Source organism: Streptomyces sp. NPDC048002, assembly GCF_040653275.1.
Taxonomy (GTDB): Bacteria; Actinomycetota; Actinomycetes; order Streptomycetales; family Streptomycetaceae; genus Streptomyces.
Map to the genome: position 1 here is coordinate 1 of NZ_JBEZNL010000007.1, position 54983 is coordinate 54983.

The 54983-nt window shown below is 71.7% G+C and carries 54 protein-coding genes (1 of these 54 running past the window's edge); 23 read left to right on the forward strand and 31 right to left on the reverse strand.

Features of this window, described 5'->3' with window-relative positions; translation table 11 throughout:
- Nucleotides 1-238: 238 nt before the first annotated feature.
- Both AB0E07_RS12025 and AB0E07_RS12030 read right to left on the reverse strand, forming a co-directional pair.
- The gene (locus AB0E07_RS12025) at nt 239-1798 is read right to left on the reverse strand and encodes a DUF3152 domain-containing protein (protein ID WP_362249092.1); all 1560 of its coding nucleotides are present in this window, start codon (nt 1796-1798) and stop codon (nt 239-241) included.
- 7 nt (nt 1799-1805) lie between these two features.
- Nucleotides 1806-2837: an alpha/beta hydrolase gene (locus AB0E07_RS12030; protein ID WP_362249095.1), complete on the reverse strand. Its 1032-nt coding sequence runs from the start codon at nt 2835-2837 to the stop codon at nt 1806-1808.
- A gap of 241 nt (nt 2838-3078) precedes the next feature.
- On the opposite strand from AB0E07_RS12030, the gene AB0E07_RS12035 reads away from it, so the two are divergent.
- From AB0E07_RS12035 to AB0E07_RS12050, 4 genes are all read left to right on the forward strand, one after another.
- Nucleotides 3079-3303 (forward strand): hypothetical protein, encoded by a 225-nt coding sequence (locus AB0E07_RS12035; protein ID WP_362249098.1) that lies wholly within the window; start codon nt 3079-3081, stop codon nt 3301-3303.
- Between the two features lie 197 nt (nt 3304-3500).
- Nucleotides 3501-4145, forward strand: coding sequence for a TetR/AcrR family transcriptional regulator (locus AB0E07_RS12040; protein WP_362249101.1), 645 nt, complete (start codon nt 3501-3503; stop codon nt 4143-4145).
- Nucleotides 4146-4279: 134 nt separating this feature from the next.
- Nucleotides 4280-4507, forward strand: a complete 228-nt coding sequence (locus AB0E07_RS12045; protein WP_351923370.1) for a DUF3107 domain-containing protein — start codon at nt 4280-4282, stop codon at nt 4505-4507.
- 194 nt (nt 4508-4701) lie between these two features.
- Nucleotides 4702-4971 (forward strand): hypothetical protein, encoded by a 270-nt coding sequence (locus AB0E07_RS12050; protein WP_362249104.1) that lies wholly within the window; start codon nt 4702-4704, stop codon nt 4969-4971.
- A gap of 103 nt (nt 4972-5074) precedes the next feature.
- Here AB0E07_RS12050 and AB0E07_RS12055 read toward each other — a convergent pair whose 3' ends face one another.
- Nucleotides 5075-5839, reverse strand: coding sequence for a ferritin-like fold-containing protein (locus AB0E07_RS12055; protein WP_362249107.1), 765 nt, complete (start codon nt 5837-5839; stop codon nt 5075-5077).
- A gap of 481 nt (nt 5840-6320) precedes the next feature.
- On the opposite strand from AB0E07_RS12055, the gene AB0E07_RS12060 reads away from it, so the two are divergent.
- Entirely contained in the window at nt 6321-8942 is a 2622-nt protein-coding gene (locus AB0E07_RS12060) for a DEAD/DEAH box helicase (protein WP_362249110.1), read from the forward strand.
- A gap of 118 nt (nt 8943-9060) precedes the next feature.
- Nucleotides 9061-9927 carry an alpha/beta hydrolase gene (locus tag AB0E07_RS12065; protein WP_362249113.1) on the forward strand — a complete coding sequence of 289 codons (867 nt, stop codon included), beginning with the start codon at nt 9061-9063 and terminating at the stop codon, nt 9925-9927.
- A 25-nt stretch (nt 9928-9952) separates the two neighbouring features.
- Here AB0E07_RS12065 and AB0E07_RS12070 read toward each other — a convergent pair whose 3' ends face one another.
- Nucleotides 9953-10843, reverse strand: a complete 891-nt coding sequence (locus AB0E07_RS12070; RefSeq protein ID WP_362249116.1) for an NYN domain-containing protein — start codon at nt 10841-10843, stop codon at nt 9953-9955.
- Between the two features lie 203 nt (nt 10844-11046).
- On the opposite strand from AB0E07_RS12070, the gene AB0E07_RS12075 reads away from it, so the two are divergent.
- Complete coding sequence (locus AB0E07_RS12075; RefSeq protein ID WP_362249690.1) at nt 11047-11223, forward strand: hypothetical protein; 177 nt, start codon at nt 11047-11049, stop codon at nt 11221-11223.
- Between the two features lie 82 nt (nt 11224-11305).
- Here AB0E07_RS12075 and AB0E07_RS12080 read toward each other — a convergent pair whose 3' ends face one another.
- The 3 genes from AB0E07_RS12080 to AB0E07_RS12090 all read right to left on the reverse strand — a co-directional run bounded on the left by AB0E07_RS12080 (nt 11306) and on the right by AB0E07_RS12090 (nt 13597).
- The gene (locus AB0E07_RS12080; protein ID WP_362249119.1) at nt 11306-11911 is read right to left on the reverse strand and encodes a MarC family protein; all 606 of its coding nucleotides are present in this window, start codon (nt 11909-11911) and stop codon (nt 11306-11308) included.
- Nucleotides 11912-11967: 56 nt separating this feature from the next.
- Nucleotides 11968-12825 (reverse strand): PHP domain-containing protein, encoded by an 858-nt coding sequence (locus AB0E07_RS12085; RefSeq protein ID WP_362249122.1) that lies wholly within the window; start codon nt 12823-12825, stop codon nt 11968-11970.
- A 130-nt stretch (nt 12826-12955) separates the two neighbouring features.
- Nucleotides 12956-13597, reverse strand: coding sequence for a DUF6758 family protein (locus AB0E07_RS12090; RefSeq protein ID WP_362249125.1), 642 nt, complete (start codon nt 13595-13597; stop codon nt 12956-12958).
- Nucleotides 13598-13759: 162 nt separating this feature from the next.
- Between AB0E07_RS12090 and AB0E07_RS12095 the strand changes: the two genes are divergently transcribed.
- On the forward strand, nt 13760-14983 hold the full coding sequence (locus AB0E07_RS12095) for an MFS transporter (protein WP_362249128.1): 1224 nt from the start codon (nt 13760-13762) through the stop codon (nt 14981-14983).
- A 30-nt stretch (nt 14984-15013) separates the two neighbouring features.
- On the opposite strand, the gene AB0E07_RS12100 is transcribed toward AB0E07_RS12095, so the two are convergent.
- The gene (locus AB0E07_RS12100; protein WP_362249131.1) at nt 15014-15598 is read right to left on the reverse strand and encodes a suppressor of fused domain protein; all 585 of its coding nucleotides are present in this window, start codon (nt 15596-15598) and stop codon (nt 15014-15016) included.
- A 485-nt stretch (nt 15599-16083) separates the two neighbouring features.
- On the opposite strand from AB0E07_RS12100, the gene AB0E07_RS12105 reads away from it, so the two are divergent.
- Nucleotides 16084-17211 carry a magnesium and cobalt transport protein CorA gene (locus AB0E07_RS12105; protein ID WP_362249134.1) on the forward strand — a complete coding sequence of 376 codons (1128 nt, stop codon included), beginning with the start codon at nt 16084-16086 and terminating at the stop codon, nt 17209-17211.
- A gap of 53 nt (nt 17212-17264) precedes the next feature.
- Nucleotides 17265-17777, forward strand: coding sequence for a hypothetical protein (locus AB0E07_RS12110; protein ID WP_362249136.1), 513 nt, complete (start codon nt 17265-17267; stop codon nt 17775-17777).
- 9 nt (nt 17778-17786) lie between these two features.
- Here the strand turns inward: AB0E07_RS12110 and AB0E07_RS12115 are convergent, their stop codons facing one another.
- Entirely contained in the window at nt 17787-18524 is a 738-nt protein-coding gene (locus AB0E07_RS12115) for a hypothetical protein (protein ID WP_362249139.1), read from the reverse strand.
- Between the two features lie 177 nt (nt 18525-18701).
- Here AB0E07_RS12115 and AB0E07_RS12120 point away from each other — a divergent pair, with 177 nt between their 5' ends.
- From AB0E07_RS12120 to AB0E07_RS12130, 3 genes are read left to right on the forward strand one after another with little or no spacing between them, the layout of a single operon-like run.
- The gene (locus AB0E07_RS12120) at nt 18702-19991 is read left to right on the forward strand and encodes a CBS domain-containing protein (protein ID WP_362249142.1); all 1290 of its coding nucleotides are present in this window, start codon (nt 18702-18704) and stop codon (nt 19989-19991) included.
- Complete coding sequence (locus AB0E07_RS12125; protein ID WP_362249145.1) at nt 19981-20568, forward strand: DUF1003 domain-containing protein; 588 nt, start codon at nt 19981-19983, stop codon at nt 20566-20568. Before AB0E07_RS12120 ends, AB0E07_RS12125 begins: the two co-directional genes overlap by 11 nt.
- Before the next feature lie 43 nt (nt 20569-20611).
- Nucleotides 20612-21745: an Mrp/NBP35 family ATP-binding protein gene (locus tag AB0E07_RS12130; RefSeq protein WP_362249148.1), complete on the forward strand. Its 1134-nt coding sequence runs from the start codon at nt 20612-20614 to the stop codon at nt 21743-21745.
- Between the two features lie 74 nt (nt 21746-21819).
- Here the strand turns inward: AB0E07_RS12130 and AB0E07_RS12135 are convergent, their stop codons facing one another.
- The 5 genes from AB0E07_RS12135 to sigE form a co-directional block, all read right to left on the reverse strand.
- Complete coding sequence (locus tag AB0E07_RS12135; protein ID WP_362249151.1) at nt 21820-22479, reverse strand: hypothetical protein; 660 nt, start codon at nt 22477-22479, stop codon at nt 21820-21822.
- Nucleotides 22480-22711: 232 nt separating this feature from the next.
- Nucleotides 22712-23140, reverse strand: a complete 429-nt coding sequence (locus AB0E07_RS12140) for a sec-independent translocase (protein ID WP_362249154.1) — start codon at nt 23138-23140, stop codon at nt 22712-22714.
- Nucleotides 23141-23359: 219 nt separating this feature from the next.
- The gene (locus AB0E07_RS12145) at nt 23360-25255 is read right to left on the reverse strand and encodes a trypsin-like peptidase domain-containing protein (protein WP_362249645.1); all 1896 of its coding nucleotides are present in this window, start codon (nt 25253-25255) and stop codon (nt 23360-23362) included.
- Between the two features lie 909 nt (nt 25256-26164).
- Complete coding sequence (locus AB0E07_RS12150; protein ID WP_362249157.1) at nt 26165-27121, reverse strand: zf-HC2 domain-containing protein; 957 nt, start codon at nt 27119-27121, stop codon at nt 26165-26167.
- Nucleotides 27118-27813, reverse strand: coding sequence for an RNA polymerase sigma factor SigE (gene sigE, locus AB0E07_RS12155; RefSeq protein WP_362249160.1), 696 nt, complete (start codon nt 27811-27813; stop codon nt 27118-27120). The genes AB0E07_RS12150 and sigE overlap by 4 nt, the downstream gene beginning before the upstream one ends.
- Before the next feature lie 234 nt (nt 27814-28047).
- Here sigE and AB0E07_RS12160 point away from each other — a divergent pair, with 234 nt between their 5' ends.
- Entirely contained in the window at nt 28048-28746 is a 699-nt protein-coding gene (locus AB0E07_RS12160) for an O-methyltransferase (RefSeq protein WP_362249648.1), read from the forward strand.
- Nucleotides 28747-28829: 83 nt separating this feature from the next.
- On the opposite strand, the gene AB0E07_RS12165 is transcribed toward AB0E07_RS12160, so the two are convergent.
- Complete coding sequence (locus tag AB0E07_RS12165; RefSeq protein WP_003966491.1) at nt 28830-28997, reverse strand: DUF3117 domain-containing protein; 168 nt, start codon at nt 28995-28997, stop codon at nt 28830-28832.
- 342 nt (nt 28998-29339) lie between these two features.
- On the opposite strand from AB0E07_RS12165, the gene AB0E07_RS12170 reads away from it, so the two are divergent.
- Nucleotides 29340-30131 carry an enoyl-CoA hydratase-related protein gene (locus AB0E07_RS12170; protein WP_362249163.1) on the forward strand — a complete coding sequence of 264 codons (792 nt, stop codon included), beginning with the start codon at nt 29340-29342 and terminating at the stop codon, nt 30129-30131.
- A 31-nt stretch (nt 30132-30162) separates the two neighbouring features.
- Here the strand turns inward: AB0E07_RS12170 and AB0E07_RS12175 are convergent, their stop codons facing one another.
- Together AB0E07_RS12175 and AB0E07_RS12180 are read right to left on the reverse strand one after the other, a co-directional pair.
- On the reverse strand, nt 30163-30744 hold the full coding sequence (locus tag AB0E07_RS12175; RefSeq protein WP_362249165.1) for a DNA-3-methyladenine glycosylase I: 582 nt from the start codon (nt 30742-30744) through the stop codon (nt 30163-30165).
- The gene (locus AB0E07_RS12180; RefSeq protein WP_362249168.1) at nt 30741-31091 is read right to left on the reverse strand and encodes a DivIVA domain-containing protein; all 351 of its coding nucleotides are present in this window, start codon (nt 31089-31091) and stop codon (nt 30741-30743) included. The genes AB0E07_RS12175 and AB0E07_RS12180 overlap by 4 nt, the downstream gene beginning before the upstream one ends.
- A gap of 128 nt (nt 31092-31219) precedes the next feature.
- On the opposite strand from AB0E07_RS12180, the gene folP reads away from it, so the two are divergent.
- Nucleotides 31220-32080, forward strand: coding sequence for a dihydropteroate synthase (gene folP / locus AB0E07_RS12185; RefSeq protein WP_351923416.1), 861 nt, complete (start codon nt 31220-31222; stop codon nt 32078-32080).
- 75 nt (nt 32081-32155) lie between these two features.
- On the opposite strand, the gene AB0E07_RS12190 is transcribed toward folP, so the two are convergent.
- Nucleotides 32156-32914: a TIGR00730 family Rossman fold protein gene (locus AB0E07_RS12190; protein WP_362249172.1), complete on the reverse strand. Its 759-nt coding sequence runs from the start codon at nt 32912-32914 to the stop codon at nt 32156-32158.
- 102 nt (nt 32915-33016) lie between these two features.
- Nucleotides 33017-34096: a succinyl-diaminopimelate desuccinylase gene (gene dapE, locus AB0E07_RS12195; protein ID WP_362249175.1), complete on the reverse strand. Its 1080-nt coding sequence runs from the start codon at nt 34094-34096 to the stop codon at nt 33017-33019.
- 83 nt (nt 34097-34179) lie between these two features.
- Between dapE and AB0E07_RS12200 the strand changes: the two genes are divergently transcribed.
- A complete protein-coding gene (locus AB0E07_RS12200) occupies nt 34180-35148 on the forward strand; it encodes a heavy metal transporter (RefSeq protein ID WP_362249177.1) in 969 nt (322 codons plus the stop codon).
- Nucleotides 35149-35458: 310 nt separating this feature from the next.
- Complete coding sequence (locus tag AB0E07_RS12205) at nt 35459-35956, forward strand: ATP-binding protein (RefSeq protein WP_362249180.1); 498 nt, start codon at nt 35459-35461, stop codon at nt 35954-35956.
- Nucleotides 35957-36027: 71 nt separating this feature from the next.
- On the opposite strand, the gene AB0E07_RS12210 is transcribed toward AB0E07_RS12205, so the two are convergent.
- Nucleotides 36028-37122, reverse strand: coding sequence for a bifunctional succinyldiaminopimelate transaminase/glutamate-prephenate aminotransferase (locus AB0E07_RS12210; protein WP_362249183.1), 1095 nt, complete (start codon nt 37120-37122; stop codon nt 36028-36030).
- Between the two features lie 114 nt (nt 37123-37236).
- Nucleotides 37237-37557: a ferredoxin gene (gene fdxA / locus AB0E07_RS12215; RefSeq protein WP_362249186.1), complete on the reverse strand. Its 321-nt coding sequence runs from the start codon at nt 37555-37557 to the stop codon at nt 37237-37239.
- Between the two features lie 110 nt (nt 37558-37667).
- On the opposite strand from fdxA, the gene AB0E07_RS12220 reads away from it, so the two are divergent.
- Nucleotides 37668-38708, forward strand: coding sequence for a GNAT family N-acetyltransferase (locus AB0E07_RS12220; RefSeq protein ID WP_362249189.1), 1041 nt, complete (start codon nt 37668-37670; stop codon nt 38706-38708).
- Nucleotides 38709-38738: 30 nt separating this feature from the next.
- Nucleotides 38739-39590: a transglutaminase-like domain-containing protein gene (locus AB0E07_RS12225; RefSeq protein WP_362249191.1), complete on the forward strand. Its 852-nt coding sequence runs from the start codon at nt 38739-38741 to the stop codon at nt 39588-39590.
- Nucleotides 39591-39627: 37 nt separating this feature from the next.
- Here AB0E07_RS12225 and AB0E07_RS12230 read toward each other — a convergent pair whose 3' ends face one another.
- The 4 genes from AB0E07_RS12230 to AB0E07_RS12245 all read right to left on the reverse strand — a co-directional run bounded on the left by AB0E07_RS12230 (nt 39628) and on the right by AB0E07_RS12245 (nt 43447).
- Nucleotides 39628-41748, reverse strand: a complete 2121-nt coding sequence (locus AB0E07_RS12230; RefSeq protein WP_362249194.1) for a hypothetical protein — start codon at nt 41746-41748, stop codon at nt 39628-39630.
- Nucleotides 41749-41943: 195 nt separating this feature from the next.
- A complete protein-coding gene (locus tag AB0E07_RS12235; protein WP_362249198.1) occupies nt 41944-42357 on the reverse strand; it encodes a DUF6113 family protein in 414 nt (137 codons plus the stop codon).
- A complete protein-coding gene (mshB, locus tag AB0E07_RS12240; RefSeq protein WP_362249201.1) occupies nt 42354-43220 on the reverse strand; it encodes an N-acetyl-1-D-myo-inositol-2-amino-2-deoxy-alpha-D-glucopyranoside deacetylase in 867 nt (288 codons plus the stop codon). Before mshB ends, AB0E07_RS12235 begins: the two co-directional genes overlap by 4 nt.
- A gap of 32 nt (nt 43221-43252) precedes the next feature.
- Nucleotides 43253-43447, reverse strand: a complete 195-nt coding sequence (locus tag AB0E07_RS12245) for a hypothetical protein (protein ID WP_351923440.1) — start codon at nt 43445-43447, stop codon at nt 43253-43255.
- Nucleotides 43448-43631: 184 nt separating this feature from the next.
- Here AB0E07_RS12245 and AB0E07_RS12250 point away from each other — a divergent pair, with 184 nt between their 5' ends.
- The gene (locus AB0E07_RS12250) at nt 43632-45749 is read left to right on the forward strand and encodes a prolyl oligopeptidase family serine peptidase (RefSeq protein ID WP_362249205.1); all 2118 of its coding nucleotides are present in this window, start codon (nt 43632-43634) and stop codon (nt 45747-45749) included.
- Nucleotides 45750-45869: 120 nt separating this feature from the next.
- On the opposite strand, the gene AB0E07_RS12255 is transcribed toward AB0E07_RS12250, so the two are convergent.
- The 6 genes from AB0E07_RS12255 to AB0E07_RS12280 are packed head-to-tail and all read right to left on the reverse strand — an operon-like array spanning nt 45870 to nt 51630.
- Nucleotides 45870-46952, reverse strand: a complete 1083-nt coding sequence (locus tag AB0E07_RS12255) for a dipeptide ABC transporter ATP-binding protein (protein WP_362249207.1) — start codon at nt 46950-46952, stop codon at nt 45870-45872.
- On the reverse strand, nt 46945-47928 hold the full coding sequence (locus AB0E07_RS12260) for an ABC transporter ATP-binding protein (protein ID WP_362249210.1): 984 nt from the start codon (nt 47926-47928) through the stop codon (nt 46945-46947). Before AB0E07_RS12260 ends, AB0E07_RS12255 begins: the two co-directional genes overlap by 8 nt.
- Before the next feature lie 3 nt (nt 47929-47931).
- Nucleotides 47932-48093: a hypothetical protein gene (locus tag AB0E07_RS12265; protein WP_362249213.1), complete on the reverse strand. Its 162-nt coding sequence runs from the start codon at nt 48091-48093 to the stop codon at nt 47932-47934.
- Between the two features lie 8 nt (nt 48094-48101).
- On the reverse strand, nt 48102-49079 hold the full coding sequence (locus tag AB0E07_RS12270; RefSeq protein ID WP_362249216.1) for an ABC transporter permease: 978 nt from the start codon (nt 49077-49079) through the stop codon (nt 48102-48104).
- On the reverse strand, nt 49072-49995 hold the full coding sequence (locus AB0E07_RS12275; protein ID WP_362249219.1) for an ABC transporter permease: 924 nt from the start codon (nt 49993-49995) through the stop codon (nt 49072-49074). Before AB0E07_RS12275 ends, AB0E07_RS12270 begins: the two co-directional genes overlap by 8 nt.
- Before the next feature lie 6 nt (nt 49996-50001).
- On the reverse strand, nt 50002-51630 hold the full coding sequence (locus AB0E07_RS12280; protein WP_362249222.1) for an ABC transporter substrate-binding protein: 1629 nt from the start codon (nt 51628-51630) through the stop codon (nt 50002-50004).
- 495 nt (nt 51631-52125) lie between these two features.
- Between AB0E07_RS12280 and AB0E07_RS12285 the strand changes: the two genes are divergently transcribed.
- A complete protein-coding gene (locus tag AB0E07_RS12285; protein ID WP_362249225.1) occupies nt 52126-53154 on the forward strand; it encodes an ABC transporter permease in 1029 nt (342 codons plus the stop codon).
- A 78-nt stretch (nt 53155-53232) separates the two neighbouring features.
- A protein-coding gene (locus tag AB0E07_RS12290; protein ID WP_362249228.1) for an ABC transporter substrate-binding protein crosses the window boundary here: on the forward strand, nt 53233-54983 show its 5' portion. 7 nt of this gene lie beyond the right edge of the window; the window shows 1751 of its 1758 coding nt (coding positions 1-1751); its start codon is at nt 53233-53235; its stop codon lies beyond the right edge, outside the window.

A 54983-nucleotide genomic window follows, 5' to 3' on the forward strand; every position in this document is an offset into this window, starting at 1 on the left:
ATTCGAGACGACCCTTCGCCGGCAGGGCGTCGACGAAGAACGCCAGCGGGTTGGCCGGATCATGGTTCACCGCGTGGTTGTTCTACGGTTGTCCGTCGCGCCACCAGAAGGGGTGAACGGTCGTAACTTTCCCGTGCGGGCCGCGTTCGCTGACGCTAAGAGATCAAGACGCTAAGAGATCAAGACGCCAAGGGATCAAGCGGTGACGTTCCGCGGGCGAGGTGGGCGGCTCGCGCCGTCACTCCCCCGGGTAGGCCCAGGGATTCGCCCGGCAGGTGATGCCGTCGTGGTCCAGGAACTTGGTCTGCTGCTGCATGACCGGGGCGAGGTCGCCGTCCTTGTCGCAGGTCACATGGTGGAAGCCGAGCCGGTGGCCGACCTCGTGGTTGATGAGCATCTGGCGGTAGGCGTGGATCTCGTCGCCGTAGGTCTCCGAACCCTGCGCCCACCGGTAGGCGTTGATCATCACCCGCTCGGTGGCGGCCGAGTCGCAGGAGACGTTGTCCACGGTGGTGTCCAGGCCGGACTTGGCGCACCAGTCCGCGGTCGTCCCCGGGCTGGCCAGCGTGATCACGAAATCGGGCTCGCCGGAGTGGATCCGCTCGAAGGTGCGGGCGCCGTCGTGGGCCCAGCTCCGGTCGTCGTTCAGCGTCTTCTGCACGGCCTCGGCGAAGAGCTCCGCGTCCAGCCCGAGCCCCTCCTCCACGTCGACGCGGTAGGTGAACTTCTGTCCCTTGCCGGGTGCCTTGTCGACGCCCTGCACGGCCTCGAACTTCCCCGACCCGTCGAGCGTGGCGCCCATGGCGTAGGTCCGGTCCATCTTCTGCTCGTACGTCGGGGGCGCGGCCGGCGACTCGGAGGGCGTCGGGCGTCCGTCACCGCGCGAGGCGGAGTCCCCTGTGTACCGCGCCTGGTCGGTGGCGGTCTGGGTCCGGGTACCGGACTCCTTGCCCCGGTTCGTGACCTGCCCGGCGACGACGACCGCGAGCACGGTGATGATCGCTGCGGCCGCGATGCCGGTGAAGGCGCGCCCCTTGGAACCGCGGCCGGACGCGGGCTCCCCGGTGGGCGGGAGGTGGTCGGCCCCGGTCTCGCTCGGCACCCCGACGCCGGGTGCGGACCAGTCGGTGACGGAGGCGTACGGATCGCCCTTGGTCCGCGGGGTGAAGACGTCGGTGCCCTCTTCGAAGGCGTCGAGGTAGTCCTGGCGTGGGCCGCCCCCCGCGCGCGTGGGCCGCTGTCGCGGTATCCCGGTGCCCGCCGCTGCCGGACCTCGCCTCACGTCACCCCATCCGCCGCCGGTCTCCCGCTGCTCCGGGTGCCCGCCGCGGACCTGGGGAAACCCGTGCGCGGGAGTCCCGTCGGGGAACCGCGGACTGCCGTGGGCAGGGGTCCCGTCGGGAAGCCGGGGGAACCCGTGCGCCGGAGTCCCGTCCGGCAGCCGGGGGAACCCGTGCGCGGGCGTCCCGTCCGGGAGCCGGGGAAAACCGTGCGCCGGAGTCCCGTCCGGCAGCCGGGGAAAACCGTGGGCGGGCGTCCCGTCCGGGAGCCGGGGAAAACCGTGGGCCGGCGTTCCGTCAGGAAGGCGCGGCCCAGGGTGAGCGGATGCTCCGTCAGGGAATCTCGTCCCGGGACGGGCTGACGAATCGTCGGGAAGACGCGGTACCCCGCGGGCCGGGGTGCCGTCGGAGACCCGCGGCCCTCCCGACGGCGGGCCGGCCTGCGGTGCCCCCCGCCGTCCGGCGGTGCCCTTGGTCTCCCCCTTGGGCGCGGGCCCGCGGCGGCTGTGGCGTCCCACTCGCGGCTCAGCTCCTCATGGTCTCGGTCACGGCCCCGCCGGCGTCCGGGACGGCTTCGGCGCCGGCCCCGGCTTCGGCGCCGGCCCCGGCTTCGGCGAGCAGCTCCCGGAAGGCCCGCGCCACCACGTCCGGGTACTCCATCATTGCCACGTGCCCGGCCTCCGGCAGGCTCAGCAGCCGGGACCCGCGAAAGGCACGGGCGGCCCGCTGGGCCATGCGGTAGCCGACGAGCTGGTCCCGGCCGCCGTAGACGAGGAGCGTCGGGGCGAGGACCCGCTCGGCCTGGCGCCAGAGCGCGTGCTGGCCGCCAAGCGTGTACGCGTTGACGATACCGCGTGCGGAACGCGTCATCGCGTCCCAGAAGTACGGCAGTTGGAGTCGGCGCTCCATCTCCTCGACGGCGTTGCGGAACCCGTCGGGCGAGACCCGCTCGGGATCGCCGTAGCAGAGGGCCATGACTCCGCGGACCCGCTGCTCGGCCGACCACTGCCGGGTGAGCCGGGAGAAGAGCCCGGTGACTCCGGGCAGCGCGAGCAGCGCCGTGGGTACGGCGGTGCGCTGGACCAGGATCTCCGGGAGGGCGGGCGACACGAGCGTGAGGGTACGGACCAGGTCCGGCCGTACGGCGGCGACGCGCGTGGAGACCGCGCCGCCGAGCGAATTACCGAAAAGGTGCACGGGCCCGCGCCCGGAGGCGTCGAGGTAGCGAATGACGGCGCGCGCGTGGGCGGTGACCGAGTAGTCGCCGTCGTCCGGCGGCGGGGAGTCGCCGAAGCCGGGCAGGTCGACGGCCTCGCCGTCGACGACCGCCTCCAGCTCCAGCATCAGCTCCGACCAGTTCTGCGAGGAGCCACCGAGACCGTGGACGAAGAGCGCGGGCGGCAGTCCCTCGCGGGCCGGCGGCCTGGAGCGCACGGACAGGGTGATGCCCGGCAGTCCGACCGACCGCAGCCGCTCCCCCTCCGCGACTCTGACGGTCGCCACCTTCGGCAGGACGTTGGCCGCCGGGACGGCGGACGGCAGCTCGGTCGAAGACATGCGGCAATGTTACGAGACGATCACGCAGTGGTTCATGTGTTCGCCGTCACAAGCACCTTGTGTGTCCCGCACCCATCGTCCGCGCGGTCTCAATGGCTGACTCCGCGGCCGGATGCGCACGGAGTAACCCCGCGGACGCGGATCGCATAGCGTCCGGATCGGGTGTCTCCTAGGCTCGTAGAGAGGGCACCCGCTGTGGCCCCTGCTTCTCCCAGGGACGTTCGTAGGAAGGGAGCCCATCATGGCCGTAGACCCCACCGACCCCGAGACCTTCGAGGACGAGGACAGTCAGCAGGCACAGGAGTTCGATGTCGAGGCCCCCGCGGCGGACGCGGCCGAGCAGCACGCCGCCGTGGCGCCCGACCACGACGACCCGCTGACCGGAGCCGACCAGGACCGGGCCAACGTCGCCGACCTGGCGGAACAGGCACGGGTCGTCTCGCTGGACGAGGACGACTACCGGTGACCGAGGGCGTCACCGGGCACTGTTGAGCTGAAGGGAGGCCGATTTTTGCCCGGCTCACCCGGCTTTCAAACCTTCCGCACGGCTTTCGCCACCGTCCGGTCCGTGAAATTCTGCGCTCGCACCGCGCACAGCAGGGTTACCGAAAAGTACGATGGCGGCGCGGCGCACACCGCAAGTGGACGATTTTGGGAGGCGGCGTGACAGCCATCGAGCAGACAGAGGCGGCACGCCCGCGAGGGACGCGCCTGCCGCGCCGTGCCCGACGCAACCAGCTGCTGGGTGCCGCGCAGGAAGTCTTCGTGGCGCAGGGCTACCACTCGGCCGCGATGGACGACATCGCCGAGCGGGCCGGCGTCAGCAAGCCGGTGCTCTACCAGCACTTCCCGGGCAAGCTCGACCTCTATCTCGCGCTGCTGGACCAGCACTGCGAGGCCCTGATCCAGTCCGTGCGGAACGCGCTCGCGTCGACCACCGACAACAAGCAGCGGGTCCGCGCGACCATGGACGCCTACTTCGCCTACGTCGAGGACGACGGCGGCGCCTTCCGGCTGGTCTTCGAGTCGGACCTGACCAACGAGCCCGCGGTGCGCGAGCGCGTCGACAAGGTCACGAACGAGTGCGCCGAGGCGATCTGCGAGGTCATCGCCGAGGACACGGGCCTGTCCCGCGCCGAGTCGATGCTGCTGGCCTCCGGCCTGGGCGGCCTCGCCCAGGTGGTGGCCCGCTCCTGGCTGCACAGCGACCGCAGCGTGCCGCGCGACCAGGCGGTGCAGCTGCTGACCTCGCTCGCCTGGCGCGGTATCGCGGGTTTCCCGCTGCACGGCACCGACCAGCAGCACTGAACGCCGCTTGTTCCCACCCGCTGTTCGCTCCTGGCGTTCTTGCGCGGAGCGTGAACGTCCCCTCACCGGGCTAATGTGTGCGGGGTACGGCGCGGAAGGTCGCGCACTTCACTGACCGTCGGAGGGACATAGCCGTGGAGGTCAAGATCGGCGTGCAGCACGCGCCCCGCGAGATCGTTCTGGAGAGCGGTCAGAGCGCCGAGGACGTCGAGCGGGCGGTGTCCGAGGCGCTCGCCGGCAAGACGGCGCTGCTGAGCCTGGTGGACGAGCACGGCCGCAAGGTCCTCGTCCCGGCCGACCGCCTCGCGTACGTCGAGCTCGGTGAGCCGGCCCCGCGCAAGGTGGGCTTCGGCGCGCTGTAGGCGACAGCTGACAAGGAAGGGCCCGGCGGTTCACGAACCGCCGGGCCCTTCGTCGTCCCGCCACCTGGAACACTCGCGTCCCCCTCCCGAACGGCCCACAACCAGGACACAGGGGAGGATTGGATTCCGCAGGTCAGGGGTAAGACGGGCTACGACCGAAGTGAGCAGGCCAGCCGTGTGGGAGGGACCCCAACATGCTCTTGGAAGCGCTGAGCTCCGCGATCCTCGGCCTCGCTCTGGCGTGGGCGGCGGCCCTCCGCTTCCCGCACCGCCTGCCCTCCCGCAGGCTGGTCCTGCCGACCGGGGTGGCGGGCGCGCTGTTCGGCGCCTTCATCACCCACACGGCGCTGGATCCGGGCAATCTGTTCCTGATCCTGGCCGGCGCGGCGGCGGTCTCGGTGGCGTCCCTGTCGCTCCTGCTGCGCCCGTCAGGCCGACGCCTGAGCCGCAGCGCCACGGCCTGAGGTAAAAGGGGCGGGCAGCCCCTGAGGGGCGCGGGGAACCGCGCGACCAGCCCCCACGCACCCGCACCAGCACATCCACCGGCACCCCGACACAGCAGAAGCGTTACGCGGCCAGCCCCAGCGCGGCCATCCGCTTGGTGTGCGCCTCGGTGATCCGGGAGAACATCCGCCCGACCTCCGCGAGGTCGAACCCGTCCGCCACTCCCCCGACCAGCATGGTCGACAGCGCGTCCCGGTCGGCGACCACCCGCTGCGACTGCGACAGCGCCTCGCCCATCAGCCGCCGGGCCCACAGTGCGAGCCGTCCGCCCACCCGCGGCTCGGCGTCGATCGCGGCCCGGACCTTCTCCACCGCGAACCCGGCGTGCCCCGTGTCGTCCAGCACCGCCAGGACCAGCTCGCGCGTGTCCGAGTCGAGGCGCGCCGCGACCTCGCGGTAGAAGTCGCTGGCGATCGAGTCGCCGACGTACGCCTTGACGAGACCCTCCAGCCAGTCGGAGGGCGCCGTCTGCTTGTGGAACCCGTCCAGCGCGGCGACGAACGGCTCCATCGCGAGCGTCGGCTCCTCACCGATCGAGGTCAGCCGGTCACGCAACTGCTCGAAGTGGTGGAACTCGGCCGACGCCATCTTCGCCAGCTCCGCCTTGTCCGCCAGGGTCGGCGCCAGCTTGGCGTCCTCCGCGAGCCGCTCGAACGCCGCGAGCTCCCCGTAGGCCAGCGCGCCGAGCAGGTCGACGACCGCGGCACGGTACTGCGGGTCGGCGGAGGCGGTCGCCCAGTCCTGGGCGGCGACCCCGGTGTGCTCGACAGGGGCTTCCGCGCTGTCCGCGGCCGGCTCAGGCTTGTCAGAGGTGGTCATGAAGCGCACAATAGCCCGCTCTCCGCAGGGGGGAAGTCCCTGGTCAATCAGTGTGACGACGACTACGTGACCAAATCGGCCATCGCATGTGCGCGAATCCGGGGTATGGTGGTAATGCGCCTGCTGAGCATGTCGACGCTGTTCGACGTTGTCTCGGCGGGCCCATGTATGAGGATGCCCGGTCGGTGGCCCGATCGGCTCCGACCCGACAGCCCCTCGTCCGTACGGCACTGTGCGTACGGATTCCCGGGGGGACACCCTCAGCGGTACGAGCGCTAGAGCGTCGGAAGTGGTCCCGTGCCCTACGGCTTGCCCGTAAGGCAGCCGACGTCCCCGGCACGGTCCGTCCAAGACCCCCTCGCTCGCCTCGCACCGCGCACACAGAAGAGGCAGCACCCTGACTACCACCTTCCGAGAGCTCGGAATCCTCCCCGAGACCGCCGAGGCGCTTGAGGCCGTCGGCATCGTCAACCCCTTCCCCATCCAGGAGATGACGCTCCCCGTCGCCCTGTCGGGCACCGACGTCATCGGCCAGGCCAAGACCGGTACCGGCAAGACGCTGGGCTTCGGTCTGCCGCTCCTGGAGCGCGTCACCGTCCCCGCCGACGTCGAGGCCGGCCGCGCCGCGCCCGAGGACCTCACCGACGCGCCGCAGGCGCTCGTCGTCGTCCCCACCCGCGAGCTGTGCACCCAGGTCACCAACGACCTGCTCACCGCCGGCAAGGTGCGCAACGTCCGCGTACTCGCCATCTACGGCGGTCGCGCCTACGAGCCCCAGGTCGAGGCCCTGAAGAAGGGCGTCGACGTCATCGTCGGCACCCCGGGCCGCCTGCTGGACCTCGCAGGCCAGAAGAAGCTCAACCTCAAGCACGTCAAGGCGCTCGTCCTGGACGAGGCCGACGAGATGCTCGACCTGGGCTTCCTGCCCGACGTCGAGAAGATCATCAACATGCTGCCGGCGCGCCGGCAGACCATGCTGTTCTCGGCGACCATGCCCGGCGCCGTGATCGGCCTCGCCCGCCGCTACATGTCGCAGCCCACCCACATCCGTGCCACCGCGCCGGACGACGAGGGTGTGACGGTCGCGAACATCTCGCAGCACGTGTACCGCGCGCACAACATGGACAAGCCCGAGATGGTGGCGCGCATCCTCCAGGCCGAGGGCCGCGGGCTGGCCATGGTCTTCTGCCGCACCAAGCGCACCGCGGCCGACCTCGCCGACCAGCTCAAGCAGCGGGGCTTCGCCTCCGGCGCGGTCCACGGCGACCTCGGTCAGGGCGCCCGCGAGCAGGCGCTGCGCGCCTTCCGCAACGGCAAGGTGGACGTGCTCGTCTGCACCGACGTCGCCGCGCGCGGCATCGACGTCGAGGGTGTCACGCACGTCATCAACTACCAGTCGCCGGAAGAGGAGAAGACGTACCTGCACCGCATCGGCCGCACCGGCCGCGCGGGCAAGACGGGTACGGCGATCACGCTGGTCGACTGGGACGACATCCCGCGCTGGCAGCTCATCAACAAGGCGCTGGAGCTGAGCTTCAACGACCCGCCGGAGACGTACTCCACCTCCCCGCACCTCTTCGAGGAGCTGAAGATCCCCGCGGGCACCAAGGGTGTGCTGCCCCGCTCGGAGCGCACGCGCGCCGGGCTGGACGCGGAGGAGCTGGAGGACCTCGGCGAGACCGGCGGCCGCGGTGCACGCGGACGCGCCGGCAACAGGGGCGGTCGCGGCGACGGCCGGGACGAGTCCCGTTCCGGTGACCGCGAGCGCACGGCCCGTACCCCGCGCCGCCGTCGCCGCACCCGCGGCGGAGCCCTGCTGGACGGTGCCGCGGCACCGGTCGGCACGGACGCGCCCGAGGCGGCCCCGGTCGCCGAGGAGGCCACCGGCACCCGCACCCCGCGCCGCCGTCGCCGCACCCGTGGCGGGGCCGCGCCGGAGTCGCAGGCGGCCACGCCCACGGTGACGGAGGCCGCGCAGACCGCGGTCGACACGGCCGAGGCGAGCACCGAGCCGATCGCGGAGGCGCTCGCCGAAGCTCCCGCGAGGACGCGTCGTCGCCGTACCCGCAAGGCCGCGGAGGCCACCGCCGTCTCGGCCGAGGCGACGGTCGTCGAGACCCCGCAGCCGGTGGCGGAGGCCCCGGCGGCGGCCGTGGTCGTCGAGGCACCGGAGTCCGCGCCCGCGGAGTCCGCTGCCGCGGAGTCGGAGGCCACGGTCACCAAGCCGCGCCGCCGCACCCGCAAGGCCACCGAGCCGGCCGCCGAGGCCTCGCTCGACACGGCCGAGGCCACCGAGGCCAAGCCCGCCACCCGCCGCACCCGCAAGGCCACCACGGCCACCCCGGAGGCGACGGAGGCGACCACCGAGGCCGCACCGAAGGCACGCCGTACCCGCAAGGCCGCCGAGGCCGCGCCGGAGGCGGAGGCCGCCGCCGAGGCCAAGCCGCGCCGCACCCGCAAGACCACGGCAGCCGCCGAAGCCGCGCTCGACACGGCCGAGGCCACCGAGGCCAAGCCCGCCACCCGCCGCACCCGCAAGGCCACCACGGCCACCGCCGAGCCCGCCGACATCCCGGCCCAGGCCACGGCGGAGCCGACGGAGGCCGAGGCCAAGCCGCGGCGGACCCGGGCGAAGGCGACGGCCGAGGCCGCGGTGGACACCGCCGAGGCCACGGAGTCCAAGCCGAGGACGCGCCGTACGCGCAAGGTCGCCGAGACGGCCCCGGAGGCGGAGGCCGCCGCCGAGGCCAAGCCGCGCCGCACCCGCAAGACCACGGCAGCCGCCGAAGCCGCGCTCGACACGGCCGAGGCCACCGAGGCCAAGCCCGCCACCCGCCGCACCCGCAAGGCCACCACGGCCACCCCGGAGGCGACGGAGGCGACCACCGAGGCCGCGCCGAAGGCACGCCGTACCCGCAAGGCCGCCGAGCCGGCCGAGATCCCGGCCCAGGCAGCCGAGGAGCCGACGGCCCCGCGCCGCCGGACCCGCAAGACGGCTCAGGCCGCGGTGGACACCACGGCGGGCGCCGCGGAGGCGACCGAGGCGGAGGCCAAGCCCCGCACCCGCCGCACCCGCAAGGCCGCGGTCGCCGCGGAGCCCACGGAGGGCTGATCCCGTACCGAACGGCCCGTTCCCACGCCTTGTGGGGACGGGCCGTTCGGCGTTTCCACCGCGCTCCGCCCCGGCCCCGCGAAATCCACCCGTCCCTCGCGCCCGCTACCCTCACCCCGTGACGAGCCCCGCCGCCCTGACCCCGCCCTCCGATGCGCGCGCGTACCCGCTGCGTACGGCACGTGGGGAGTTCGCCGTCGTGGACTGTCCGGTGCCGGAAGGCGTCGAGCCGCGCGGTGTCGCCGTGCTGCTGCCCGGATTCACCGGCAGCAAGGAGGACTTCACGCTCCTGCACGCGCCGCTCGCGGCACGCGGCTACCGCACGGTCGCCGTGGACGGGCGCGGACAGTACGAGTCGGACGGGCCGGCGGACGACGAATCCGCCTACGCGCGGGGCGAGTTGGCGCGTGACGTGCTCGCGCAGGCCGAGGCGCTCGGCGGCCGGATCCATCTCGTGGGGCACTCCCTCGGCGGCCAGATCGCCCGCTCCGCCGCCCTCCTCGACACGGCTCCCTTCCGGTCCCTGACGCTCGTGGCGTCCGGCCCGGCGCGGATCTCCGACTCCCAGCAGCGGCGGGTGAAACTGCTCCGGGACGCGCTCGCGGTGATGACGATGCCCGAGGTGTGGGAGGCGATCCTGGCCATGGGCCCCCCGGAGGAGGTCGGCGGACCGGCCCGCGGCATCGGCGGCATGGAGCATCTCCGGCGCCGCTGGCTGGGTAACAAGCCCGCCCAACTGACCGCCGCCGGAACGCAGTTGTGCACCGAGCCGGACCGGGTCGCCGAGCTGGCCGCCACGGCGCTGCCCTGCCATGTGCTGTCGGGAGAGCGGGACGACACCTGGCCGGTGCGGCTGCTCGACGAGATGGCCGTCCGGCTGCGCGCCCACCGCACGGTCGTCCCGGGCGCCGAGCACTCCCCCAACGCGGAGCGGCCCCTGCCCACGGCCGAGGCCCTGGCCGACTTCTGGGACGCCCGGCAGTAGCGCCGCAGCAGCCCCGCGGCGTCGGCTAGTACTGCGTCCGCAGGTGCTCCCAGAACCCGTCCCGCAGGGACCGCCGCAGGTCCGCCTGTCCGCGCAGGGAGTACTGGAGCAGTCCCTCCGCCTCGACCAGCAGGTCCTGGTCGACCGAGCCCGGCAGATAGGGGTGCCCGGGGAGCAGTTCCACCAGCGACTCCCGGCCCCGCGCCGCCAGCCACTTCGCCGCGATCTGGGCCCCCACGAAGCGGACGTCCTCGCGGGTCGGCCGGGACGCGGACGTGTCGTGCGCGGCCGTGCGGCGGGAGACGTAGGGCTTGATGAAGTCCAGGTCGAGGGTGCGCTGGCTGTCGACCTCCCAGAGCAGCGGCTCGGCCTGGTTGCGCCCCTCGGGCGCCTCGATGCCCCAGAGGTGGACCCGGGCGCCGTAGCCCTGGGCCGCCTCCACGGCCGAGACCAGGTCCTCGTCGCCGCCGAGGAGCGCGGCGTCGCTGATGGCGCGGTGCCGGGCGAGTGACTCCAGGTCGGTGCGGATCAGGGAGTCGACGCCCTTCTGCTGGTTGTTGGCGTTGAGGTTGCCGAGCCGCACCTTGACGTCGGGCAGCTCGGCGATGGACTGCTGCTCGGCGGTGTGGATGCGGCGCCGGGCGCCGTCGTACCAGTAGACGCGCAGCAGCCTGCTGTCGGCGAAGATCGTGCGGGCGCGGTCGATGAGGGCTTCGATCAGCCCCTCGGCGTCCAGATCGAAGGCCCGTCGGTCCTCGGTCCCGGCGACGAGCCGGCCCGCGGCGGCGTACAGGTATCCCGCGTCGACGAAGATCGCATGGGTCGAGGGTGTCTTGGCCACCTCGGCGAGCATGCGCTGGAGCAACTCGTTGGTGTGGTCGATACGGGCGCCGAGCGCCGCGAGGTCGTCGTTCATCGCCTCCATTGTCCCGGCGGTCACGCAATGAATACAACCGGTCCCGTTCAGTCCACGACGAACCGCTTACCGGTCAGTAGTTAGTCGTTCGAAAAATTTCTTTAGCGTAGGGAATGTTTGTAACAAGCGTGCCGTTGAATACGTACGGCGAGCGGGACACCGAAGATCCGCACGCCACCGACGAAGTAGTTCTCCTCAGGAGGATGACCAGACGAAGGGAGAAGCCTGTGCGCTTCGAGATCATGCGACTCGACGAGGTCGACGGCACCACCGTGGACAGCACCGTCGTGGACGCCGCCTCCGTCAACCGGATCGTGCAGCAGGCCGCCGCCATCGGGCAGCGGCTGTGGATCCGCCCGGCCGACACCACGGCCTCGTAACACCGACGCGGGTCTCACCGAGACTTCAGGGCCCCCTCCGGCAACCGTGCCGGAGGGGGCCCTGCGTTCGTGGCGGCGCCGCTCAGGAGCCCTGGACGACCTGGGTGACGCCGTTGATGATCTGCTGCACGGCGATGGCGGAGAGCATCATGCCCGCGAGCCGGGTCACCAGCACCACTCCGCCGTCCTTGATCACCTTGATGATCAGCAGCGAGTACCGCATCACCAGCCAGAGCACGACATGGATGGCGAGGATCGCCGCCCACACCGAGACCTGGGTGGCCGCGCTGTCCGCCTTCTGCACGGCCAGGATGACGGAGACGATCGCGCCCGGCCCGGCCAGCAGCGGCATGCCCAGCGGCACCAGCGCGACGTTCACGTCCTTGGTCTGCTTCGGCTCGTCCGTCTTGCCGGTGAGCAGGTCGAGCGCGATGAGCAGGAGCAGCAGTCCGCCCGCGATCATCAGGGCGGGCACGGAGACGTGCAGGTAGTCGAGGATCTGGTGGCCGAGGAGCCCGAAGACGGTGATGACACCGCCCGCCACGCAGACGGCCTGGAAGGCCATGCGCTTCTGCACCTTGGCCGGGCGGCCCGAGGTGAGGGCGAGGAAGATCGGGGTGATCCCGGGGGGATCCATGATGACGAAAAGGGTCAGGAACAGAGAGCCGAATACGGCGACGTCGAACATCGGTGAAGGGGCCTTGCTGAGGAGCGAGCGTACGGAGGGACGGCGGGAGCGGGGGCTCAGGCTCCGCCGGCACCCGGCACCGGGAACGCGCCGGTGGCGCGCCGGGTGATCTCGCCGTAGACCTCGGGGTCGGTCGTGTACTCGCCGAGCAGGCAGGTCTTGCGGCTGCCGTGGTAGTCGCTGGAGCCGGTCGTCAGCAGGCCGAGTTCCGCGCCCAGGCCGCGCAGTCGCGCCCTGGTCTCCGGGTCGTGGTCCATGTGGTCGACCTCGATGCCGTCGAGGCCGGCCGCCGCCATCTTGGCGATCGCCGACTCCGGCACCGTCCGGCCGCGCTTGACGGCGGCCGGGTGCGCGAACACCGCGACTCCGCCCGCGCCCTTGATCAGCCGGATCGCCTCGAAGGGGTCCGTCTCGTGCTTCTCGACGAAGGCACGCCCGCCGTCGGCCAGCCAGTCCTGCGTGAAGGCGTCGCCCACGGTCGGCACGACCCCCAGCTCGACCAGCGCCGAGGCCACGTGGGGCCGCCCGACGGAACCGTCACCGGCGATCCGCGAGACCTGCTCCCAGGTGACCGGCACGCCCAGCTCGTTCAGCTTGGCGATCATGCCCTGGGCGCGCGGCACCCGGTCGTCCCGCACGAGCTCCCGCTCGGCGAACAGTTCCGGCTCCTCGGGGTCGAAGAGGTAGGCCAGCATGTGCATGCTGACGCCGTCGAGGCGGCAGGAGAGTTCGGCGCCGGTCACCAGCGTGAGCCCCTCGGGCAGCGCGGCGACGGCCTCGGCGTATCCACGGGTGGTGTCGTGGTCGGTCAGCGCCACGACGTCGAGCCCGGCAGCGGCGGCGTTGCGCACCAGCTCGGCGGGCGTGTCCGTGCCGTCGGACGCGGTGGAGTGGGTGTGCAGATCGATACGCACGCGCGGACTCCAACGGGTCGGACGGAAATGAGGACACGCCCAGGATAGCGCCTGGGCGGACCGCTCCTGTCACACCCGAAACCGGGGTTCGGTTCTTACGAACCGGCTGTGCGGGGCCAGTGAACGGGCCCTACGGCTCCAGCAGCCGGGGCGACAGCGCGCCGCAGGGCACCAGGTCGACCTCGGCCCCCGCGTCCCGGAGGTCGGTCAGCACCAGTTCGTCGTACATCAGCAACCCGGACTGCTCGGGCCAGACCACGGCCCACAGCCACAGTCCACGGGCCTCCCCGGCGAAGACCGCCCGGTCGTCCGGTGCGCCGGTGACATGCCACAGCGGGGTCGGCCGCCCGGCCGCGAGCACCTTGGCCTGGGCCGGCTTCTCGACGTTCATGTAGGGCCCGGGGTCGGGGCCGTCGACGCCCGCGTACCGCGCGCCGAGGCCGACTCCGAGTTCCTCGGCGACCAGGATCAGCTCACCCAAGCCGCCGAGCGGCCCGGGGCCCGTACAGGCGACGGCCGTGGCCCGTCCCCCGCCCCGGTCGTCCCCCGCGCAGGCGACGCCCGTGAACAGCCAGCCCACCGGCAGCGGCCACGGCATCCACACCGGGACCTGGGTGCGATGCACGACGACGCTGAGGGCCTCGACGCTGGGCGGGATCACGGGCTGCAGCGGATGCACCGTGCCGTGGACATCGCACTGCCAGGAATCGGCGAAGAGTCCGGGAGCCCTGACCCGGCCACCACACTTCGGGCAACTGGGTTCGCCCCTCATAGGGCCCCACGGTCCTACCCCATCCGCGCCACGTCAAGGACGATCACCCGTCCGGGCGGAACGGCCCCGCCGGAGCGAGTTAGATGTATGTTGCATTAATTAGCTGGGCTAACTTATCATGTGTAAACACCAACCATCTTTCACCGGGATCGGAGTCACCACATGGACCCCTTCGAGGCGGGAGCCGGCGGGCTCCTGCGACAGCCCAAGGCCGTATGGGCGACGGCCGGAGCCTCGGTCGTCGCCTTCATGGGCATCGGCCTGGTCGACCCGATCCTGCCGTCGATCGCCCAGGGCCTGGACGCCTCGGCGAGCCAGGTCTCCCTGCTCTTCACCTCGTACTTCCTGATCACGGCCGTGGCGATGCTGGTCACCGGCTTCGTCTCCAGCCGGATCGGCGGCCGCAGGACCCTGCTGCTCGGCCTCGCCCTCGTCGTCGTCTTCGCGGGCCTGGCCGGCACCTCGGACTCGGTCGCCGAACTCGTCGGCTTCCGGGCCGGCTGGGGTCTGGGCAACGCCCTCTTCGTCTCCACCGCCCTGGCCGTCATCGTCGGCGCCGCGGCGGGCGGCAGCGCGGCGGCGATCCTCCTCTACGAGTCCGCCCTGGGCCTGGGCATGGCGTGCGGACCGCTGCTGGGCGCGGTGCTGGGCGACGCGAACTGGCGCTACCCGTTCTTCGGCACGGCCTTCCTGATGGCCGTCGGCTTCCTCTGCATCACGGCGTTCCTGAAGGAGCAGCCGCGGCCGGCGCGGAAGACCGGACTGCTCGACCCCGTCAAGGCGCTCGGCCACGGCGGTCTGGCCTCGGCCGCCGTCTCGTCGTTCTTCTACAACTACACGTTCTTCACCGTGCTGGCCTTCACCCCGTTCGTCCTGAACATGAGCCCGTACGAGTCGGGGGCCGTGTTCTTCGGCTGGGGTGTGCTGCTCGCGGTCTTCTCGGTCCTCGTGGCGCCGCGGCTGCAACGGCGCTTCGGCTCACTGAAGGTGCTCGGCGGCTCACTGGTGCTGCTCGCGGCCGACGTCCTCGTCCTCGGCTACGGCAGCCACACCACGGCCGTCGTCTGCACCGTCCTGTCCGGCGTCTTCATCGGCGTGAACAACACCGTCTACACCGAACTGGCGCTCGGCGTGTCGGACGCGCCGCGGCCCGTGGCGAGCGCCGGCTACAACTTCGTGCGCTGGTTCGCCGCCGCTGCCGCGCCCTACTTCGCGCCGAAGATCGAGGAGTGGACCGACCTCCGCGTCCCGTTCGTGGTGGCGGCGGTCACGGCCCTGCTCGGCGCGGCCGTGGTCGTCGTACGGCGCAAGGCCCTCACCCATGAGGCGGCGGAACCGGAGACCCGGCACGCCACCGAGGACGGCGTCACCGTGTTCGCCAACTGACCGATACCCACGACCGGTTGGTGAGCTTGCTCACGTCAGCGGGACGGTGCCGCGGGACGGATCCCTGAGGTCCGTCCCGTTCGCGAGCCAGCGCTCCTGGAGGGCCTGCGCGCCGTGCACCCGCTTCCAGGCGGCCTCGTTCGGGGTCATGGGGAGCAGCGGCAGGAAGTGGACCGGGTCCATGGGCTCGTCCAGTTCGAGGTCCTCGACCAGACCGCCGGGCTCGGCGACCAGCACCGAGGTGAACGGGGCGCCCGGCCAGAGGGGTTCACCCACGTCGAGCGAGGCGCCGGGCGCCACGACGACGCCCTCGACCTGCGGGGACGCGCCGAGCACGGCCAGAGGGCGGAGCACCTTGTCGGTGTCGGACACGCCCGCGCGGACGGACAGGAGCAGTTCGGCGCGGGGCCCCTTGACCGGGTCCGCGAGCATCGCGTTGGGGTCCGTCATGGGCTGGGCCGACATGCCGAGGGTGGCGTAGCGGACGACGTCGCCCGCACGGAAACGGAGCACCTCCACGCGGTCCGTGCCGAGGAAGGTGACCGCGGCGCGGGCGTCCGGTTCGCCCAGCGCGGAACGCAACCGGGCCTCGACCAGAGGAAGAACATCAACCATGCGGCGAGCATAGAACTCGTCAGCACCAGGCAAAGCAACGCCTTGACACTTCAGTCGGCTGATACTCTTGCGCGGTGGTTCGGGGCAGCATGCTGAAGCATCGCGGTCAGGCCCCGACGCCGACGACACTCCCTTACGAGGGACCGGCCGGAGGAGGTGGGGCTGCAATGGATCGAAGTCGACCGTGCAGTAGCACCCGCTCTTCCCGCCGCTGACGTAGCCGCTCTGCTTCTAGCCGGCTGCCACCTCTCGCCTGCCTTTCCGCGGAAGAGCCTTCGTTTCGTTTTGCCTGATCTGTCAGTCAGCAGCAGTAGCTGAAACAGCAGCGAAGAACGCCACCGCAACGGTGCGGTGCTCCCCGCTTTGTGGACGTGCCAAACATCCTTCCCGCCTCCCGTGCGGGAGAAGCCTGAAGGACGTCCCCATTCCGGGTAGTTCCACCCGTCGTAGTGGCCTTTCGCTGCCTGCTCGCGAAGGAGCCTGCCATGTCGATGATCCGTGACCTGCGTGCCGCGGTCCGCCCCTCCCGTCCCTCGCTGCGCAAGGCCGTGCGCGTGGACGGCGGCGCCTACGACACCACCCGTGACCCCGGTACGCCCTCCGCCGTCGTCGACTGCGCCGTCTATCGCGACGGCGCGCGCGTCGAGAGCGGAGGGCAGCTGAGTCCGCACGAGGCGATGCGTCGCGTGCGGCGCGACGGCGGGTTCGTCTGGATCGGCCTGCACGAGCCCACCGAGGCCGAATTCGCGGGTATCGCCAGCGAGTTCGGGCTCCACCCGCTGGCCGTGGAGGACGCCGTCCAGGCCCACCAGCGGCCCAAGCTGGAGCGCTACGACGACTCGCTGTTCACGGTCTTCAAGACGGTGCACTACGTCGAGCACGCCGAACTCACCGCCACCAGCGAGGTGGTGGAGACCGGCGAGGTCATGTGCTTCACCGGCCGGGACTTCTTCATCACCGTCCGGCACGGCGGACAGGGCTCGCTGCGGGCGCTGCGGCACCGGCTCCAGGACGACCCCGAGCTGCTCGCCAAGGGCCCCTCGGCGGTGCTGCACGCCATCGCCGACCATGTCGTCGACGGTTACATCGCCGTGGCCGACTCGCTCCAGGACGACATCGACGACGTGGAGACCGACGTCTTCTCGCCGGGCCGCAAGGGCAGCCCGCGCGGCACCGACGCCGGACGGATCTACCAACTGAAGCGGGAGATCCTGGAGTTCAAGCGCGCGGTGTCGCCGCTGCTGCGGCCGATGCAGCTGCTGAGCGAGCGGCCGATGCGGCTGGTCGACCCCGACATCCAGAAGTACTTCCGGGACGTGGCCGACCACCTCGCCCGCGTCCAGGAGCAGGTCGTCGGCTTCGACGAGTTGCTGAACTCCATCCTCCAGGCCAACCTCGCGCAGGCGTCCGTGGCGCAGAACGAGGACATGCGCAAGATCACCTCTTGGGCGGCGATCATCGCCGTACCGACGATGGTGTGCGGGGTGTACGGCATGAACTTCGACTACATGCCGGAGACGCACTGGAAGTTCGGCTACCCGATGGTGCTCGGCTTCACGGTGATGATCTGCTTCGGCATCCACCGCACCCTCAAGCGCAACGGCTGGCTCTAGAGCCCTGCCACGGGCTCTAGGGAGGGTCCGGCGGGGCTGGCTAGGGTGGGGGCATGACTAGCGAGCTGCTCGACCAGGCCCTCGTCGAGGAGGCCACGAAGAAGTCCGGGCTGATCTGGGTCAAGGGTCCCGGTGTGCCGGCCCGGGCGCTGTGGCACGTGTGGCACGAGGGCGCGGCCTGCGTGGTCGGCGACGGGCCGGGCGAGCAGCCGCTGCCGGGGCTCATCGACGGCGGCGAGGCCGAGGTGACCGTCCGCAGCAAGGACAAGGGCGGCCGGCTGGTGTCCTGGACGGCGAAGGCCGTGGAGCTGGCGCCGGAGTCGGAGCAGTGGGAGGCGACGGTCGCGGAGCTGAAGGGCAAGCGGCTGAACGCGCCCGACGGCGAGGCGATGCCCGGGCGCTGGGCGCGGGAGTGCCGGGTGCTCCGGCTGGAGCCGACCGGGACGGTCGCACCGCTGCCGGACGGGGATCTGTCCGAGGCGCCGCTGCCGTCCCCGGCGACCACCCGGCAGCCGATCCCCGCGGGCCTGCCGAAGCTGCTGCTGAAGCGCCGCGGCCGCAGGTAGCGCCCCCGGTCAGGACGTCGGCAGCTGCTTGCCGTAGTCCACCGTCTCGTCCTTCTTCGGCTCCTCCAGCTCGAAGCCCTCGCCCCAGGAGGAGAAGGTCAGGGTGCCCGCGTCGCCGCCGCGGACCAGGCGCAGCGGGTAGGGGGTGCCCTCCAGGGAGACGTCCAGCGTGCCGCCGGAGCCCTGGTCGCCGGTGATGCGGACGGTCCGGACGCCGGACTGCTCGTAGCGCCCGTCGGTCTCCACGGTGCCGTGCAGGGTCAGCAGGCCCCCCAGCAGCACATCCATCTCCGTGAAGCCGATGAACTTCTTGTACGACGGGTCGCCCTGCGGCACCTTGACGTACTTGCCGTCGAGCTTGGCCGCGGCCGCCCCGTCCGCCTTCGCGTCGCCGTCGCTCCAGAAGCCGGCGTCCGCCATCAGGAAGAGCTGCTCGTCGACGCGGAGCAGCCGGAAGGTCGCGCCCTCCGCGGTGACCGAGCCCATGGCGCCGTCGTCCTTCAGCCGCATGTCGAGCTTGTAGGTGCGCCCGCTGGTCACCACGCTCCCGGACAGCCGTACCGCGTCGGCGGACTCGGCGGCCTTCAGCGTCTTCTTCTGGATCTGGGGGGCGGTCAGCTTGCCCACCCCGTTGGTGCCGGCGTCCGGGTCCTCGCTACTGCATCCCGTCAGCCCCGTCACGACCAGGGCGCACAGCGCGCTCACCAGCGCGGCCCGGCGGGTACGGCCCTGAGGAGTCACAGTCACAGGTGGGGCTGCCTTTCTGACGGGTCCTGATCGGCGTACGGCAGCGTACCGGGGTCGGCCCGGCGCGGCGGAGCCAGTCCGTCCGGACCGCTCACCAGGGCGTATCCGATCGGGACGGGCTAGCCTGAAGCCCACCCGAGCGGGCATACCGGACAGAGCCGTCGAGGAGGTGCGGTCATGGCAGGGGGCACCCCCCGCGTCTTCGTCTCGCACCTCTCCGCCATCGCCGTCTTCGACCCCAACGGCGACCAGGTGGGGCGGGTCCGCGACCTGGTCGTCATGCTGCGGGTCGGCCGCAGGCCCCCGCGGCTGCTCGGTCTGGTCGTCGAACTGTCCACCCGGCGCCGCATCTTCCTGCCCATGACCCGGGTGACCAGCATCGAGACCGGCGAGGTCATCACCACCGGCGTGCTCAACGTGCGCCGCTTCGAGCAACGGCCGACCGAGCGCCTGGTCTTCGGCGAGCTGCTGGACCGGCGGGTCACCCTCGTCGAGACCGGCGAGGAGGTCACGGTCCTGGACCTGTCGGTGCAGCAGCTGCCCGCCCGGCGGGACTGGGAGATCGACCGGGTCTTCGTGCGCAAGGGCGGCAGGAGCGGGCCGCTGCGGCGGACCAAGGGCGAGGCGCTCACCGTCGAGTGGTCCGCGGTGACCGGCTTCTCGCTGGAGGAGCAGGGGCAGGGCGCCGAGAGCCTGCTCGCGACCTTCGAGCAGCTGCGCCCCGCCGACCTCGCCAACGTGCTGCACCATCTCTCCGCCAAGCGGCGCGCCGAGGTCGCCGCCGCCCTCGACGACGACCGGCTCGCCGACGTGCTGGAGGAACTCCCGGAGGACGACCAGATCGAGATCCTCGGCAAGCTGAAGGAGGAACGGGCCGCGGACGTCCTGGAGGCCATGGACCCCGACGACGCGGCCGACCTGCTCTCGGAGCTGCCCGAGGCGGACAAGGAACGGCTGCTGAGCCTGATGCAGCCCGCCGACGCGGCCGACATGCGCCGGCTGATGTCGTACGAGGAGCACACGGCGGGCGGTCTGATGACGACCGAGCCCATCGTGCTGCGGCCCGACGCCACCGTCGCCGACGCCCTCGCCCGGGTCCGCAACGCCGACCTCTCCCCCGCGCTCGCCGCCCAGGTCTACGTCTGCCGGCCGCCCGACGAGACACCCACGGGGAAGTACCTCGGCACGGTCCACTTCCAGCGCCTGCTGCGCGACCCGCCGTACACGCTGGTCAGCGCGCTCCTCGACGAGGACCTCCAGGCCCTGGACCCGGACGCGGCGCTGCCGGTCGTCGCCGGGTTCTTCGCCACGTACGACATGGTCGCCGCGCCCGTGGTCGACGAGTCCGGCTCGCTGCTGGGCGCGGTCACCGTGGACGACGTCCTGGACCACATGCTGCCCGAGGACTGGCGGGAGACGGAGTTCCATCTCGACGAGGGCGAAGAGGCGGCGGCCCATGGCTCCTGAACGCGAGGGCGTCCGCGAGCGCACCGCGACCGGGGCGACCGCCACCGGACGGCCGCGCGCCCGGCTCGACCAGCCGCGGCCGCCGCGCCGCCGGCTCCTGCCGGAATGGGACCCGGAGGCCTTCGGGCGGCTCTCCGAGCGGATCGCGCGCTTCCTGGGCACCGGGCGGTTCATCGTCTGGATGACGGTCGCGATCATCGTGTGGGTGCTGTGGAACATCTTCGCCCCGACCGACCTGCGCTTCGACGAGTACCCGTTCATCTTCCTGACCCTGATGCTCTCGCTCCAGGCCTCCTACGCCGCCCCCCTGATCCTGCTCGCGCAGAACCGGCAGGACGACCGCGACCGGGTCAACCTCGAACAGGACCGCAAGCAGAACGAGCGGTCCATCGCGGACACCGAGTACCTGACCCGGGAGATCGCCTCGCTGCGGATCGGCCTCGGCGAGGTGGCCACCCGCGACTGGATCCGCTCCGAGCTCCAGGACGTTCTGAGGGAACTGGACGGCCACCGTCCGGACGGACATGCCGTATTCCCGGCAGAACGGTCGCACGGACGTGACACAGACGACCGCTGAGGGGCATCCCGAAGGCCCCCGCGGTCGCCGTACCATCGTCCTTATGGCTACGGAAGACGCGGTGCGCGAGGCACTGTCGACGGTGAACGACCCCGAGATCAACCGCCCCATCACCGAACTCGGGATGGTCAAGTCGGTGGAGATCGGCGCGGACGGGACGGTCGCGGTCACCGTGTACCTGACCGTCTCCGGCTGCCCCATGCGGGACACCATCACCCAGCGCGTCACCGAGGCGGTCTCCCGGGTCGAGGGAGTCACCGGCGTCGAGGTCACGCTGGACGTCATGAGCGACGAGCAGCGCAAGGAACTGGCGACGGCGCTGCGCGGCGGCCAGACCGAACGCGAGGTCCCCTTCGCCAAGCCCGGCTCGCTGACCCGCGTCTACGCGGTCGCCTCCGGCAAGGGCGGCGTCGGCAAGTCGTCGGTCACCGTGAACCTCGCGGCGGCCATGGCGGCGGACGGGCTGAAGGTCGGTGTCGTGGACGCCGACATCTACGGCCACTCGGTGCCGCGCATGCTGGGCGCCGACGGCCGTCCCACCCAGGTCGAGAACATGATCATGCCGCCGTCCGCGCACGGCGTGAAGGTCATCTCCATCGGCATGTTCACCCCGGGCAACGCGCCCGTCGTGTGGCGCGGCCCGATGCTGCACCGGGCCCTTCAGCAGTTCCTGGCGGACGTGTACTGGGGCGACCTGGACGTGCTGCTGCTGGACCTGCCGCCGGGCACCGGTGACATCGCGATCTCCGTCGCGCAGCTGGTCCCGAACGCCGAGATCCTGGTCGTGACGACCCCGCAGCAGGCCGCGGCCGAGGTGGCCGAGCGCGCCGGTTCCATCGCCGTGCAGACCCACCAGAAGATCGTCGGCGTGGTCGAGAACATGTCCGGCCTGCCCTGCCCGCACTGCGACGAGATGGTCGACGTCTTCGGCACGGGCGGCGGCCAGCTCGTCGCCGACGGGCTGACCCGTACCACCGGCGCGACCGTCCCGGTGCTCGGCTCCATCCCGATCGACGTCCGTCTGCGCGAGGGCGGCGACGAGGGCAAGCCGGTGGTCCTGACCGACCCCGACAGCCCGGCGGGCGGCGCGCTGCGCGCCATCGCGGGCAAGCTCGGCGGGCGGCAGCGCGGCCTCTCGGGGCTGTCGCTCGGGATCACGCCCCGCAACAAGTTCTGAGCCCGCTCCGGACACGACGAGGAAGGGGCGCCGGGTGGACCCGGCGCCCCTTCCTCATGCGTGCGCGGCGCGCGTCACGCGTACTCGCCGATGTCCTTGATCATCGAGAAGCCCAGCCCGTACGCGCTCATGCCGCGTCCGTACGCCCCCACGTGCACGCCCTCCTGGGTGGAGCCGGCGAGCACCCAGCCGAACTCGGACTCCCGGTAGTGGAAGGGGGTGGGAACCCCGTCCACCGGCAGGGAGAGCGTCGACCAGTCGGGACCCGAGAGGTCGTCGGCGAGCACCCAGGCCGTCTCGGTCTGCTGCTCCAGCCAGTCGTCCCGCAGTGAGTGGTCCATCTGTCCGGGCCAGGTGAACGTCAGCAGGCCCACCCCGGCCAGCCAGGCAGCCGAGGAGACGGAGGTCGCCTCCAGCAGTCCCGTGCCGTCGGCGCTGCGGCGGGAGGGGTTCGCCGCGACGGTGACCACGACCGCGAACTTCTCCCGGTCCTCGGCGGTCCCCTCGTGCCGTACGGAGGGCTCGTCGCCGTGTCCGATGGAACCGTGCTCGACGGCCCCGTCGGCCGCCGTACCGACCTGCATCAGCCAGCGCGGCCCTGTGAACGCCTCGTCGAGGCCGTACCAGGGGAAGGGCGCCAGCAGGTAGCCGTCGACCGTGCGCCGGGCGGTGGGGACCTGTTGTCCGCCCTCCGCGGCCGGCGCCTCTTCGACAGCCCGACTCGTCGTCTCCATGCCCGGACGCCTCCTCGCTCTCGGCGGACCGGGGGCGGCCCGCCCCCCTTCGGGCGGCCTCGCTGGATGGCGTTCGGTCCGCACAACAACTCGGCAGCATATCCACACCGGTGGGAGCAGCCGGGAAACCGCCGGGCCCGCGAGGCGTCGGGACGGTGCGTTCAGGCCGTACGGGGCCCTCGGAGCGGTATGAAACGCGTCACGTGGGCGACCCGCGCGCGGGGGTCGCGGCTCAGGTGGCGTCCGCGTCGTAGGGGGTGCGCTCCTCGGGCTTCTTCGTCATGTCGACGCGGTCGCCGGAGGCGGTGGACGAGGACGGCTTGGACGACGACTCGGACTCGCGGCCGTGGACCGCGTCCGTGACCTCCGCCATCTCCTTCTTCAGGTCGAAGCCGTTGCGGATCTCCTTGATCCCCAGTTCGTCGTTGTCCAGCTGCTTGCGGATGAACGTCTTGGGGTTGAGGTCCTCGAACTCGAAGTCCTTGAACTCCGGGCCGAGTTCCTGCCGGATGTCCTGCTTGGCGCTCTCCGAGAACTCGCGGATCTTGCGGACCGTCCGCATGACGTCCTGGATGACCTTCGGGAGCTTGTCCGGACCGAAGACGAGCACGGCGAGGACGATGAGCGTCACCAGCTCTAGCGGTCCTATGTCATTGAACACCTGAAGCTCCTTGCGATGTCCTCGGTCCTCGGCCCTCGGTGGTCTCTTGGGTCTTCCGTGGTCCGGGCCGGGTCCACGGTACCCGGCCATCCCCTTCGACCGGTACTGTCCCAGGGCCTCCGAGTGCGCGCGGGCGGGTGCTTTTCCGCGTTGTTTGCCTTGCGGGGCCCGAACTGACGCGGCCGTCGGGCTCCCGCTGTGAGGTTTCTGTGAGTCGCGTCAATCGCTCTTCGCGGAACCGAGGGTGAGCGTGAGCCGGATCTCCTCGCCGTCCCTCCGCAGCGTCAGCTCCAGCCGGTCCCCGGGGCGGTGGGCGCGGGTCTTGACGATCAGTTCCTCGCCGGAGTGCACCCGCTGGCCGTCGATCTCGGTGATGACGTCGCCGGGCTCGATGCCGGCCTTGTCGCCGGGGCCGCCCACGGTGACCGGCGCGCCCCCGTCACTGCCCTTGGTGCCGACCCGGGCGCCGTCGCCCGAGTAGTCCATGTCGAGGGTGACGCCGATGACCGGGTGGGTGGCGCGACCGGTGTTGATCAGCTCCTCGGCGACGCGCTTGCCCTGGTTGATCGGGATGGCGAAGCCCAGCCCTATGGACCCCGCCTGACCGCCGTCCAGGTCCGAGCCGCTGTCGGCGGAGCGGATCGCGGAGTTGATGCCGACCACGCGGGCCCTGGCGTCCAGGAGCGGGCCGCCGGAGTTGCCGGGGTTGATGGGGGCGTCGGTCTGGAGGGCGTCGACGTAGGACACGTCGCTGGCGTCGCCGCTCTCGCCGCCGGCCGTGATGGGGCGTTCCTTGGCGCTGATGATGCCGGAGGTGACGGTGCCCGCCAGGTCGAAGGGGGCGCCGATGGCGACGACGGGGTCGCCGACCTGGACGTTGTCGGAGTTGCCGAGGGTCAGCGGGGTCAGACCGCTGACGCCCTTCACCTTGACCACGGCGAGGTCGTAGCCGCTGTCCCGGCCCACGACGGTGGCCTTGGCGGTGTCGCCGCTGTGGAAGGTCACGGAGATCTCGCCGTCGGACCCGGCGGGCTCCACGACGTGGTTGTTGGTGAGGATGTGCCCGCGGTCGTCGAGTACGAAGCCGGTGCCGGTGCCCTGTTCCTCGGCACCGGTCACGTGCAGCGTCACCACGCTGGGCAGGGCCCGCGCCGCGATCCCCGCCACCGTGTCCGCGGCGCGCCCGGTGGGCTCGGCACCGGCCTGCGGCAGCCGGACGTCCTCCAGGCCGCCGTTGCGCTCCAGATACGCCCCTACGACGCCTCCGGCGACCCCGGACACCAGGGCCAGCAGCAGGGCGCCGGTCAGCAGCAGCCGCCTGCCCCTGCGACGCCGCTGGTCCTTGGAGGCGACCGCGGCACCGTTCTGCTGGAGCGGCCCGGTCACGTGCTTCGGGGCCCAGGGGTCGTAGTGCTGCCAGGGGGTGGCGGCGGAGGTCTGGAGGGGGTCGCCTTGCGGGGGTACGGGGGCGGGTACGAGGGCGGGGGCGGTGGTCGCGGCCTGTGTCGGGACCGGTACCGGTCCGGCTCCCGACGCCGGTGCCGGTGCCGGTCCGGGCGGCGGGAAGTGGGCGCCGGGGGCGTGGGGCTGGGGTTCGGGTGGGGGAACCGGGGCGGGCGCCTGAGCCGGGATGGGCTCGGGTCCCTGGGCGGGGCCGGGAGTTGATCCCTGCGCGGGTGCCTGGGCGGGCGCCTGAGCCGGGCTGGGCGCCGTTCCCTGGGCGGGGCCGGGAGTGGGGACCTGGCCTGGCATGGGCACCGCAGCCTGGGCCTGGAGGGGCGCCGGTGCGTGGGCAGGTACGGGAGTGTGGGGCGGCGGCACGGGGGCCTGGCCCGGTGCAGGGGCGTGACCCAGTACGGGGGCGTGACCCGGTACGGGGGCGTGACCCGGTACGGGGGCGTGACCCGGTACGGGGGCGTGGGGCGCCGCTGGGACGGCGGTGCCCTGCGCCGGGGTGGCCGCCGGGTGCTGCACCGGAGGGGCGGGCGCCCAGGGCCCGGGCCGGCCATAGGGCGGGGTGCTGTAGGGGTCGGGGTCGTGCAGGGGACGCGGACGATCCTCGGCGAGCGGCGCGGGGACGACGGGCGCGCCAGGTGCCGGGGGCGTGTCGGGCACGTCGGACGCCGGGGGCAGCACGGCCCCCTCGGGTGCTGCCGGCTCGCCGACCGACGCGGATTCCTCACTCTCGTCGGCCGCTACGGACGCCTCAGGTGCCGTGCGCGCCCCGGGCAGCCCGGACCGCTCGCTCTCCCCAGGCAGCCCGGACGTCTCGGGTCCAGCGCCTCCCTCGGCCGCTACGGACGCCTCAGGTGCCGTGCGCGCCCCGGGCAGCCCGGACCGCTCGCTCTCCCCAGGCAGCCCGGAAGTCTCGGGTCCAGCGCCTCCCTCGGCCGCTACGGACGCCTCGGGTGCCGTGCGCGCCCCGGGCAGCCCGGACGTCTCGGGGGAAGCACCCCCCTCGGGCGCTGAGGGCGTGTCGGACGCCCCGGGGGCCTCCGACGTGGTCGGCGCGGTGACGGCAGCCCGGCCGTCGGCCTCACCCGGCTGCGGGGACTCCCCGGAAGCCCCGATGCCGGACGCCTCCGGCGCGGTCGAGCCGTCGGCCGGCGCCATGGGCTCGGTGTCAGAAACGGGGGCGGCGGAGCTGTCCGGTGACGCCCCCTCGGCCTGCGGGTGCACCCGCCGCTGTGGGCTGCGGAGTTCGTAGTCGCCCTCAGGGGAGACCGCGGTCGCGGGCCGCTCCAGTTCGAAATCGCCGTCGGCGTTGGCGACCGGGGCCGGAGCGGGCGGCGGCGCCTCGGTCACGCCCTCCGCCTGACTCGAAGGCCCCTGGAGCCGAGGACGGCTCCACCATTTCGCCTTCGCTGGCTTCCCCTCGTCCATGCTCTCCCCACAGCCGGCCGCGGCACGGCACGTCGGCGGTGGCCGCGGCTCATAGAACTCCGCCTCCGCGCCCGGCAACTGCCCTGGGCGCGGCCCACCCCGGATTCAACCAGGTTCGCGGGCCGCCGCGCAGTGGCCGGGTCAGCGGTTGGTGCCCGTGGGGGCGGTGGAGGCGGACGGGGAGGCGGTCGCCTCGGGGACGGGTGCGGCGAGCAGTCCCGGGGTCATGACCTCGGGAGCGGTGTGCCAGGAGGTCAGGGTGAGCGGCGGAGTGGCGCTGAGCGGACGTATCAGCGGGGAGACCGCGGTCGCGCCCGCCGACGCGGTGGGCGAGTCCGTGCCCGGGGCGGGCACTCCGGGCAGCAGGGGCGCGGACACCGAGGTCGGCGCGGCCTGGGAGTCACCGGTCGCCCGCTGCCCCTGGCCGTGGGCCAGCAGCGGTCCGACACCTCGGCGGCGCTGGCTGTCGGGACTCGTCGCGGCACCGCTGCCCTGGCTGCGGGCCGGGGTCACATTGCTGCCGGAGCCCGAGCCGCGGGTGTCCGTCTCGGGGGCCACACCGGTGGTGACGCCGCCGAGCGCTATGGCGGCGAGCGACACCGCTCCGGCCGCGGCGAAGGCGAACCGCAGCCCGCGCGAGGACCGGTCGGTGTCGGGGCGGCCCACGGGATGCACCCGGAAGCCGCCGGCCGTGCCGCCGGTGAGCGCCGGGGCGTGCGGGCCGGCGGGGACGTAGCCGAACTCGAAGCGTTCGCCCCGGCCCATGCCGAAGACACCGCCGGCGGGCTGGTCGGAGAGTCCGCCGAGGGCACCGGCGCCGAACGGTGAGCCCCCGCTGCCCGGGTCCCCGCCCGGCAGGCCCTGGAGGCGGGCCAGGAAGCTCTCCGAGGGCGACGGCGGGGCCGCCTCCGCGAACACGTTCTTCAGTCGGCGCTGGGCGTCGGCCTCCGCCTTGCACTTGGCGCAGGTGGCCAGGTGGGCGAGGACGCGCTCGCGCGTGTCATGACCGAGTTCTCCGTCCACCAGGGCGGACAGGCGGTCACCGAGATGCTGTTCGGCGAGACGGCGCTCGCCGGATTCGGGTCGGGTTCCAGTCACGCGGTCGCGCCCCCTCCCCCCAGCGCGGGCACCGATGGCACGAAGGACCGGCGCTCGGCCCGGGCTTCCGGGGAGCGGTGCGCCAGGGCCTTGCGCAACTGCGAGCGGCCGCGGTGGATCCGGGAGCGGACGGTGCCGAGCTTGACGCCGAGGGTCGCGGCGATCTCCTCGTAGGAGAGCCCCTCGATGTCGCACAGGACGACGGCGGCGCGGAACTCGGGCGCGAGGGTGTCGAGGGCCTGCTGGACGTCGGCGTCGAAGTGCGCGTCGTTGAAGACCTGCTGCGGGGACGGCTCACGGCTGGGCAGGCGCTCGGCCGCGTCCTCGCCGAGGGCGTCGAAGCGGATGCGCTGCTTGCGCCGGACCATGTCCAGGAAGAGGTTGGTGGTGATGCGGTGCAGCCAGCCCTCGAAGGTGCCCGGCGTGTACGTGGACAGCGAGCGGAAGACCCGGACGAAGACCTCCTGCGTGAGGTCCTCGGCGTCGTGCTGGTTGCCGGTGAGGCGGTACGCGAGGCGGTAGACGCGGCCGCTGTGCGTGCTGACGATCTCCTCCCACGTGGGCGGAGTCCACGCCTGCCCGTCCGCGTCGGTGGAGAAGGTCGCGGTCTGGGCGTAGTCGTCGGCGTGGTCAGCAGCGGTGTCGTTCACGGATTTCGGCTTGCCCGCCGATCCGAGAAAGCGCCGGAGCACTCCTCCCCGATCCACAGGCGCGGCCGCACCTCCCCTGTCGGCTCTGGTGGTGTCCAGCGGAGCCCCTACCATAGCCACCTCGCCCGTTAGCTCCGGATAAGCGGTTTTACGAGAATTTGATCTGGGCTGATACGGCTCATGCGACTGCGTCAGCATGTGCTCGCCCTCCGCCCCGCCGTCGTGATCCAACCGTGTCCCCCCTGTCGTCTCCCACCCCTCTAAACGCCTGGTCCCATCTGCGGGTTCCCAGCGGCAGCGGATACAGTCACGCCCAGGCAACCACGGGGACAGGAGAGGGTCATTACCGGCAACCGGCAGACGAGCTGGGCGTTCGCCGACGCCTATGTCGCCGAGGACGACGCGCTGCGCTGGGCCCGTGACCGGGCCCGGGAGGCAGGGCTGCGCTCGGTGTCGCCCGGCACGGGCGCCGCGCTGGGGTTGCTCGCCGCCGCCGTGGACGCGAAAGCGGTCGCGGAGATCGGCACCGGCACCGGTGTCTCCGGTATCCACCTGCTGCACGGCATGCGTCCGGACGGCGTCCTGACCACCGTCGATCCCGAGCCGGAGCACCAGCAGTTCGCCCGGCACGCCTTCCGCGCCTCCGGCTTCGCCAGCAACCGGGCCCGCTTCATTCCCGGCCGCGCGCTGGACGTACTGCCCCGGCTCGCGGACGCCGGCTACGACCTCGTGTTCTGCGACGGCGACCGGCTGGAGTTCCTCGACTACCTCGCTGAATCGTTGCGCCTGCTGCGTCCGGGTGGCCTGGTGGTCTTCGAGGGCGTCTTCGCCCACGGCCGTACGGTCGACTCGGGGCCGCAGCCGACGGAGGTCGTCCGGCTGCGGGAGCTGCTGCGCGCGGTGCGGGAGAGCCCGGACCTGGTGCCCTCGCTGCTGCCGGTGGGCGACGGGCTGCTCTGCGCCGTCAAGCGCTGACCCGGCTCCGGGAGGCCCCCAAACAGCTGCCCCGGCACCTCATGGGATGCCGGGGCAGCTGAAAGGGTATGGTCGCTTCCGCGTCAGCCGACGACCTTCTTGAGGGCGTCGCCGAGCGCGTCGGCCTCGTCAGGGGTCAGCTCGACGACGAGCCGACCGCCGCCTTCGAGCGGAACGCGCATGACGATGCCCCGCCCCTCCTTGGTCACCTCGAGCGGGCCATCGCCCGTCCGCGGCTTCATGGCCGCCATGCTCGTTCCCCTTCCTGAAACCAGCTCATCGTCAAGCCGACGGCCCCACGGAGGGCATGCGCGGTCCCCGAAGGACACGCGACACCGGCATCGAACACATTGCTTCCCAGCCATTATCCCGCATCCCAGGACCCGATGACCAACATCGGTAGGCATCGCTTGGGCAACGCGCGCGAGCAAAACCACTCAATTCGGGGATGTGACTGCGATACTGCGCCACCGCACGGACGTCCGCCGGACGGAAACGGGCTCGATTTCTTTGACGCAGGTCACACGTGCGCTCCCGGCGATCTCCGCCATGCTGTCCTGAGACATGAGCCGCGACACCGGAGGGGATACGCCATGGCCGACACCGTGCTCTACGAGGTGAGCGACGGACTCGCGACGATCACGCTGAACCGCCCCGAGGCGATGAACGCGCTGAACATCGAGACCAAGGTCGCCCTGCGGGAGGCCGTGACCACGGCGGGCGCGGACTCCTCGGTGCGGGCCGTGCTGCTGACCGCCGCCGGTGACCGGGCCTTCTGCGTGGGCCAGGACCTCAAGGAGCACATCGGGCTGCTCGCCGAGGGGTCCGGTCAGGTGATGAGCACCGTGCGCGAGCACTACAACCCGATCGCCCGCGCCCTCACCGAGATGGCCAAGCCGGTGGTCGCCGGGGTGAACGGCGTCGCCGCGGGAGCGGGGTTCGGCTTCGCGCTGGCTGCGGACTACCGGGTCGTGGCCGATACCGCCGCCTTCAACACCTCGTTCGCCGGGGTCGCGCTGACCGCGGACTCGGGGATCTCCTGGACGCTGCCCCGTGTGGTGGGTCCCGGGCGCGCCGCCGATCTGCTGCTGTTCCCGCGCAGCGTCAAGGCGCAGGAGGCCCTCGACCTGGGGATCGCCAACCGGGTGGTGCCCGCCGGGTCGCTGCGCGAGGAGGCCGAGAACGTGGCCCGCGCGCTGGCCGAGGGGCCGACCGTGGCGTACGCGGCGATCAAGGAGGCGGTGGCCTTCGGGTTCTCCCACTCGCTGGCCGAGACGCTGGAGAAGGAGGACGAGCTCCAGGCGCGGGCCGGGGCCTCGGAGGACCACGCGATCGCGGTGCGCGCCTTCGTCGCCAAGGAGAAGCCGAAGTACCTGGGCCGGTAGCCCTCAGGACCGCCGCCCAGGGCCGTCCGGTCTACCGTCGGTCCCGGGCGGCGCAGTCCGCCAGGTGGTCGTTGACCAGGCCGCACGCCTGCATCAGCGCGTAGGCGGTGGTGGGTCCGACGAATCTCAGGCCCCGCGCCTTCAACGCCTTGGAGAGGGCCTTGGAGGCTGGGGTGATCGCCGGGACGTCCGCGAGGGTCTTCGGGGCCGGGCCGGGCTCCGGGGCGTGCGACCAGATCAGTTCGTCCAGCTCGCCGTCCGTCCAGTCGGCCAGCACGCGCGCGTTGGCGAGGGTGGCGTCGATCTTGGCCCGGTTGCGGATGATGCCCACGTCGGCGAGCAGGCGGTCGCGGTCCTCGTCGGTGAAGGCGGCCACCTTCTCGATCCCGAACCCGGCGAAGGCCGCGCGGAAGCCGGGACGGCGGCGCAGGATCGTGATCCAGGACAGCCCCGACTGGAAGGCCTCCAGGGACAGGCGCTCGAAGAGGGCGTCGTCGCCGTGGACCGGGCGTCCCCACTCGTCGTCGTGGTAGGCGACGTAGTCCGGCGTGGACAGCGCCCAGGGGCAGCGCCGGGCGCCGTCGGGGCCGGCCAGGGCCGCTCCGTCGGTCACCGGTCCTCCTGCTCGGGCTTCTCCATGGAGACCGGCGACCCGGCCCGGGCGCCGGCCAGCGCGGACTCCAGATCGGCGATACGGGCGTCGCGCTCGGCGAGTTCGGCGCCCAGCCGGCTGAGCGCGTCGTCGACGTCCGACATGCGGTAGCCGCGGGCGGCGAGCGGGAAGCGGAGGCTGTCGACGTCGGAGCGGCCCACCGGGCGGTCGAGCGGGAGCGGGTCGTGGAGCCGCTGGGGCACGGCCTCGGGCAGCGGGCCTCCGCCCTCGCCGCCGCCCACCACCGCGAGGGTCACCGCGGCGACCACGACGGCGAGCGCGACGACCAGGAACAAGAACATAACCATCGCTGAGGTCCCCACGGTCGGTGCAAGTGTGCGGTCGAGTGTGTCAGGGTCCGATCGTGCCATGCGAGTCTGGCGGTTAGGGTCGCAGGCGGCCGATGATCAGCACGTACGGGAGAGGTTCACAGGGGATGCTCAGGCTGGGCAGGCGTGAGTTCGACACGCACGAGCCGGTGATCATGGCGATCGTGAACCGGACCCCGGACTCCTTCTACGACCAGGGGGCGACGTTCCACGACGAACCCGCCCTCGCGCGCGTGGAGCGGGCCGTGGCGGAGGGCGCCGCCATCATCGACATCGGCGGCGTCAAGGCGGGCCCCGGCGAGGAGGTGTCCGCGGCCGAGGAGGCGCGGCGCACGGTGGGCTTCGTCGCGGAGGTGCGGCGGCGGTTCCCGGATGTCGTGATCAGCGTGGACACCTGGCGGGCCGAGGTCGGCGAGGCGGTCTGCGAGGCCGGTGCGGACGTCCTCAACGACGCCTGGGGCGGGGTGGATCCGCGGCTGGCGGAGGTGGCCGCCCGCTACCGGGTGGGCCTGGTGTGCACGCACGCCGGGGGCGCGGAGCCCCGTACGCGGCCGCACCGGGTGACGTACGACGACGTCATGGCGGACATCCTCCGGGTGACCGTGGGACTCGCCGAGCGGGCCGTGGCGCTGGGGGTGCCCCGGGAGTCGGTGATGATCGACCCCGGCCATGACTTCGGGAAGAACACCCGGCACAGCCTGGAGGCGACCCGGCGGCTCCAGGAGATGGTGGCCACCGGCTGGCCGGTGCTGGTGTCGCTGTCCAACAAGGACTTCGTCGGCGAGACGCTGGACCGGCCGGTGAAGGAGCGGGTGGTCGGCACGCTGGCGACCACGGCCGTCTCGGCGTGGCTGGGCGCCCAGGTGTACCGGGTGCACGAGGTCGCGGAGACCCGCCAGGTGGTGGACATGGTGGCCTCGATCGCGGGACACCGGCCGCCGGCCGTGGCCCGGCGCGGGCTGGCCTAGCGATTCCCGCGCGGCATGCGCGGACACGGGTGCGGGGCGGGCCGAGGAGGCCCGCCCCGCGTCCGTGCCGGTCCGTCAGCGGCCCGCCTCTTTGGAGACCAGGGCCACCGCCTCGTCGACGTCGTCGGTGACATGGAAGAGCAGCAGGTCCTTCTCGGACGCCTTGCCCTGCGCCACCAGGGTGGTGCGCAGCCAGTCGATCAGGCCGCCCCAGTACTCCGTGCCGAAGAGGACGATGGGGAAGCGGGTGACCTTCTGGGTCTGGACCAGGGTGAGGGCCTCGAAGAGTTCGTCGAGGGTGCCCAGGCCGCCGGGCAGGACCACGAAGCCCTGGGCGTACTTGACGAACATCATCTTCCGGACGAAGAAGTACCGGAAGTTCAGGCCGATGTCGACGTAGGGGTTGAGCCCCTGCTCGAAGGGCAGCTCGATGCCCAGGCCGACCGAGATGCCCTTCGCCTCGCAGGCACCCTTGTTGGCGGCCTCCATGGCGCCCGGGCCGCCGCCGGTGATGACGGCGAAGCCCGCCTCCACCAGGCCCCGGCCCAGCCGCACCCCGGCCTCGTACTCCGGCGAGTCGGCCGGCGTGCGGGCCGAGCCGAACACGCTGATCGCCGGGGGAAGCTCGGCGAGCGTGCCGAAGCCCTCGATGAACTCCGACTGGATGCGCAGGACACGCCACGGGTCGGTGTGGACCCAGTCCGAGGGGCCGCCGGCGTCCAGCAGGCGCTGGTCGGTCGTACTCGCCGTGACCTGGCTCCGCCGTCGGAGTACGGGTCCCAGGCGCTGCTCCTCCGGCGGCTGCTTCCTGCCCTCGGGGTTCCCGGTAGCCATGTGCGCTCCCTCCGCTTGCGGTTGTTCCACCTCAGCGTAGATCTACGCGGGTTACGGACGGGGGACATCGGCATGTCCGGCATCCCCGCATTGCGTGGGCGCTCAGGCCGTGAGCCACGCCCGCAGGCGTTCCTCGCCCGCGAGGATCTTCGCCGTGTCGACCCGCTCGTCCCGCTTGTGGGCCAGGTGCGGGTTGCCGGGACCGTAGTTCACGGCGGGGACGCCGAGGGCGGAGAACCGGGAGACGTCGGTCCAGCCGTACTTGGGCATCGGGGTGCCGCCGACGGCCTCGATGAAGGCGGCGGCCGCCGGGTGGGAGAGGCCGGGCAGGGCGCCGGGGCTGTGGTCGTCCACCACGAACTCGGCCACCCCGCAGTCCGCGAACACCTCGTGGACATGGGCCAGCGCCTCCTCCTCCGTGCGGTCGGGGGCGTAGCGGAAGTTGACGGTCACCACGCACTCGTCGGGGATGACGTTGCCCGCGACCCCGCCCGACACGCCGACCGCGTTCAGGCCCTCGCGGTACTCCAGGCCGTCGATGACCGGCCACCGCGGTTCGTAGGCGGCCAGCCGGGCCAGGATCGGGGCGGCCGCGTGGATCGCGTTGGAGCCCATCCAGCCGCGCGCCGAGTGCGCCCGCTCGCCCTTGGTCCTCAGCAGAACCCGCAGCGTGCCCTGGCAGCCGCCCTCGACCTGGCCGTCGGAGGGCTCCAGCAGCACCGCGAAGTCGCCCGCGAGCCAGTCGGGGTGTGCCTCGGCCACATGACGCAGACCGTTGAGGTGTGCGGCGACCTCTTCGTTGTCGTAGAAGACGAAGGTGAGGTCGCGGTTGGGCGCGGGGACGGTGGCGGCGACGCGCAGCTGTACCGCCACCCCGGACTTCATGTCGCAGGTGCCGCAGCCCCACAGGACGCCGTCGTCGTCGAGCCGCGAGGGGACGTTGTCCGCGATCGGCACGGTGTCGATGTGGCCGGCCAGGATCACGCGCTCGGCGCGCCCGAGGTCGGTGCGCGCCACGACGTTGTTGCCGTACCGGTCGACCCTCAGGTGCGGCAGGGCCCGCAGGGCGGACTCGATCGCGTCGGCGAGCGGCTTCTCGGTTCCGCTCTCGGACGGGAAGTCGACGAGTGCCGCGGTCAGGCGGGCGGCGTCCAGCGTGAGGTCAAGCGGGGTATCGGGCATGGCTCCGACCCTAGCGTCCTGGGCCTGCGCACAGTTTTCGCACGGGCCTCGGCGGACGCTCTACTCTCCAGTACCTTGTACGCGTGCCTGAGCCGTCCCCCACCCCCAGACGCCGCGGCCGCCTCTTCCGTTTCGGGGCGGCTCTCGTGGTCCTGCTCGCCGTCGCGGGCTATCTCGCCGTGCAGTACGTGACCGGGGGCGCGGGGGCGCCCGGTTGCCGGGTCGTCTCCGCCGACGGAGACGGCACGGAGTACGAGTTCACTCCGGAGCAGGCGGTGAACGCGGCGACGATCGCCGCGGTGGGCACCGGACGCGAACTGCCCGAGCGGGCCGTGACCATAGCCCTCGCGACCGCGCTCCAGGAGTCGGCGCTGCGCAACATCGAGCACGGTGACCGGGATTCGCTGGGCCTGTTCCAGCAGCGGCCCTCGATGGGCTGGGGCACCGAGCGGGAGATCATGGACCCGACCTACGCGGCGGGGATCTTCTACGACCATCTGGTGAAGGTGGAGGACTACACCGAGCTGCCCCTCACCGTGGCCGCCCAGCGCGTGCAGCGCAGCGGCTTCCCGGACGCGTACGCCAAGCACGAGCCGGACGCCACGCTGCTGGCCGCCGCCCTGACCGGCCGCTCGGCGGCGACGCTGACCTGCGAGGGCCGGCCGGGCACGACCCCGGTCACCGGGACGGCGCCGGTCCGGGACGCGCTGGCGCGGGACTTCGGGCAGGACGTGCTGGAGTCGGCGGGCGCGGTGGTCGGCGAGGAGTCCGGGCCGAGCGCCTCCCCCGAAGACGACGGCGACGGCGACGGACGCACGCTCGATCTGCCGGTGGCCTCGGACGGCGGCAAGCGGGACGCGGCGGAGCGCGGCTGGCAGCTCGCGCACTGGGCCGTGGCCAACGCCTCGGCGCTGCGCATCGAGCGGGTGTCGTACGCCGGGCGCGAGTGGACGGCCGGGAACACCGACAGCCAGTGGCGCGCGCTGGAGTCCGAGGGTGCCGCCGGGGCCGAGCGGGGCACGGGGTCGGTCCGGATCGTGACCGCGCACTAGTGCGGGCGGTCCTCCGCGAGGGTTGGCGGGGGCGGCGGCGGCCGACACGCCGTGACGCTTTCCGCCCGGGTGTGGTCGATTCCCGCGGAACCCTTGAGAACAAAGGGCTGTAAGGATTCCGCGCGCTTTCCCGACGGGGCCTCTTTGCCCGTTTTTATCCACAGCAGATAATGCGACGCATTGCCAACTCTTTACGTTATCCCGCCGCAACCTTCGCGGACTTCGAGCGGTAGTCACTGCGTCCGAGGCCGGAGATCGACTCCGGTCGCGGACGGACAGATCGCACCGGAAGACTCGTCGAAGGAGCAACATGACCCTCCCCCTGACCCGCCGTATCGCCCGTGCCGCGCTGCTCGTCGCTGCGGGAGCGGCCGCCGGGGTAGGTGCGGCCGGCTCCGCGAGCGCGGCCCCGGCCCTGCCCGCCACGCCCGGACTCGGAGGTCTGACCGCCCTGGACGGGGCGAGCGTCGGCAACGCCGTCGACGGTGCCGCGCAGAACGTCACCGGGCTGGCCGGGGAGGCCGGCGGCAAGGCGGTCGGCACGTCGGTGCCGGCCGCGGGCAAGACCGGCGGCAAGGCGGTCAAGAAGGCCACGCCGGCCGCGCAGAAGACCGCCGGTGAGGCGGCCGGCACGGCCGGGGACATCCTGGGCGACACCGCCGCCTCCGCGACCAAGGGCGGCCTGCCCACCGAGTCGCTGCCCACGGAGTCGCTGACCACGGAGTCGCTGCCCACGGAGTCGCTGACCAAGGGCGGGCTGCCCTCGGCGGGCTCCCTCCCGGTCCAGGGCCTGCCGCTCGGCGGCTGACCGCCCGCGCCGCGTACGGCGAAGGGGCCCGGGGTCGAACCCCGGGCCCCTTCGGCATGCGTGCCGGTGTCTCAGGCGAGCCGACGGACGGCCTCCCGGACGCGCTCGTCCGTGGCCGTGAAGGCCACGCGCACATGGCTCGCGCCGGCCTCGCCGTAGAAGTCCCCGGGGGCCACCAGGATGCCGAGCCCGGCCAGGTGCGCCACCGTCTCCCAGCAGGACTCCCCGCGGGTGGCCCACAGGTACAGGCTGGCCTCGCTGTGCTCGATGCGGAAGCCGTGGCCGGTCAGGGCGGCGCGCAGGGCGTCGCGCCGGGCGGCGTAGCGCTCGCGCTGGATCCGGACGTGCTCGTCGTCGCCCAGGGCGGCGACCACGGCCGCCTGGGTCGGGGCGGAGGTCATCATGCCGCCGTGCTTGCGGATCTCCAGCAGCGGGGCGAGGACCTGCGGGTCGCCCGCGAGGAAGGCCGCGCGGTAGCCCGCCAGGTTCGAGCGCTTGGAGAGCGAGTGGACGGCCACGACGCCCTCGTACGAACCGCCGTTGACGTCCGGGTGCAGCACCGAGACCGGGTCGGCGTCCCAGCCCAGCTCCAGGTAGCACTCGTCGGAGAAGACCAGGACGCCGTGGGACCGGGCCCAGGCGACGATCCGGGTCAGCTCCTCCTTGGGGAGCACCTTGCCCGTGGGGTTCGACGGGGAGTTCAGCCACAGCAGCTTCAGGCCGCGCGGGTCCAGCTCGGTGGGGTCGTCGTAGACCTCGTACCCGGCGCGGGCCAGGCGGGCGCCGACCTCGTAGGTCGGGTAGGCCAGGCGCGGGTACGCGACGCGGTCGCCGGGGCCGAGGCCCAGCTGGGTGGGGAGCCAGGCGACGAGTTCCTTGGAGCCGACGATCGGCAGGACGTGCCGGTGCGTCACCTCGCGGGCGCCCAGCCGGCGCTCCACCCAGCCGGTGAGCGCGTCCCGCAGCTCCGGGGTGCCCCACACCGTCGGATAGCCCGGCGAGTCGGCCGCCGCGATCAGCGCCTTCTGGATCAGCTCGGGCACCGGGTCGACCGGGGTGCCGACCGACAGGTCGACGATGCCGCCCGGGTGGGCCGAAGCCGTGGCTTTGTACGGCGCCAGCTTGTCCCAGGGGAAGGCGGGGAGACGGTCGGAGACTGCTGACACTGGATCTGGCTCACTTTCTCGTCCGAACGGCGAACGCCTCGGCCCCGCACGGCGACCGGGGACGGCCGGACGTGCGGGACCGAGGCGGCACAGTTGTGCGGGCCGCCTGCGTGCTTACTCGGCCTGCGGCGGGAGAGCGGCGACGAAGGGGTGGTCGCGCTCGATCAGACCCAGCTTGCTGGCGCCGCCGGGCGAGCCGAGCTCGTCGAAGAACTCGACGTTCGCCTTGTAGTAGTCCTTCCACTCCTCCGGAGTGTCGTCCTCGTAGAAGATCGCCTCGACCGGGCAGACCGGCTCACAGGCGCCGCAGTCGACGCATTCGTCCGGGTGGATGTACAAGGACCGGGAGCCCTCGTAGATGCAGTCGACCGGGCACTCCTCGATGCACGCCTTGTCCTTGACGTCGACACAAGGCTGCGCGATGACGTAGGTCACGCTGTCGTTCCTCCTCGATAGGGCGCTGGCGGGCCTCCGCAGGCTCCGCCGCCTGGCGCGCGGGAGCGCGGCGTCGTCGATGCCCGCCCCTAGTATCTCCGTTCTTGGGCATGATCCGAACAGGAGGGGTGAACCGACCTGTGGAAATCTCTGCGACGGGGCGACTTGAGGTCCGCATCACCGCTGCTGACGTGGGCAAACGAGTCTCTGTACGACGTCTGGACGATCCGGCGCGCGGGGGTGAGAAGTTCACCGACACGGTGGGTGTTCTCGCATCCTGGGACGACGGTGTGCTGCTGATCACACGGAAGACCGGTGAGACCGTCCGCATCGCGGAATCGTCGCTGGTCGCGGGCAAGGTCGTACCGAGCGCCCCGGCCCGGCGGCGGGGCCCCGCCGCCTCCTACCAGGAGCTCGCGCGTGTCTCCGCCCGGGCGTGGCGCCCGGTGGAGAGCGAGCGGCTCGGCGACTGGGAGCTGCGGGCCGCCGCCGGTTTCACCCGGCGCGCCAACTCCGTGCTGCCGCTGGGCGACCCCGGCCTGCCCCTCGACGAGGCCCTGGCCGCCGTGCGCCGCTGGTACGGCGAGCGCGGTCTGCCCGCCTATGTGCAGACCGCGACCGGCGCCGAGGGCACGCAGGAGCTGCTCTGCGCGGAGCTGGAGCGGCGCGACTGGGTGCGTGAGGTCTCCGCCGAGCTGTGGATCGGGGCGCTGGCGCCGCTCGCGGACCGGGAGGAGCAGGCCGAGGTGGTGCTCTCCCGGACGGCGGACGAGGCGTGGCTGGCCCGCTACCGGCGCAAGGGGCTGAGCGAGGTGGCCCTGACGGTGCTGGGAAGCGGGCCCTCGGTGTGGTTCGCGAGCGTGCCCGGTCCGGGGGACGCGCCCGCGGCGATCGGACGGTGCGTCGTGGACGGCCGCTGGGCGGGGTTCGCCGCCGTGGAGGTCGATCCCGCGATGCGGCGGCGGGGGCTGGCCTCCGCCGTGATGAGCGCGCTGGCCGGGCGCGCCCTGGAGGAGGGGGCGTCGGCGGGCTGGCTCCAGGTGGAGAGCGACAACGCCGGAGCGCGGGCGCTGTACTCCGGGAGCGGATTCTCGGCGCACCACGCGTACCACCACTACCGCGAGCCGGGGAACTCCGGCTCGGGCCGGTAACCGATCGCCGTGAGAGGGCACGAGCCTGCTATGCGTCCCCCCTACCCCCCGCCGCCCGAACGTTCGCTCGAACTGCGGCGCCGGTTCGCCGAGGAGGCCCGCTGCGAGCGGCCCGACCTGTCGACGCTGTGCCTGCTGATCGGCGCCGAGGCGGACGGCGCCCTGGACGAGACGGGCATCGACGGCGCGCAGATGGAGCTGGACCGGCTGGCGGGCCTGCTGCCGTTCCGCCCCGGCGGACCCCGCGCCTGGGCCGCCGCGCTGCGCGAGCTCCTCGGCGAACGGCTCGGTTTCCACGGCGCGCCGGGCGACTACCAGCGCCTGGAGTCCTCGCTGCTCCACGAGGTGCTGCGGCGCGGACGGGGGCTGCCGATCCTGCTCTCGGTGGTGTGGACGGAGGTCGCGCGCCGGGCCGGGGCTCCGGTGTACGGCGTGGCCCTGCCGGGGCACTTCGTGGTGGGCTTCGGCGACCCGGACGAGCAGGTGCTCGCGGACCCGTTCAACGGCGGGCTGGCCCTGACCGGAACCGACGCGGAACTGCTCGTGGCGGGCTCGACGGGGACGGCTCTGGAGCCGTCGATGCTGGTTCCCGCGACTCCGCTGGAGGTGGTCTCGCGGATCCTGAACAACGTCCGCGCCTGGGCCGCGGCCCGCCCCGAACGCTCGGACGTGTCGCTGTGGGCGGTCGAACTCGCCCTGCTCCTGCCCTCGCACCCGGCGCGGCTGCGCTACGAGCGGGCGCAACTGCTGGTCCAGCGCGGCGACTTCGTGAAGGGCGCGGCGGAACTGGAGGCGTACGCCGAGGTGGTGGAGGCGGTCGACGCCCCGACGGCGGGCCGGGTCCGGCAACAGGCCCACTCGGCGCGGGCGATGCTGAACTGAGCGGGGCACCCGGGTCGCGCCGGGTGCCCCGGGGCAGCTAGCTGGGGTTCGTCTCGATGGTGGCGTCGCGTTCGGTCCTGCTCAGCAGGGCCTGGCGGAGGGCGGCGTAGACGTCCTGCGGGGTGACGGCGGTCTTCTCGCCGTTGCCCCGGGTGATCGTCACTCCGTCGAAGGTGCTGCCGTAGAGCTGCTTGAGCGCGTTGAGGTCCGGGTTGTCGACGAGCTTGCCGTCCACGGCCTTCACCCTGAGGAACTTCCACAGGGAGTTCTCCGGGCTGAACTCGATGAAGCGGGTGGCGTCCGTCCGCACGATGACGTTGGCCGACATCGCGGGCGTGGCGAACTCCTTCATCTCGCGGTCGACCTCGGCGTCGGAGATGGTGGGCTGCCGCTCGGTCGTCGCGACCGTGATCGCGGGGGCCGTGCCCGTCTCCACCTGCGTGCGGTACGCCCGCACCACCGCGTCCGTCGACCGGGCGACGTCGATGCCCTGGCCCGCCTTGCCGTAGACGGCGACGGCCTTGCCGGAGGTGAACTTGATCGTGCCGTCGGTGCTCGATCCGGAGCCGCCGGCGGCGTTCTCCAGGGCCGCCTGGAGCTTCTCCTCGTCGACCGGCATGACCGGCTCGACGACGCGTTCCTGACCGAACAGCGAGCCGATCACGGAGACGGGGTTGTAGTCGCTCTGCGCGGCCTCGCCGACAGTGGCCGCGGCGTCGAACTGGAGGCCCGCCTGGTCCGGCTTGAGCTGGACGGTCTTGTCGCCGACCGTCAGCTTCAGGGCCTGGTTCACCCGCTTCTCGAAGGCGCCGTCGAGCTTCTCGACCGCGTCGTCCCGGGTGCCGCCGCCGATGTCGACGCCGAGCACGGTGGTGCCCTTGGGCACGTCGGAGTGGTTCATCAGCAGGCCGGCGCCGTACAGACCGCCGGCCAGGACGATCACACCGCCGGTGAGCAGGCCCAGCTTGCCGCGGCCCTTCTTCTTCGGCGCGGGGGCCGCGGGCCGGGTGACCGGCTCGGGGAGCTTCGGCGGCGTGTGCGGCAGCGGCCTGTCGGTGGGGGCGTCCGCCCCGAAGTCCTGGGCGGCGGGCGGCACGACCGGGATACCGCTGGTGACGGTGTGCCCGGAGACGTTGTCGGCGGGGTTGCCGTAGCCGGGGGTGCCCGGTTCGGGGGCCGGCTTCTGCGGGGTGAGGATGGCGGTGTCGTCGCTCAGGCCGCCGCCGGGGACGTGCATACCGCCCGTCGCCGGGCCGCCGATCGGCGGAACCATCGGGCCGTCGCCGGTCACCGGACCGGTCGTCGGACCCGCGGGCCCCTGCTGACCGCCCGGTCCGTTGAAGCCGCCGGGGCCGCCGGGACCCAGGGGGCCGCCGTTCGGGCCGCCGGGGACGCCCGGCGCCGGGTAGCCGTTCTGTCCGCCGTTGCCGGAGAAGTACGGCAGGTCGTCGCGGCGCGGCTCCTCGGCGGGCCGGGAGCCGTTGCCCAGCGGACCGGCGGCCAGCGCCTCGGTGACGTCGAAGGAGCCGGTGCCGCCGCCGTGGCCGGGCGCGACGGGACCGCCGGTGGCGCCCGCGGGCCCCGGGCCGCCCGTGGCGCCGGGGCGGGGGCCGCCCTGCGCGTTCATGCCGCCGACGACACCTGCGGGCCGCGCCGACCCGGCCGCACCCGCGCCGGGCCGCGGGGCCGAGGGCGCGGCGCCGGTGCCGGCGGAACCCGCGGGCGCACCGGCCCCGTTGCTCTGACCTGCGGCCGGAGTGCTCTTGGGGGCGCCGGACTTGCGGGGCGCGAACCAGTCGCTGGGCTTCTCCTCGGCCGCGGGCGCGGGCTCGGCGGGCGGCTCGGGGGCGCGCGTGGGCGCTGCGGCACCCGGCGCCGACGACTCGGCCACGGTGGGGGCGCCCGCCTCGGCGGGCTTGTCCGTGACGGGCTTGCGCACGACGACCGGCGGAATGGGCCGTGAGCCCGGGATGTTGATCCGGATCCGGGTCGTCAGCGTCGTCTCGGTCTTGCGTTCCTCCGGCTGCGCGGCCGAACGGCCCGCGTCCGGACCGCCGTCGGGAACCGCGGGCGTCCCGTAAGGCGGCGTGCCCGAGGGGTAGGCGGCTCCGCCGCGCCCGTTGGGCCCGGAGGACGGACTGTCAGTTTCACGACTCAAGGCAGGTTCTCCCGGTTGGCTCCGCCGCCCGTTTCGACCTTCACGCGAGTGGGGGTCCCCCCGGCCGAGGTGGTTCGAGGCTGAGGGAGGCTCGGCGGCGCGCACCACCATACTGGCCACTTCTGGCCCGTATCCCACGACCGCCGGGGAATTCCACACCGGACTCCCACGCGCGCGGTGCGGCGAAGTGGTACGTCACTTGCCAAGTCGGACCTGACCGCCGTCCGGTTGCCGCGTGGGCGCGAGGGTGGCGCACATCACAGCGGCGGCCATACCGCCGAGCAGGAAGATGTAGGAGCCGCCGTCCGAGGCGAAGACGAAGTCACCCTCCGGGCGGCTGGTGGTGAGCAGGATGACGGCGAGCATCCAGCCGGCGGCGGGCGCGACGGCCCCGGCCCGGCTGCGGGCGGCCAGTCCGCCGCCGAGGCAGAGCCCGGCCTCACCGGCGAGCGCGAGCAGCAGTCCGAGGGGGAACCAGGCGCTCTGGACCAGCGCGCCCGCGGCTCCGACGACCGCGCCGAGCGCGAACAGGCCGAGGTAGAGGGCGCCGCGCGCCAGGGAGGGGATCCTCAGGGGCTGGGCGAGCAGGGGGGTCTGTTCGTTCTTCATCGCGCCTCCCCGGTCCCGGCGATTCCGGCGAACAGGTCGGTCTCGGGCGCCCCGGCGGCCTCGCCGCGCACCAACTCGTAGTACTCGGTGGTGAGGACGGGCTGGGCGAGTTCGTTGGAGAGGACGAAGTACTCGCCGCTGACGGTGATCTGGGTGGCGTGGGCGGCCATCGCGGCGGTCTTGGCCGCGGTGTGCGCGGTGCCGTCGATCACGGTGGTGATCCGCTCGTCGGGGACCACCCCGGGGACGTCGTCCAGCTCGGCCGTCCGGGTGAAGGGCAGGGACGGCAGGGCGTCCTTGAGGCGGGCGAACGCCTGCTCGCCGACGGTGCGCGGGACCCGGTTCCAGTAGACCTTGTCGATCGGCAGGCCGGCCTCGGCGGCGCGCTCGGCGGCGCGCATGGCGACCCGGTGGGCCTGGATGTGGTCCGGGTGGCCGTAGCCGCCGTTGTCGTCGTAGGTGATCAGGACCTGGGGGCGCACCTCGCGGATCACGTCCAGGAGGAGGCCGGCCGCCTCGTCGACGTCGGCCTGCCAGAAGCAGTCGGGGTCGTCGTTGTCGGGCAGGCCCATCATCCCGGAGTCGCAGTAGCGGCCCGCGCCGCCCAGCAGGCGGAAGTCGTCGACGCCCAGCTCGCGCATGGCGGCGGTCAGCTCGCCCAGCCGGTGCCCGCCGAGGGCGGCGCCCGACAGATGCGCGAGGGACGGCGGGATGACCTCGCCGCGCTCACCGAGCGTGCAGGTGACCAGGGTCACCCGGGCGCCCTCGGCGGCGTACGCGGCCATGGTCGCGCCGTTGTTGATCGACTCGTCGTCCGGGTGCGCGTGCACCAGCAGCAGACGCCGGGAGGGCAGTTCCGTCATGGGGCCACCCTAAGGGGGAGGCCCCGGTGCGATCAGAACTTGATGCTGCCGATCATGCTGGCCACGCTGGTGGTCAGATCGCTGATCGTCGGCGACAGGGTGGACGAGGCGAGGTAGAAGCCGAGCAGGATGCAGACGACCGCATGCCCGCCCTTCAGTCCCGACTTCTTGATCAGCAAGAAGACGATGATCGCCAGCAGCACCACCGCCGAAATCGAGAGTGCCACGGCGGCTCACCTCCAAAGAACCCAGGGACGCGGGGGTCGGTCCTCATGGAACCGGGGGCAGATAAATCCATTGAACGGCCAGCAGGTTCATACCCACTATGCGCTAGCGATCATAACTATCCGTACGCGCGCATCGGTCGGCGCACGGCCGCACAAGGGGGCGCATGGCCAATATGGTCGGTCCATGACGACGAGGTCCGACTCCTTCCCCCGACGGCACGCCCGTACCCAGCGGTTCACCCTCGGCGCGCCACGCGCGTTCAGCGTGGCGCCCGACGGTTCGCGGGTCGCGTTCCTGCGCTCCCCCTCCGGTACGGACCGGGCGAACGCGCTGTGGGTGCTCGACACCGACAGCGGCCGGGAGCGCGTGGCCGCCGATCCGCAGGCCCTGTTGGGCGGTTCGACGGAACAGCTCTCCGCGCAGGAGCGCGCCCGGCGTGAACGCAGCCGCGAGGGCGGGGCCGGCATCGTCGGCTACGCCACCGACGCGGCCCTGGAGTTGGCGTCTTTCGCCTTGTCAGGGCGGCTCTTCCTGGCCGAGCTGCGGGCCGGGACGGCACGTGAACTCCCGTCCCGGGGGCCGGTGATCGACCCCCGCCCCTCCCCCGACGGACGCCGAGTCGCCTACGTCGCCCAGGGCGCCCTGCATGTCGTGGACGTCGACGGCGAGGGGGAGCGCACGCTCGCCTGGGAGGAGTCGGCGCAGGTCTCCTACGGTCTGGCCGAGTTCATCGCGGCCGAGGAGATGGGCCGTTCGCGGGGCTTCTGGTGGGGCCCGGAGTCGGACCGGCTGCTGGTGGCGCGGGTCGACGACACGCCGGTGCGCCGCTGGTGGATCTCCGATCCGGCCCGCCCGGAGCGCGAGCCGCAGCGGGTGGGCTACCCCGCGGCGGGCACCGCCAACGCGGACGTGCGGCTGTTCGTCGTCACGTTGGACGGGGAGCGCACGGAGGTGATGTGGGACCGCGCCCGCTATCCGTATCTGGCGCATGTGCACTGGTCAGCGGCGGGTGCGCCGCTGCTGCTCGTACAGGCGCGCGACCAGCGCAGCCAGCTGTTCCTCGCCGTGGACCCGGAGTCGGGGGCGACCCGGATGGTGCACGCGGACGAAGATCCAATTTGGCTGGAACTTTTCCCCGGGGTGCCCTGCTGGAGCCCTTCCGGGCGGCTGGTGCGGATCGTCGACGAGGGCGGCGCGCGGGTCCTCGCGGTGGGTGAACGGCCCCTGACCGGAGCCCAGTTGCACGTACGGGCGGTGCTGGACGTGTCCGACGACGACGTGCTGGTTTCGGCGTCGGCCGGGGAGGCGGCGGCGGACCCGGAGATCGGCGAGGTGCACGTGTACCGGGTGAACGAACTCGGAGTGGAGCGCGTCTCGCAGGAGCCCGGCGTGCACTCCGCGGTACGCGCCGGGGGCGTGACCGTATTGGTGTCCTCCTCGCTCGACCGGCCGGGGGCACGCGTGCGGGTGTACCGGGACGGGAAGCAGACCGCCACCGTCCCTTCGCATGCGGAAGATCCCGGTCTGTCCCCGCGCGTGACGCTCACCCAGGGGGGCGCACGTCGTGTCCCGTGCGCCGTGCTTATGCCATCGGACTACCGCGGTGACACCTCCCTGCCGGTCCTGATGGACCCCTACGGCGGCCCGCACGGGCCCCGGGTGGTCGCCGCGCACCACGCGATGCTCACCTCCCAGTGGTTCGCCGACCAGGGGTTCGCGGTGGTCGTCGCGGACGGCCGGGGCACTCCGGGCCGCTCGCCGGAGTGGGAGAAGGAGATCCACCACGACCTGACCGTCAGCCTCGACGACCAGGTCGACGCCCTCCAGGACCTCGCCCGGACCCACCCGCTCGACCTCTCCAGGGTCGCCATCCGGGGCTGGTCGTACGGCGGCTGGCTGGCGGGCCTCGCGGTGCTGCGCCGCCCGGACGTCTTCCACGCCGGCATCGCGGGCGCCCCGGTCACGGACTGGCGGCTGTACGACACCCACTACACGGAGCGGTACCTGGGCGACCCGGCCGAACGGCCCGAGGTGTACGCGCACAGCTCGCTGGTGACCGACGAGGGGCTGTCGTCCCCGGCGGAGCCGCACCGGCCGCTGATGATCGTGCACGGCCTGGCCGACGACAACGTGGTGGTCGCGCACTCGCTGCGGCTCTCCTCGGCCCTGCTCTCCGCGGGCCGCCCGCACGAGGTGCTCCCGCTGAGCGGGGTGACCCACATGACGCCCCAGGAACAGGTCGCGGAGAACCTGCTGCTGCTCCAGGTGGACTTCCTCAAGCGCTCCCTGGGACTGCGGTAAACGGCAACGGACCGGGGTGACATGGCGCACCCCGGTCCGTTTACGGCACCCGCACGGCCGTACGTTGTTCAGACTGACGCGTCCGTATATCGGAACCGCGTCAAGGGAGTTGCCTCCTTGTTACCGAGGAGTCGGCGGCTCGCCGGGCTCCTGCGGCGGCTGCGGCGGCGGTGGCTCCTCCGACGGCACGACCTGCTTCTCCTCCGCGAAGTGGCACGCCGAGTCGTGGGCGGCGGGCCCCTCCACGGCCCGGAAGGGCGCCGGGACGGCGAGCACCGGGACCTCCTGGGCGCAGCGTTCCTGGGCCTTCCAGCAGCGGGTGCGGAAGCGGCAGCCGGAGGGGATGTTCGTCGGGGACGGGACGTCGCCTGCCAGGATGATCCGCTCGCGGTGCTCGCGGGCCTCCGGGTCGGGCACGGGGACCGCGGACAGCAGCGCCTGGGTGTAGGGGTGCGTGGGGTGGTCGTAGATCTCGGCGTCCCTGCCGGTCTCCACGATCCGGCCCAGGTACATCACCCCGACCCGGTCGGAGATGTGCCGGACGATCGACAGGTCGTGGGCGATGAAGATGTAGGAGAGCTCGAAGTCCTTCTGGAGCCGGTCCAGCAGGTTGATGACCTGGGCCTGCACCGAGACGTCCAGCGCGGAGACCGGTTCGTCGGCGACGATGATCTCCGGGCGCAGCGCCAGCCCGCGGGCGATGCCGATGCGCTGGCGCTGGCCGCCGGAGAACTGGTGCGGATAGCGGTTGATGTACTCGGGGTTGAGGCCGACGACGTCCAGCAGCTCCTGGACCCGGCGGCGCCGGTCGCCCTTCGGGGCCACCTCGGGGTGGATGTCGTAGGGCTCCCCGATGATGTCGCCCACCGTCATCCGGGGGTTGAGCGAGGTGTAGGGGTCCTGGAAGACCATCTGGATGTTGCGGCGCACGGCTTTGAGGGCCTTGCCGGACAGCTTGCCGATGTCCTCGCCCTTGTACATGATCGAACCGGCCGTCGGGCGTTCCAGGTTGACCAGCATCTTCGCGACCGTCGACTTGCCGCAGCCGGACTCGCCGACGATGCCGAGGGTCTCGCCCCGGTCCAGCCGGAAGTCGACGCCGTCGACGGCCTTCACGGCGCCGACCTGCTTCTTGAAGAGGATTCCGGTGGTCAGCGGGTAGTGCTTGACCAGGCCGCTGACCTCCAGGATGGGCTCAGCCATGGAGGCACTCCCTCCAGAAGTGGCAGGCGCTGCCCCGGTCCTGGTCCGAATCGGTCACCTCGTACAGGGGCGGTTCGTCGGTGCGGCACACGTCCTGGGCCATGGGGCAGCGGGGGTGGAAGGCGCAGCCCGGCGGGATGTGCATCAGGTTCGGCGGCAGGCCCTTGATGGCGTAGAGCTCCTGTCCCTTCTGGTCCAGGCGCGGGATGGAGTCGAGCAGGCCCCGGGTGTAGGGGTGGGCGGGCGCCTTGTAGATGTCGTGCACGGGCGCGGACTCCACGATCCGGCCCGCGTACATGACGGCGATCCGGTCGGCGACGTCGGCGACGACGCCGAGGTCGTGGGTGATGAGGATCAGGCCCATGTGGTACTCGCGCTGCAGCTCCGCGAGCAGGTCCATCACCTGGGCCTGGACCGTGACGTCGAGGGCGGTGGTCGGCTCGTCGGCGATGATCAGGGCGGGCTCCAGGGCGAGCGCCATCGCGATCATGATGCGCTGGCGCATACCGCCGGAGAACTGGTGCGGGTACTGCTTGACCCGCTCCTTGGCGGCCGGGATGCGGACGTGGTCCATCAGTTCCACGGCCTTGGCGCGGGCGTCCTTCTTCGACATGCCCCGGTGCACGGTGAACATCTCGCCGAGCTGGTCGCCCACGCTCAGCACGGGGTTCAGGGAGGACAGCGCGTCCTGGAAGATCATCGCCATGCCGGCGCCGCGGATCTTCCTGCGCTCCTCCTCCTTCAGCTTCAGCAGGTCCTGACCCTGGAAGAGGATCTCGCCCGAGGTGATCCGGCCCGGGGGCATGTCGAGGATGCCCATGATCGCCTGCGCGGTGACCGACTTGCCGGAGCCGGACTCGCCGAGCACGGCGAGCGTCTCCCCCGCGTCGACCGCGTAGTTGACGCCGTTGACCGCCTTGGCGACCCCGTCCCGGGTCCGGAACTCCACGTGCAGATCACGCACTTCGAGGAGCACGTCTCACCTCAGCTTCGGGTCGAGGGCGTCGCGGACGGGGTCCTCGCGGACGGCGTGCGCGGATTCGGTGCCGGGGATCCGGCCGCCCGGACGGCGGTCCCGACCGGGGGCGGCCGCCGGGCGGGCGGCGGGTGCGCCGGTCGGGCCGGGCGCTTTCCAGGTCATGGCTGACGTCACCTCAGCTTCGGGTCGAGGGCGTCGCGGACCGCGTCGCCGAGCATGATGAAGGCCAGGACGGTGACCGCCAGGGCGCCCGAGGGCCACAGCAGGGCGTGCGGGGCGTTGCGTACGTAGGGGGAGGCGGCGGAGATGTCGATGCCCCAGGAGACGCTGGGCGGTTTCAGCCCGACGCCCAGGTAGGAGAGGGTCGCCTCCAGGGAGATGTACGTGCCGAGCGCGATGGTCGCCACGACGATCACCGGGGCGACGGCGTTGGGCGAGATGTGCCGGAGCATCATCCGGGAGTTGGAGGCGCCGAGCGCGCGGGCGGCCTGCACGTAGTCGTTCTGTTTGACGGTGATGACCGAGCCGCGGGCGATCCTGGAGATCTGCGGCCAGCCCAGCAGCACCATGAACCCGATGACCGGCCAGATGCTGTTGCTGGTGACCACCGACAGCAGTACGAGTCCGCCGAGGACGACGGGGATGGCGAAGAAGATGTCGGTGAGCCGGGACAGCAGCGAGTCCCATCCTCCGCCGAAGAACCCGGCGAGCCCGCCGAGGACGCCGCCGAGGATCGCGACGCCGAGCGTGGCGCAGACGCCGACGGCGACGGAGGTCCGGGCGCCGTAGACGGTCCGGGTGTAGACGTCGCAGCCCTGTCCGTTGAAGCCGAAGGGGTGGCCCGGCTGGGAGCCCTGCTGGGCCTTGGCCAGGTCGCACTTGAGGGGGCTCATCCAGGTGATGGAGCCCGGCCACAGGGAGATGAAGACCAGGAAGAGGATGACCAGCCCGGCGATGATGAAGACCGGGTTGCGGCGCAGGTCGCGCCAGGCGTCGGACCACAGGGAGCGGGGCTTCTCCTGCGGTCCGGTGCCCTCGGGACCGCCAGGGGTCTTCTCGAGCGTCTCGCCCTCGGCCGCCGCGAGGTCCATGGCGCCGCCCGCACCCGTCGGGGCGATCGCTCCGTCGTCGTGGGGCTGCTCAGGCATAGCGGATCCTCGGGTCGAGTACGGCGTAGAGGAGGTCGACGAGCAGGTTGGCGATCAGGAAGACCAGCACCAGGACGGTCACGAAGCCGACCACCGTCTGGGTGTTCTGCCGCAGGATGCCCTGGTAGAGCTGGTAGCCGACGCCGTGGATGTTGAAGATCCGCTCGGTGACGATGGCGCCGCCCATCAGGGCGCCGATGTCGGTGCCGATGAAGGTGACGACGGGGATCAGCGAGTTGCGCAGCAGATGCCGGGTGATCACCCGGCGCCGGGGCAGGCCCTTGGCGACGGCCGTGCGGACGTAGTCGGCCCGCTTGTTCTCCGCGATGGAGGTCCGGGTCAGCCGGGTGACATAGGCGAGGGAGACCGAGGCGAGCACCAGGCCCGGCACGATCAGCTCGCCGAAGGTCGCGTCCGTGGAGACCGACGGTTTGATCCAGCCCCACTCCACGCCGAGCAGGAGCTGGAGGAGCAGACCGGTGACGAAGGTGGGGACCGAGATCACCACGAGGGTGATCAGCAGCACCCCGGTGTCGACGGGCCGGCCCCGCTTGAGGCCGGTGATGACGCCCAGGGTGATGCCGATGACGATCTCGAAGAGGATCGCCACGATCGTCAGCCGGATGGTCACCGGGAACGCCGAGGCCATCAGCTCGGTGACCGGCTGCCCGTTGAAGGCGGTGCCGAAGTCGCCGGTGAAGACGTTCCCCATGTAGGTCAGGTACTGCTGCCACACCGGCTTGTCGAGGCCGAACTCCTTCTCCAGCTGGGCGGCCGTCGCCGGGTCGCACTGCCGGTCGCCGCAGAGTCCCGCGATGGGGTCGCCCATCACGTTGACCATGAGGAAGATCAGCAGGGTCGCCCCGATGAAGACGGGGATCATCTGGAGCAGGCGCCGGACGACGTACCGTCCCATGGGCGCTCAGCCGACCTTGATCTCGTTGTAGACCGGGACGCTGAACGGGTTGAGCTTGACGTTGGACAGCCGCTCGGAGAAGCCGGCGCTGCCGTTCTGGTACCAGAGCGGGATGGCGGCCATGTTGTCCCGGACGACGGCCTCGGCGTCCTTGAAGGTGTCGACGGCCTTGGCGGTGTCGGTCTCGGCGTTCGCCTGGTCGACGAGGCTGTCGAACTCCTCGTTGGACCACTTGCCGTCGTTGGAGGAGGCGTTGGTGTAGTAGAGCGGCTGGAGGAAGTTCTGGATGAGCGGGTAGTCCATCTGCCAGCCCGCGCGGAACGGGCCGCTCATCTTCAGGTCGGTGATCTGGCTGCGGAAGTCGGCGAAGGTGCCGACCGGGTTGCCGACGCACGCCTTCTCGTTGTCGAGGGCGTTGTTGATGGAGTTGCAGACGGCGTCCACCCACTCCTTGTGCGAGCCGGTGTCCGCGTTGTACGTGATCTTGACCTGGCCGCCGGGGAGTCCGCCGCCCTCCTCGATGAGCTTCTTGGCCGCCGCGGCGTCGTACTCGCAGGCGTCGCCGCAGAAGCCCTCCTCGAAGCCGCCGTCCTCGCCGAGCACCGGGGAGGTCCAGTCGGTGGCCGGGGTGCGGGTCTTCTGGAAGATGGTCTCGGTGATCTGGTCGCGGTCGATGGCGCGGGAGAGCCCGGTGCGGACCTTCTCCATGCCGGGCTTGTTCCAGTTGTCGTCGTAGAACGGGAACGCGAGCGTCTGGATGATGCCGGCGGGGGTGTTCAGATAGCGGTCGCCGAGGTCGGCCTGGACGTTCTTCAGCTGGGCCGCGGGCACGTCGTCGACGAGGTCGAGGTTGCCGGCCAGCAGGTCGGTGTAGGCGGTGTTGTTGTCGGTGTAGACCTTGAGGTCGACCCCGCCGTTCTCCGCCTTGTCGTCCCCGGGGTAGTCGTCCCAGACGCGCAGCGACATCTGCGAGCCCTTGGCGTAGGAGTCGATCGTGTAGGGGCCGTTGCCGACCGGCTTGCTGAGCCAGGCGTCGTGGTCGTCGAAGAACGCCTGCGGCAGCGGGGCGTAGGCCGGGTAGCCGAGGGTCTCGGGGAAGGTCGAGAACTTCTGGTTGAGCTTGACGGTGAAGGTCTTCTCGTCGACGACCTCCAGTCCGGAGAGGGTGTCGGCGGTCTGCTCGCTGCCGTCCTCGGGGTGGACCTTGTCGTAGCCGTCGATGTAGCTGAAGAAGTACGCGTTCTTCTGGTTGTTCTTCAGGCTGGCGCCGTAGTTCCAGGCGTCGACGAACGAGTTCGCGGTGACCTTCTCGCCGTTGCTGAAGGTCCAGTCCTTGATCTTGACGGTGAAGTTCTGCGAGTCGGTCGTCTCGATGGACTCGGCGAGCATGTCCTGGGCCTCGCCGGTCTCCGGGTCGTACCTCTTCAGGCTTCGGAAGATCATGTCGAGGACCTTGCCGCCCTGCACCTCGTTGGTGTTGGCGGGCTCCAGCGGGTTCTGCGGGTCGCCCCAGGAGGAGCTGAGCACGGCGCTGCTGTCGCCGCCGCTGTCCCCGTCGCCGCCGCCGCAGCCGGTCGCCGCGAGCGCTACCACCGCCGCGCATGCGGCCCATTTGGCGTGCGTGGCTCCACGCATGGAGTGCCTCCTCATGACTGCGCTGCCTCCAGCGCCGCAGCACTGGACCGTTAACCGTAAATATCAACGCAAGTCGGACAGTCCGCACACGCTTGCCATCCTTCGGGGGCCTGCGGCAACCCATTCAGCCCCTTCCGAATCGATCTTGAATCAGCCCGAACGGATCCCTCGCGAGGGGCGCAATGGATCTTCACCTTCCGATGCCGAACCGTTGGATTCGGCCGGGTCGATGTACGCATTTCGGCACTTCGGCGTCCGCATAACGAACTCCTTGCCCGAATAGTCCAGTTGGCCCGAATCAGGGCACGAATCGATCACGGCGAGCTACCCGCGTAGCTACGGAGTGGTCAAGTTGCGGCAAAGAAGGTAAAGAGAAACCCAAGCCGACCGAGAATTTATTGACCTTGAGTGAATTGCGTTGAAAAAGTCCGGCGTAGCCCGTAGGGGAGCGCCCTGCGGAGTGTCATTCAGACTGTCCCTTGGGCCAGGAGCACCATGACCCCCCCAACTCCACAAGCGGCTGCCCCGCTCGAGGCGACCGACGAGACCCTCGTCGAGGCACCCTCGCCCTCCACCCCCAAGGGCAACGAGAGCCGCTCCCCCGGTCGTCTGGCCTGGAAGCGCTTCAGGCGCGACCGGACGGGCGTCATATCGGCGTACATAGTGATCTTCTTCTTCGTGATCGCTGTCGCCGCTCCGCTGATCTCGATGCTCTACGGCAAGGACCCGTACACGCTGTACGGGCAGGAGCAGGCCGGCCTCCTCAACGAGGCGGGCTACCCGCTCAAGGCCAACGGCGGCATGGACGGCGACTTCTGGTTCGGCGTCGAGCCGCAGCTGGGCCGGGACGTGTTCACGTTCCTGCTCTACGGCATCCGCACCTCGCTGCTCATCGCCACGGCCACCACGCTCCTGGTCACGCTCGTCGGCGTGGTCGTCGGCATCACCGCCGGCTACCTGGGCGGCAAGACCGACTACTTCATCGGCCGGGTCATCGACATCCTGCTGTCGTTCCCGTCCACCCTGTTCTTCATCGCCTTCATGCCGGTCGTCTACGGCCTCTTCGTCGCCACCGACGAGGAGATCCCGACCTGGCTGCGGGCCACCTGCCTCATCCTGGTTCTCTCCGCCTTCGGCTGGGCCTCCATCGCCCGACTGCTGCGCGGCCAGGTCCTGGCCCTGCGTGAGCGCGAGTTCGTCGAGGCGGCGAAGGTGACCGGGGCCTCCCCGGGCCGGATCATCTTCAAGGAACTGCTCCCGAACCTGTGGACCCCGATCCTGATCCAGTCCACGCTCGCGCTTCCCGCGTTCGTGACCGCGGAGGCGGGCCTCGCCTTCCTCGGCGTCGGCATCATCGACCCGACCCCGGACTGGGGCGTCATGATCCAGCGCGGTGCGCAGTTCTACACGGAAGACATCACGTTCATGATCTTCCCGGGCGTATCGATGATCATCTTCGTCCTCGCCTTCAACCTTCTCGGCGACTCGGTGCGGGACGCACTCGACCCCAAGTCCAAGCGCTGATTTCCCCAGGCCCGGTCGCCGTCGTCCGGAAGCTGGTTGGCACCCCTCTCCCACCCCTCATGTCTAGGCAGGTAAGCCATGTCCTTTTCCCGTAGAAACTTCCTGATAGCCACCGGTGTGGCGGCGGGAGCCACCACCGTTCTGAGCGCCTGCAGCAGCGGCAACGCCGGTGGCACGGGCGGCAACTCCACCAAGGCCCCCGAGGGCAAGGCCGCCGAGATCGCCGTCGGCACCAAGGCCGACTCGGTCGGCCCCGCCCCGGAGATGCCCGGCGCGGTCAAGGGCGGCACGATCTACACGCTGGACCAGATCGACTTCGACCACCTGGACCCGGCGCAGATCTACTCCTCGTACACGGGTGCCGGTTCGGTGCTGTTCCTGCGCGGTCTGACCGGCTACCGGGTCGACTCCAAGGGCAACACGACCCTGGTCGGCGACCTCGCCACGGACGCGGGCACGGTGAAGGACGGCGGCAAGACCTGGACCTTCACGCTGAAGGACGGCGTCAAGTGGGAGGACGGCAAGGACGTCTCCATCGACGACGTGCGCCACACCTTCGAGCGCCTCTTCGCCGACTTCGTCACCGAGGGTCCCCGCTACCCCCAGAACTGGCTGGAGGGCGGCGACAAGTACAAGGGCCCCTACGACGGCAAGCACCTCGCCTCGATCGAGACCGACGGCAACACCGTGACCTTCCGTCTGAAGGAGGGCCACACCGACTTCAACTTCATGCTGGCCATGCGTGGCTTCGCGATCGTCCCGAAGAAGCACGACACCCAGAAGAAGTACGACAAGCGCCCGTACTCCTGCGGCCCGTACAAGATCGACAGCCGCAGCATCGACAAGTCCCTGACCCTGGTGCGCAACGAGCACTGGGAGGCCGACAAGGACCCGGTCCGCAACGGCTACCCGGACAAGGTCGTCATGCAGTTCGGCTACCAGTCGCTGGCCTCCACCGACCGGTACATCGCCGACTCGGGCAACGACCAGTACGCGCTCTCGCTGCTCAACGAGGTCGCCTCGGAGCGCATCAGCAAGGTGCTCGGCGACGCCACGATGAAGAAGCGCGTGCTGACCCAGGTCGACACGACCAGCTACTACTTCCCGATCAACATGACGCGCATCAAGGACGTCAAGGTCCGCCAGGCGCTCAACTGGGCGTGGCCGGCGCAGCAGCTCAAGCAGCAGCGCGGCGGCTCGGCGGTCACCGCCACCGCCACCACGATCATCGCGCCGCTCACCCCGGGCCACGCCGACTTCGACCTGTACGGCAAGAAGACCAAGCCGATGGGCGACCCGGAGAAGGCCAAGGCGCTGCTGAAGGAGGCCGGCGCGGAGGGCCAGAAGATCGTCATCGCCTTCCAGCAGTCCGACAAGGCCGTCAAGGAAGCCGTCACCATCAAGACCGCCCTCACCAAGGCCGGCTTCGACGTGGTGACCCAGCAGGTCGACAAGACGACTTTCTACAGCGAGATCAGCCAGCTGGACAACAAGTTCGACATGTTCGCCGCGGGCTGGGGCCCGGACTGGCCGGCCGGCTACTCGGTCATCCAGCCCTGCTGGGACGGCAGCCAGATCGCCGACGGCGGTGTCAACTGGTCGCAGCTGGACAACACCGGCGTGAACAAGGCCATCGCCGCCGCCACCGTCGAGACCGACCCCGACAAGGCCAACGAGGCCTGGGGCGCGATCGACCGCCAGATCATGGAGCTCGCCGCCTGCGTGCCCGACTACCACCCGATCCGGAACTACTTCCACGGTTCCAAGGTCGGCGGCGTCGTCTACAACGCCGGTGACACCGCGGTCGCCCTCGGCAAGGTCTACGCCAA

What these genes read in the sequence shown, in the direction of transcription:
- AB0E07_RS12030 (WP_362249095.1), bottom strand. Translation starts at nt 2,837, where the DNA reads ATGTCTTCGACCGAGCTGCCGTCCGCCGTCCCGGCGGCCAACGTCCTG.
- AB0E07_RS12035 (WP_362249098.1), top strand. Translation starts at nt 3,079, where the DNA reads ATGGCCGTAGACCCCACCGACCCCGAGACCTTCGAGGACGAGGACAGT.
- AB0E07_RS12050 (WP_362249104.1), top strand. Translation starts at nt 4,702, where the DNA reads ATGCTCTTGGAAGCGCTGAGCTCCGCGATCCTCGGCCTCGCTCTGGCG.
- AB0E07_RS12060 (WP_362249110.1), top strand. Translation starts at nt 6,321, where the DNA reads ATGACGCTCCCCGTCGCCCTGTCGGGCACCGACGTCATCGGCCAGGCC.
- AB0E07_RS12070 (WP_362249116.1), bottom strand. Translation starts at nt 10,843, where the DNA reads ATGAACGACGACCTCGCGGCGCTCGGCGCCCGTATCGACCACACCAAC.
- AB0E07_RS12075 (WP_362249690.1), top strand. Translation starts at nt 11,047, where the DNA reads ATGACCAGACGAAGGGAGAAGCCTGTGCGCTTCGAGATCATGCGACTC.
- AB0E07_RS12080 (WP_362249119.1), bottom strand. Translation starts at nt 11,911, where the DNA reads ATGTTCGACGTCGCCGTATTCGGCTCTCTGTTCCTGACCCTTTTCGTC.
- AB0E07_RS12090 (WP_362249125.1), bottom strand. Translation starts at nt 13,597, where the DNA reads ATGAGGGGCGAACCCAGTTGCCCGAAGTGTGGTGGCCGGGTCAGGGCT.
- AB0E07_RS12095 (WP_362249128.1), top strand. Translation starts at nt 13,760, where the DNA reads ATGGACCCCTTCGAGGCGGGAGCCGGCGGGCTCCTGCGACAGCCCAAG.
- AB0E07_RS12100 (WP_362249131.1), bottom strand. Translation starts at nt 15,598, where the DNA reads ATGGTTGATGTTCTTCCTCTGGTCGAGGCCCGGTTGCGTTCCGCGCTG.
- AB0E07_RS12105 (WP_362249134.1), top strand. Translation starts at nt 16,084, where the DNA reads ATGTCGATGATCCGTGACCTGCGTGCCGCGGTCCGCCCCTCCCGTCCC.
- AB0E07_RS12110 (WP_362249136.1), top strand. Translation starts at nt 17,265, where the DNA reads ATGACTAGCGAGCTGCTCGACCAGGCCCTCGTCGAGGAGGCCACGAAG.
- AB0E07_RS12120 (WP_362249142.1), top strand. Translation starts at nt 18,702, where the DNA reads ATGGCAGGGGGCACCCCCCGCGTCTTCGTCTCGCACCTCTCCGCCATC.
- AB0E07_RS12125 (WP_362249145.1), top strand. Translation starts at nt 19,981, where the DNA reads ATGGCTCCTGAACGCGAGGGCGTCCGCGAGCGCACCGCGACCGGGGCG.
- AB0E07_RS12130 (WP_362249148.1), top strand. Translation starts at nt 20,612, where the DNA reads ATGGCTACGGAAGACGCGGTGCGCGAGGCACTGTCGACGGTGAACGAC.
- AB0E07_RS12135 (WP_362249151.1), bottom strand. Translation starts at nt 22,479, where the DNA reads ATGGAGACGACGAGTCGGGCTGTCGAAGAGGCGCCGGCCGCGGAGGGC.
- AB0E07_RS12165 (WP_003966491.1), bottom strand. Translation starts at nt 28,997, where the DNA reads ATGGCGGCCATGAAGCCGCGGACGGGCGATGGCCCGCTCGAGGTGACC.
- AB0E07_RS12170 (WP_362249163.1), top strand. Translation starts at nt 29,340, where the DNA reads ATGGCCGACACCGTGCTCTACGAGGTGAGCGACGGACTCGCGACGATC.
- AB0E07_RS12180 (WP_362249168.1), bottom strand. Translation starts at nt 31,091, where the DNA reads ATGGTTATGTTCTTGTTCCTGGTCGTCGCGCTCGCCGTCGTGGTCGCC.
- folP (WP_351923416.1), top strand. Translation starts at nt 31,220, where the DNA reads ATGCTCAGGCTGGGCAGGCGTGAGTTCGACACGCACGAGCCGGTGATC.
- AB0E07_RS12190 (WP_362249172.1), bottom strand. Translation starts at nt 32,914, where the DNA reads ATGGCTACCGGGAACCCCGAGGGCAGGAAGCAGCCGCCGGAGGAGCAG.
- dapE (WP_362249175.1), bottom strand. Translation starts at nt 34,096, where the DNA reads ATGCCCGATACCCCGCTTGACCTCACGCTGGACGCCGCCCGCCTGACC.
- AB0E07_RS12205 (WP_362249180.1), top strand. Translation starts at nt 35,459, where the DNA reads ATGACCCTCCCCCTGACCCGCCGTATCGCCCGTGCCGCGCTGCTCGTC.
- AB0E07_RS12220 (WP_362249189.1), top strand. Translation starts at nt 37,668, where the DNA reads ATGATCCGAACAGGAGGGGTGAACCGACCTGTGGAAATCTCTGCGACG.
- AB0E07_RS12225 (WP_362249191.1), top strand. Translation starts at nt 38,739, where the DNA reads ATGCGTCCCCCCTACCCCCCGCCGCCCGAACGTTCGCTCGAACTGCGG.
- AB0E07_RS12235 (WP_362249198.1), bottom strand. Translation starts at nt 42,357, where the DNA reads ATGAAGAACGAACAGACCCCCCTGCTCGCCCAGCCCCTGAGGATCCCC.
- mshB (WP_362249201.1), bottom strand. Translation starts at nt 43,220, where the DNA reads ATGACGGAACTGCCCTCCCGGCGTCTGCTGCTGGTGCACGCGCACCCG.
- AB0E07_RS12250 (WP_362249205.1), top strand. Translation starts at nt 43,632, where the DNA reads ATGACGACGAGGTCCGACTCCTTCCCCCGACGGCACGCCCGTACCCAG.
- AB0E07_RS12255 (WP_362249207.1), bottom strand. Translation starts at nt 46,952, where the DNA reads ATGGCTGAGCCCATCCTGGAGGTCAGCGGCCTGGTCAAGCACTACCCG.
- AB0E07_RS12265 (WP_362249213.1), bottom strand. Translation starts at nt 48,093, where the DNA reads ATGACCTGGAAAGCGCCCGGCCCGACCGGCGCACCCGCCGCCCGCCCG.
- AB0E07_RS12270 (WP_362249216.1), bottom strand. Translation starts at nt 49,079, where the DNA reads ATGCCTGAGCAGCCCCACGACGACGGAGCGATCGCCCCGACGGGTGCG.
- AB0E07_RS12275 (WP_362249219.1), bottom strand. Translation starts at nt 49,995, where the DNA reads ATGGGACGGTACGTCGTCCGGCGCCTGCTCCAGATGATCCCCGTCTTC.
- AB0E07_RS12280 (WP_362249222.1), bottom strand. Translation starts at nt 51,630, where the DNA reads ATGCGTGGAGCCACGCACGCCAAATGGGCCGCATGCGCGGCGGTGGTA.
- AB0E07_RS12285 (WP_362249225.1), top strand. Translation starts at nt 52,126, where the DNA reads ATGACCCCCCCAACTCCACAAGCGGCTGCCCCGCTCGAGGCGACCGAC.